At 60.9% G+C, this 57671-nt stretch carries 49 protein-coding genes, 2 tRNA genes, 2 pseudogenes and 1 riboswitch (2 of these 54 running past the window's edge); of the genes and pseudogenes, 21 read left to right on the forward strand and 32 right to left on the reverse strand.

Going from position 1 to position 57671, the window contains the following annotated elements; translation table 11 throughout:
• Positions 1-151 carry the 5' end (the start) of a lipoyl(octanoyl) transferase LipB gene (lipB, locus tag SM764_RS03450; protein WP_274829651.1) on the reverse strand. It extends 533 nt beyond the left edge of the window, so only the first 151 of its 684 coding nucleotides appear in the window; the start codon lies at positions 149-151; its stop codon lies beyond the left edge, outside the window.
• 133 nt (positions 152-284) lie between these two features.
• Here lipB and SM764_RS03455 point away from each other — a divergent pair, with 133 nt between their 5' ends.
• The 4 genes from SM764_RS03455 (at position 285) to SM764_RS03470 (ending at position 5160) form a co-directional block, all read left to right on the forward strand.
• Positions 285-1916, forward strand: a complete 1632-nt coding sequence (locus tag SM764_RS03455) for a peptidoglycan-binding domain-containing protein (protein WP_368947995.1) — start codon at positions 285-287, stop codon at positions 1914-1916.
• Positions 1917-2084: 168 nt separating this feature from the next.
• A tRNA-Leu gene (locus SM764_RS03460) sits at positions 2085-2171 on the forward strand.
• A gap of 298 nt (positions 2172-2469) precedes the next feature.
• Positions 2470-3447, forward strand: a complete 978-nt coding sequence (locus tag SM764_RS03465) for an ABC transporter substrate-binding protein (RefSeq protein WP_369001005.1) — start codon at positions 2470-2472, stop codon at positions 3445-3447.
• Positions 3448-3450: 3 nt separating this feature from the next.
• The gene (locus tag SM764_RS03470; RefSeq protein WP_369001006.1) at positions 3451-5160 is read left to right on the forward strand and encodes an ABC transporter permease; all 1710 of its coding nucleotides are present in this window, start codon (positions 3451-3453) and stop codon (positions 5158-5160) included.
• Between the two features lie 15 nt (positions 5161-5175).
• Here the strand turns inward: SM764_RS03470 and SM764_RS03475 are convergent, their stop codons facing one another.
• The 3 genes from SM764_RS03475 to SM764_RS03485 all read right to left on the reverse strand — a co-directional run bounded on the left by SM764_RS03475 (position 5176) and on the right by SM764_RS03485 (position 7570).
• A complete protein-coding gene (locus SM764_RS03475) occupies positions 5176-5694 on the reverse strand; it encodes an HD domain-containing protein (protein WP_368948003.1) in 519 nt (172 codons plus the stop codon).
• Positions 5681-6754: an ABC transporter ATP-binding protein gene (locus SM764_RS03480; protein ID WP_369001007.1), complete on the reverse strand. Its 1074-nt coding sequence runs from the start codon at positions 6752-6754 to the stop codon at positions 5681-5683. Before SM764_RS03480 ends, SM764_RS03475 begins: the two co-directional genes overlap by 14 nt.
• 105 nt (positions 6755-6859) lie before the next feature.
• A complete protein-coding gene (locus SM764_RS03485; RefSeq protein ID WP_369001008.1) occupies positions 6860-7570 on the reverse strand; it encodes a GntR family transcriptional regulator in 711 nt (236 codons plus the stop codon).
• Between the two features lie 237 nt (positions 7571-7807).
• Between SM764_RS03485 and SM764_RS03490 the strand changes: the two genes are divergently transcribed.
• The 5 genes from SM764_RS03490 (at position 7808) to SM764_RS03510 (ending at position 12516) form a co-directional block, all read left to right on the forward strand.
• Complete coding sequence (locus SM764_RS03490) at positions 7808-8791, forward strand: ABC transporter ATP-binding protein (RefSeq protein ID WP_369001009.1); 984 nt, start codon at positions 7808-7810, stop codon at positions 8789-8791.
• A gap of 57 nt (positions 8792-8848) precedes the next feature.
• The gene (locus SM764_RS03495; protein ID WP_274829808.1) at positions 8849-10114 is read left to right on the forward strand and encodes an ABC transporter substrate-binding protein; all 1266 of its coding nucleotides are present in this window, start codon (positions 8849-8851) and stop codon (positions 10112-10114) included.
• Between the two features lie 71 nt (positions 10115-10185).
• Positions 10186-11034, forward strand: a complete 849-nt coding sequence (locus SM764_RS03500; RefSeq protein ID WP_369001010.1) for an ABC transporter permease — start codon at positions 10186-10188, stop codon at positions 11032-11034.
• Positions 11035-11037: 3 nt separating this feature from the next.
• On the forward strand, positions 11038-11874 hold the full coding sequence (locus SM764_RS03505) for an ABC transporter permease (RefSeq protein WP_369001011.1): 837 nt from the start codon (positions 11038-11040) through the stop codon (positions 11872-11874).
• Positions 11875-11877: 3 nt separating this feature from the next.
• Positions 11878-12516: an aspartate/glutamate racemase family protein gene (locus SM764_RS03510; RefSeq protein ID WP_369001012.1), complete on the forward strand. Its 639-nt coding sequence runs from the start codon at positions 11878-11880 to the stop codon at positions 12514-12516.
• An 806-nt stretch (positions 12517-13322) separates the two neighbouring features.
• On the opposite strand, the gene SM764_RS03515 is transcribed toward SM764_RS03510, so the two are convergent.
• Both SM764_RS03515 and SM764_RS03520 read right to left on the reverse strand, forming a co-directional pair.
• A complete protein-coding gene (locus SM764_RS03515; protein ID WP_369001013.1) occupies positions 13323-16436 on the reverse strand; it encodes an efflux RND transporter permease subunit in 3114 nt (1037 codons plus the stop codon).
• Positions 16437-16448: 12 nt separating this feature from the next.
• Positions 16449-17597: an efflux RND transporter periplasmic adaptor subunit gene (locus SM764_RS03520; protein ID WP_369001014.1), complete on the reverse strand. Its 1149-nt coding sequence runs from the start codon at positions 17595-17597 to the stop codon at positions 16449-16451.
• Between the two features lie 1074 nt (positions 17598-18671).
• Here SM764_RS03520 and SM764_RS03525 point away from each other — a divergent pair.
• Genes SM764_RS03525 through SM764_RS03535 form a run of 3 tightly spaced genes read left to right on the forward strand, consistent with a single transcriptional unit; the run spans position 18672 to position 21981 of the window.
• Positions 18672-20018 (forward strand): efflux RND transporter periplasmic adaptor subunit, encoded by a 1347-nt coding sequence (locus SM764_RS03525; RefSeq protein ID WP_369001015.1) that lies wholly within the window; start codon positions 18672-18674, stop codon positions 20016-20018.
• Complete coding sequence (locus tag SM764_RS03530; protein ID WP_369001016.1) at positions 20015-20749, forward strand: ABC transporter ATP-binding protein; 735 nt, start codon at positions 20015-20017, stop codon at positions 20747-20749. Before SM764_RS03525 ends, SM764_RS03530 begins: the two co-directional genes overlap by 4 nt.
• Positions 20746-21981, forward strand: coding sequence for an ABC transporter permease (locus tag SM764_RS03535; RefSeq protein WP_065271175.1), 1236 nt, complete (start codon positions 20746-20748; stop codon positions 21979-21981). The genes SM764_RS03530 and SM764_RS03535 overlap by 4 nt, the downstream gene beginning before the upstream one ends.
• Before the next feature lie 123 nt (positions 21982-22104).
• On the opposite strand, the gene SM764_RS03540 is transcribed toward SM764_RS03535, so the two are convergent.
• From SM764_RS03540 to SM764_RS03550, 3 genes and pseudogenes are all read right to left on the reverse strand, one after another.
• On the reverse strand, positions 22105-22368 hold the full coding sequence (locus tag SM764_RS03540; protein ID WP_065271174.1) for a hypothetical protein: 264 nt from the start codon (positions 22366-22368) through the stop codon (positions 22105-22107).
• Between the two features lie 233 nt (positions 22369-22601).
• Complete coding sequence (locus SM764_RS03545; RefSeq protein ID WP_369001017.1) at positions 22602-23195, reverse strand: helix-turn-helix transcriptional regulator; 594 nt, start codon at positions 23193-23195, stop codon at positions 22602-22604.
• Positions 23196-23536: 341 nt separating this feature from the next.
• Positions 23537-23749, reverse strand: a pseudogene (locus SM764_RS03550) (transposase); the annotation flags it as partial.
• Between the two features lie 124 nt (positions 23750-23873).
• Here SM764_RS03550 and SM764_RS03555 point away from each other — a divergent pair.
• Positions 23874-24035, forward strand: a complete 162-nt coding sequence (locus tag SM764_RS03555) for a hypothetical protein (RefSeq protein ID WP_274837397.1) — start codon at positions 23874-23876, stop codon at positions 24033-24035.
• Between the two features lie 137 nt (positions 24036-24172).
• On the opposite strand, the gene SM764_RS03560 is transcribed toward SM764_RS03555, so the two are convergent.
• The 10 genes and pseudogenes from SM764_RS03560 to SM764_RS03605 form a co-directional block, all read right to left on the reverse strand.
• A complete protein-coding gene (locus SM764_RS03560; RefSeq protein ID WP_369001018.1) occupies positions 24173-25471 on the reverse strand; it encodes an O-antigen ligase family protein in 1299 nt (432 codons plus the stop codon).
• A 91-nt stretch (positions 25472-25562) separates the two neighbouring features.
• The gene (locus tag SM764_RS03565; protein ID WP_369001019.1) at positions 25563-27071 is read right to left on the reverse strand and encodes a GumC family protein; all 1509 of its coding nucleotides are present in this window, start codon (positions 27069-27071) and stop codon (positions 25563-25565) included.
• The gene (locus SM764_RS03570) at positions 27068-28336 is read right to left on the reverse strand and encodes a polysaccharide biosynthesis/export family protein (protein ID WP_369001020.1); all 1269 of its coding nucleotides are present in this window, start codon (positions 28334-28336) and stop codon (positions 27068-27070) included. The genes SM764_RS03565 and SM764_RS03570 overlap by 4 nt, the downstream gene beginning before the upstream one ends.
• Entirely contained in the window at positions 28336-29877 is a 1542-nt protein-coding gene (locus SM764_RS03575) for a nucleoside/nucleotide kinase family protein (protein WP_369001021.1), read from the reverse strand. Before SM764_RS03575 ends, SM764_RS03570 begins: the two co-directional genes overlap by 1 nt.
• Positions 29877-31394, reverse strand: coding sequence for a lipopolysaccharide biosynthesis protein (locus tag SM764_RS03580; protein WP_369001022.1), 1518 nt, complete (start codon positions 31392-31394; stop codon positions 29877-29879). Before SM764_RS03580 ends, SM764_RS03575 begins: the two co-directional genes overlap by 1 nt.
• A 90-nt stretch (positions 31395-31484) precedes the next feature.
• Positions 31485-33719 (reverse strand): DNRLRE domain-containing protein, encoded by a 2235-nt coding sequence (locus SM764_RS03585; protein WP_369001023.1) that lies wholly within the window; start codon positions 33717-33719, stop codon positions 31485-31487.
• 184 nt (positions 33720-33903) lie between these two features.
• Positions 33904-34725: an AAA family ATPase gene (locus SM764_RS03590; protein WP_369001024.1), complete on the reverse strand. Its 822-nt coding sequence runs from the start codon at positions 34723-34725 to the stop codon at positions 33904-33906.
• Positions 34722-35888, reverse strand: a complete 1167-nt coding sequence (locus SM764_RS03595) for a glycosyltransferase (protein ID WP_368948020.1) — start codon at positions 35886-35888, stop codon at positions 34722-34724. The genes SM764_RS03590 and SM764_RS03595 overlap by 4 nt, the downstream gene beginning before the upstream one ends.
• Positions 35889-35928: 40 nt before the next feature.
• On the reverse strand, positions 35929-36648 hold the full coding sequence (locus SM764_RS03600) for a sugar transferase (RefSeq protein WP_368948021.1): 720 nt from the start codon (positions 36646-36648) through the stop codon (positions 35929-35931).
• 550 nt (positions 36649-37198) lie between these two features.
• Positions 37199-37578: pseudogene (locus SM764_RS03605) on the reverse strand (transposase); the annotation flags it as partial.
• 599 nt (positions 37579-38177) lie between these two features.
• Here SM764_RS03605 and SM764_RS03610 point away from each other — a divergent pair.
• Positions 38178-39701: a fasciclin domain-containing protein gene (locus SM764_RS03610; protein WP_369001025.1), complete on the forward strand. Its 1524-nt coding sequence runs from the start codon at positions 38178-38180 to the stop codon at positions 39699-39701.
• A gap of 460 nt (positions 39702-40161) precedes the next feature.
• Here SM764_RS03610 and SM764_RS03615 read toward each other — a convergent pair.
• A tRNA-Leu gene (locus tag SM764_RS03615) sits at positions 40162-40247 on the reverse strand.
• A gap of 335 nt (positions 40248-40582) precedes the next feature.
• On the opposite strand from SM764_RS03615, the gene SM764_RS03620 reads away from it, so the two are divergent.
• From SM764_RS03620 to SM764_RS03645, 6 genes are all read left to right on the forward strand, one after another.
• Complete coding sequence (locus SM764_RS03620; RefSeq protein ID WP_065271161.1) at positions 40583-41353, forward strand: helix-turn-helix transcriptional regulator; 771 nt, start codon at positions 40583-40585, stop codon at positions 41351-41353.
• A gap of 118 nt (positions 41354-41471) precedes the next feature.
• Positions 41472-42533 carry an ABC transporter ATP-binding protein gene (locus SM764_RS03625; RefSeq protein WP_369001026.1) on the forward strand — a complete coding sequence of 354 codons (1062 nt, stop codon included), beginning with the start codon at positions 41472-41474 and terminating at the stop codon, positions 42531-42533.
• Between the two features lie 11 nt (positions 42534-42544).
• Entirely contained in the window at positions 42545-43486 is a 942-nt protein-coding gene (locus SM764_RS03630) for an ABC transporter permease (RefSeq protein WP_369001027.1), read from the forward strand.
• 22 nt (positions 43487-43508) lie between these two features.
• A complete protein-coding gene (locus SM764_RS03635) occupies positions 43509-44321 on the forward strand; it encodes an ABC transporter permease (RefSeq protein ID WP_369001140.1) in 813 nt (270 codons plus the stop codon).
• A 49-nt stretch (positions 44322-44370) separates the two neighbouring features.
• Complete coding sequence (locus tag SM764_RS03640) at positions 44371-45402, forward strand: extracellular solute-binding protein (protein WP_274829587.1); 1032 nt, start codon at positions 44371-44373, stop codon at positions 45400-45402.
• Positions 45403-45495: 93 nt separating this feature from the next.
• Positions 45496-46719 (forward strand): serine hydrolase domain-containing protein, encoded by a 1224-nt coding sequence (locus tag SM764_RS03645; RefSeq protein WP_369001028.1) that lies wholly within the window; start codon positions 45496-45498, stop codon positions 46717-46719.
• Positions 46720-46727: 8 nt separating this feature from the next.
• On the opposite strand, the gene cobF is transcribed toward SM764_RS03645, so the two are convergent.
• The 7 genes from cobF to cbiE all read right to left on the reverse strand — a co-directional run bounded on the left by cobF (position 46728) and on the right by cbiE (position 53007).
• Complete coding sequence (gene cobF / locus SM764_RS03650; RefSeq protein ID WP_369001029.1) at positions 46728-47489, reverse strand: precorrin-6A synthase (deacetylating); 762 nt, start codon at positions 47487-47489, stop codon at positions 46728-46730.
• A gap of 77 nt (positions 47490-47566) precedes the next feature.
• A complete protein-coding gene (locus SM764_RS03655) occupies positions 47567-48244 on the reverse strand; it encodes an energy-coupling factor ABC transporter permease (protein ID WP_065271157.1) in 678 nt (225 codons plus the stop codon).
• Positions 48245-48302: 58 nt separating this feature from the next.
• A riboswitch (cobalamin riboswitch) is annotated at positions 48303-48518 on the reverse strand.
• 69 nt (positions 48519-48587) lie between these two features.
• Positions 48588-49319 (reverse strand): uroporphyrinogen-III C-methyltransferase, encoded by a 732-nt coding sequence (gene cobA, locus SM764_RS03660; protein WP_369001030.1) that lies wholly within the window; start codon positions 49317-49319, stop codon positions 48588-48590.
• The gene (locus tag SM764_RS03665; protein WP_368999065.1) at positions 49316-50650 is read right to left on the reverse strand and encodes a cobyrinic acid a,c-diamide synthase CobB; all 1335 of its coding nucleotides are present in this window, start codon (positions 50648-50650) and stop codon (positions 49316-49318) included. The genes cobA and SM764_RS03665 overlap by 4 nt, the downstream gene beginning before the upstream one ends.
• On the reverse strand, positions 50643-51437 hold the full coding sequence (cobM, locus tag SM764_RS03670; RefSeq protein ID WP_369001031.1) for a precorrin-4 C(11)-methyltransferase: 795 nt from the start codon (positions 51435-51437) through the stop codon (positions 50643-50645). The genes SM764_RS03665 and cobM overlap by 8 nt, the downstream gene beginning before the upstream one ends.
• Positions 51434-51811: a cobalamin biosynthesis protein gene (locus SM764_RS03675; protein WP_274832780.1), complete on the reverse strand. Its 378-nt coding sequence runs from the start codon at positions 51809-51811 to the stop codon at positions 51434-51436. The genes cobM and SM764_RS03675 overlap by 4 nt, the downstream gene beginning before the upstream one ends.
• A complete protein-coding gene (gene cbiE, locus SM764_RS03680; RefSeq protein WP_369001032.1) occupies positions 51808-53007 on the reverse strand; it encodes a precorrin-6y C5,15-methyltransferase (decarboxylating) subunit CbiE in 1200 nt (399 codons plus the stop codon). The genes SM764_RS03675 and cbiE overlap by 4 nt, the downstream gene beginning before the upstream one ends.
• Here cbiE and SM764_RS03685 point away from each other — a divergent pair.
• Positions 53006-53767, forward strand: a complete 762-nt coding sequence (locus SM764_RS03685) for a cobalt-precorrin-6A reductase (protein WP_368948649.1) — start codon at positions 53006-53008, stop codon at positions 53765-53767. The genes cbiE and SM764_RS03685 overlap by 2 nt on opposite strands.
• On the opposite strand, the gene cobJ is transcribed toward SM764_RS03685, so the two are convergent.
• The 5 genes in view from cobJ to cobN are tightly spaced (at most 2 nt apart) and all read right to left on the reverse strand, a layout consistent with a single transcriptional unit that may run on beyond the window.
• Positions 53743-54507 carry a precorrin-3B C(17)-methyltransferase gene (gene cobJ, locus SM764_RS03690; RefSeq protein ID WP_369001033.1) on the reverse strand — a complete coding sequence of 255 codons (765 nt, stop codon included), beginning with the start codon at positions 54505-54507 and terminating at the stop codon, positions 53743-53745. The two genes, SM764_RS03685 and cobJ, sit on opposite strands and share 25 nt — an antisense overlap.
• Complete coding sequence (gene cobI / locus SM764_RS03695; RefSeq protein ID WP_368948647.1) at positions 54504-55220, reverse strand: precorrin-2 C(20)-methyltransferase; 717 nt, start codon at positions 55218-55220, stop codon at positions 54504-54506. Before cobI ends, cobJ begins: the two co-directional genes overlap by 4 nt.
• Before the next feature lie 2 nt (positions 55221-55222).
• Positions 55223-55852, reverse strand: a complete 630-nt coding sequence (locus tag SM764_RS03700; protein WP_368948646.1) for a precorrin-8X methylmutase — start codon at positions 55850-55852, stop codon at positions 55223-55225.
• Between the two features lies 1 nt (position 55853).
• Positions 55854-57014, reverse strand: a complete 1161-nt coding sequence (gene cobG / locus SM764_RS03705) for a precorrin-3B synthase (RefSeq protein WP_369001034.1) — start codon at positions 57012-57014, stop codon at positions 55854-55856.
• On the reverse strand, positions 57011-57671 hold the final stretch of the coding sequence (gene cobN / locus SM764_RS03710; RefSeq protein ID WP_369001035.1) for a cobaltochelatase subunit CobN. Its footprint extends 2585 nt past the window's final position; the window shows 661 of its 3246 coding nt (coding positions 2586-3246); the start codon falls outside the window, past its right edge — the gene reads right to left on this strand; its stop codon occupies positions 57011-57013. Before cobN ends, cobG begins: the two co-directional genes overlap by 4 nt.

Here is a 57671-nt window from a genome sequence, read left to right on the forward strand (position 1 = left end):
CCGAGGTTCCGGCGGTGTAAAGGGGCGGATGTTCAAGCAACCAGATGCATTCATCTGCCTCGCCTGCGGCGATGGCTGCGGCCCGCGCCTCCATGAAATCGGTCGCTTCCTGATAATCGACGGGGGTGTCGGATGTGATCCAGTCAACCATTGCAGGGCACCTCTGATGGAGTTTTAGGAAAATGGAAGTCCAATGCTGCAGGAAAAAATCTGCAGAAAATCAGCATTTTCAGGGTATCCTATTTGCAACGATTCTTTTTGTTGTTCAATAGAGGGCCTGTTTCATGTTCCGTACCCCGATCAAGACCGCGCTTGCGGCGACCCTGTTTCTATCTGCCCCTTCTGGCCCCGTTGCTGCTGATAATCTTGGGGCCGCTCTTCTGGGCGGCATTGTCGGCGGCGCCATCGTCAATGAGGTGAACCGCAACAAGAAACGCCGAACCGTCAGCCAAGGCTATTCGGCCACGCGGGCGCACAACCGTGAAACGCAGGCTTCCCTCAACTACTTCGGCTTCCCGGCGGGCACGCCGGATGGTGTCATGGGGCGTCGGTCCCGGACTGCGATCAGCCAGTATCAGGTGCATATGGGTTTTCCGGCAACCGGTCAGTTGACCGCCTATGAACGGGATTTTCTGGTCTCATCTTATAATCGTGCCCAGATCGGTGGTCCGCAGGTAATCAAGGCGATGCAAGGCCCCAACGGCGTGCGCGGCTTGCTGCACACCTGGCGGGATGAGGCCGCAGGCGTGCGCAGCGCCAGCACCGGCTATGCCGGACTGCCGATCGAGGTCAGCGATGCTGTCGACGAGATCGCCGCCTCTGCCGAACCGAGCGCCGAGCAGCTGTTGCAGCGCTCCGGGTTCATGCAGCTGGCGGACATCAACGGCGATGGCAAGAACGATTATCTGATCGACACCTCCGTTTCGGGCAGCTCTTTCTGGTGCGGCGCCTCGCATTGTTCGGTCATGGTCTTTGCCTCGACCCCGCAGGGGTACCAGCGCAACGATTTCATGGCGCGCGGTGTCACGACGGCGAGCTTCTCCTGCCATCAGGGCGTGTGCCGCATGAATGATACGATGCAGGCCTCGGGCCAGGGGGCAGGGCAGGCGGTACCCGCAGCCCCGGCGCCTGCAACACCTCCGGCTGCGTCGCAGCAGGGCGGCACGGTGATGGCATCGGTCGGCGGTCAGGCGCTCGGGGCGATCCCGACCTTCAACGCGCCTTCGCAGGCGGCACAGACGGCCTCTTTGGCCAGTCATTGCAGCAAGGTCAGCCTGCTGACCAATTCGAATGGCGGTTATATGACCGTGTCGACGATGACGGACCCTGACCTCGCGCTGGGAGAGCAGTTCTGCATCGCGCGCTCCTATGCGATGAATTCCGGCGAAGCCATCGTGGCGACCCTGACGAATGTGACCTCGGCGCAGGTGGACAGCCAATGTGATTCCTTTGCCCCGGCGATCCAGCCTTTCCTAGCGCGGTTGGACTCTGACAACAGTCAGGCCGTCATGGCAGATGTGCAAAAGTTCGTGCTGCAATCCAACATGTCGATTGATCAGCTGGCCAACACGGCGGCCGTCTGCATGTTCTCGGGCTATCGCCGAGACAAGCTGGATATCGCGATGGGATCGGCGCTGATCATGGTCGCCATCGGCAAACGCCCCTATGCCGAGCTGATCGGCCACCACATGTCGCAGGGGTTCGGTGCAGCCAAATCCGTTCCTGCGGCGCAGGATTGGTACGGCGTTGCTGTCACAGCCCTGGAAAATGGCGCCGAAGCGGTCTTCTCGCCCGGCCAGCCGGAGCGCGCTGGTCTGATCAAGGCGGCGGCTGCGCAACTCGGTGGTTCCGGCCAACTGCAACCCGTACCTGCCTCAGGCGCCGCGGCGGCCTTGCCGACATTCTCGAACAACTGATCTCCGATCCCACTGCGGAAGGGGCAGTCAACCGGGCGATTGCGTGCCAGTTGAAGTCTCGTTTCAGCGGTCACAAATTTTCGAAGAGGCAAGATGTCAATTTCGGTATTTTGCCTCTTCACATCACCAGGCGGCTCGTCTATACGCCCCTAACCAAGCCTAGGCAGTGCGGTCGTGGCGGAATTGGTAGACGCGCAGCGTTGAGGTCGCTGTTCCTTAACCGGAGTGGAAGTTCGAGTCTTCTCGACCGCACCAACTATCTTACCTGAGTTGATTGATCTGAGCGTTCCCATGTCGAGGAGCGTAATCGCAGCAGGTCGTTTCCTGCGTGCAAATCAACCAAGCGGGCTGTTCACCAAATGAGACGGGCGCGGGCGTTGGTTGGCATCTGTGCGCATGCATGGGGCTGGCAGCAATGCAGGCCATCTGATTGGCAGGGCCTTTGGGTTTGCGGAAATAAGCGCGCTGTCGGCTTTTCAGGCCTTCCGTCGGAATGTTGTTACACGGCACTGCTAGCCCGGTGAGCAATCGTAACCACTCTACGGAGACTCACATGCGTTTCGCTCTTTCCGCGCTTGCCGCCGCCTTGCTGTCCACGTCTGCGTTTGCCGCCGATGTGTCGGGCAAACTGGTGGTCTATACCTCACAGCCCAACGCCGATGCCCAGCAGACCGTCGATGCATTTCAGGCCAAATACCCCGACATCGAGGTCGAATGGATCCGCGACGGCACCACCAAGATTATGGCCAAGCTGCGGGCAGAGTTCGCAGCCGGTGCGCCTCAGCCCGATGTGCTGCTGATCGCAGATATGGTCACCATGGAGGGGCTGGAGGCCGAAGGGCGCCTGATGGCTTATCCCGAAGCGGACACATCCGCTTATGATCCGGCGTTGATGGATCCCGAGGGGCACTATTTCTCCACCAAGCTGATCACCACCGGGATCGTCTACAACACCGGTGCCGAGATGGTGCCGACGTCCTATGCCGACCTCCTGAAGCCCGAAGCCAAGGACAAGCTGGCGATGCCTTCGCCGCTGACCAGCGGCGCCGCGACCATTCACATGGCCGCGATCACCAGCAACCCCGATCTTGGCTGGGACTTTTACGAAGGCCTCGCGGCACAGGGTGCCAATCCCAAGGGCGGCAATGGCGGCACCTACAAGGCCATCGCAGGTGGTGAGAAGCTTTATGGCTTTGTTGTCGATTTCCTGCCGATCCGCAACAAGCTGGCCGGTGCCCCGGTCGAGTTCGTCTTCCCCGAGGAGGGCGTGTCGGCCGTGACCGAACCGGCCGCGATTCTGTCGACTGCCAAGAACCCCGACGCGGCCAAGGCCTTTGTCGACTTCCTGATCTCCGAGGAAGGCCAGCAGATGGCATCGGACATGGGGTATCTGCCCGCGCATCCAGGCATCACCCCGCCGGAAGGTTTCCCGGCGCTGCCCGATATCAAGCTGCTCGAATTTGATCCGGCCAAGGCGCTGGCTGAAGATACCGAGAGCAAGATGAAGTTCACCGAGATTTTCGGCGGCTAACCCTTGTCCCGATTGAATTATTTCCGCAGCGGAGAGGGGCTGGCCCTTGCCGCTGCGGTGCTTTTTGCCTTGTTGGTTCTGGTCTATCCCCTCAGCCTATTGGCGCGTGTCGGGATAACGCAGGACGGCATGCTCAGCCTTGCGCCGCTGCTGGAGGCCCTTGGGTCCCGCTCGGTCTTGCGCGCCTTCTTCCATTCTCTGGAAAGCGCCTTTTTGTCTTCTATCCTGTCATTGGTCGCTGGGACGGGGATCGCGCTGGTCATGGGGCTGACCGATATCCGCTGGAAGGGGGCGTTCACCTTCCTGCTGCTGATCCCGATGATGGTGCCGCCGCATGTGACCGCGATTGCCTGGATACAAGCGATGGGGCCGTCCTCGCCGATCCTGCGCAGTCTGGGCATGGCGCCCGAACTGGGGGCGACCCATCCGCTTTATTCCAAGGGGGGGCTCGTCTTCCTTTTGGGCGTGCAGCATACGCCACTGGTTTTTTTGGTGGTGCTGGCGGCCCTGCGCAGCCTGCCGCGGGAAATGAGCGACGCCGCACGGATCGCCGGGGCCCGCAGTATGGGGCTGTTGCGGCGGATCATTCTGCCTTTGCTGGCGCCGACGCTGATCGCAGCCTTTGCGCTGGCCTTTGTGTCGTCGCTGGGCAATTTCGGCATTCAGGCGCTGCTGGGCATTCCGGCCCGCTATATCACGTTGCCGGTGCTGATCTGGCAGAGGCTGGCCAGCTTCGGACCATCGGTTCTGACTGATGTTGCGGTGATCGCCTCCCTTCTGGCGGTGCTGGCGGTGACGGTCATTCTCGTTCAGACGCTCTTGCTGCGCCGTACCCGCAACACGCTGATCGGGCCGCCGCAACCGCCGCTGCAGATCCGATTGGGCCGGTTGCGGATCTGGGCCGAAGGCGCACTGGCGGGACTGGTCCTTGCCACGCTGGTGCTGCCGGTTTCGGCGCTGCTGGCGACCGCTCTGGTGCGCACCTACGGGCTGCCGCTGAATGCAGAGACCATCACGCTGGACAATTTCACCGAGGTTCTGTTCCGGCAGGCTGTCACGGCGCGGGCGTTTCTGAACTCCTCCCTCAGCGCAGGTGTCGCCGCCGTTGTGATTTCCGTGGGCTGCATTTTCGTGGCGCGGTTCATGGCTTCGCGCAGGGGCGCCACGCGGCGTACCGGGATGGGCATCGCTACCCTGGCCGAGATGACCTATGCCATTCCGGGGCTGGTGATCTCGATCGCCTTCATCCTCGCCTTCCTGAAGCCGCTGCCGGTTCTGAACATCGCGCTCTACAACACGCTCGGGATCATCTTTCTTGCGTATCTTTGCGCGTTCTTTTCCGTCGGGTTGAAGCCGGTCAGTGCCGCCTTTGTGCAGCTTGATCCGGCGCTGGAAGAGGCCGCCCGCATCGCTGGGGGCGGCTATATGTTCCGGATGCGCCGCATCTTTGTGCCGCTGATCGCACCGGCAGCGGCCTCCGGCGCGATCCTGGTGTTCCTGACGGCCTACAACGAAGTGACAGTCTCGGCTTTGCTGTGGTCCTCGGGCAATGAAACCATTGGCACCACGATCTACAATTACGAGGATGGCGGTTACACCACCCTGGCGGCGGCCATGGCAAGCGTCACGATTGTGGCGACGGTCGCGCTGATGGTGGCGCTGGACCGGCTCGGCAAGAACGCCCCGCGCGGCGTTGTGCCCTGGCGGATCTGACCGGCCCCCCCCGGATCAGTCCAGCAGCGGGGCGAATTCGGCGTCGATGGCTTCGAAAACCGGAAGGTAGGCTTCTGTAGTGTCCAGAATGGCCGCGTTGCCCGCGTGCCGGACCCGGATGTCGGCAATCCGCGCGGCAAGGCTGAGGCTTTCACCCCTGGGGCCGGAGCGGTTGTCGCAAAAGGTCAGCGCGCGGCTGAGCACGGTTTCAGTCATTCGGCAGTCCGGGCCGTACAAATGCATCAGATCGGGTCTGCTGCGGCTGGCCAGTCCGCGCGCGCCGGAATGATGCAGCACCGCGTCGACGATTTCGCCGTCAAACCCATCCTTGCGGGCAATCTCGGCGCCATCGACGGGGTGGAATCCGGTTGTGGCCAGAGAGCGTGCATAACCGATGTCGTGATAGGTGGCAGCGGCGATCAGGCGACCAGAGAAGGAGCGCCGCGCCTCAATCGCCTGGGCTGTCCTGATCACCTGCTGGATGTGGGCCAGCCGGTCATTGTCCGGCGTAAACCAGTCTTCAGGCCGTCTCATCCGGCTCTCCACGGGTTTGCATTTGCGGCAGCACCCAGGCTTGATCGACGGCGAGCGACAGGGGCTGGCCGATGTGCAGCGCCGTACCATGTGTCAGCGACAACAGCGCGCCCCCGGCGATTTCAACCTCTGCGTCCCATATGCCGCCGCGGTAAAGGATACTGCGGACCGCGCCGTGCAAGCCGTCCTTGCCTGCATCCGCCAGGATTCTGATCCCTTCGGGCCGCAACAAGGCCTGCGCCGGGCCATTCGGATGGCCGGGCAGGGCGGCGGCGGGGAAGCGATACCCGGCCAGTTCGGCGCTGCCATTCTGATAGGTGACGGGCACCACCGCGCCCTGACCGATGAAACGCGCCACCTCGGGGCAGGCCGGGCGGACGTATATCTCTTGCGGTGTGCCGATCTGGAGGAAGCGCCCGTCCTGCATCACCGCCATCCTGTCGGCCAGCGCCATGGCTTCGCGCTGATCATGGGTGATGTAGATGGTGGTGGCCCCCGAAGAGCGGTGGAACCGCAGCAGTTCCTTCTCCATAGTGCCGCGCAGGTGCGGGTCCAGATTGGCAAGCGGTTCGTCCATCAGAACGGTGTTGGCGCCTCCGGCAAGGCAGCGCGCCAGCGCCACCCGTTGCCGTTGACCGCCGGACAGGGCTTCGGGCTTGCGATCTGCCAGCGCTTGCATGGCCACTGTTTCCAGGTGTGGTTCGGCCAACCGGGCGGCTTGTTTGCGGGACATGCCTGCGGCTTCCAGCGGAAAGGCAACATTGCCCCGCACCGTCATATGCGGCCAGAGCGCGTAGGACTGAAACACGAAACCCGTGCCGCGCTGTTCCGGTGGCACCATGGTCCCGTCCCCGGCAACCAGATCCCCGTGCAGCCGGATTTCGCCCCGATCCGGGGTTTCCAGTCCGGCGATCAGCCGCAGAAGCGTGCTTTTACCGCAACCGGACTGTCCGACGATGACAAAGAACTCATGCTGGGCAATGTCGAAGGAAACGCCATCGACGGCAGGTTTGCCCGCGTAGGCCTTGCCAATCGAATTGACCTGTATTCCGCCTGCCATCCGTCGCCTTTCGGGAATCAAGAGTTCACCTGTCCGGGCTACATGGTCGGCTGGGGTAACCGTTTTATGACAGGGCGCGTTTCCATACCGGATGCGGGGTGGAGCTCAGCCCTTCAGGATCTCTTTCAGGCTTCCGGTCGGCTTGGGCGTCTCGCTGAGGTCGAGCCCCGAAACGATATCCAGCAGATGGCTTTTCATCAGCTCTTCGGCGTCCTGACCGTCCCCCCGCCGGAAGGCATCGACCAGCGCGTGATGCGCGTGCTTTTCACACAAGGCTCTTTGCCGTTTCCAGTAAAGCGCGATGATCAGCGAAGATCGGGCCACCAGCCGCTCGATGAAGCCCGCGATTGTGGATTGGTCGGCGATGCGCGAAATCTCGATATGGAAATGCCCCGACAGACGCAGGGCCTTGCCGACCTCGCCCTCGGCCAGGGCCTCGTGTTCGGCGGCGATATGCGCCTCCAGCCGGGCCACGGCTTCTGGCGTCATACGCTCTGCCGCCGAGTGGGCGGTGCGCGGTTCCAGCAGGGCGCGTGCCTCGAAGACTTCGCGCGCCTCGCGCACGGTCGGCTGCGAGACAAAGGCGCCGCGGTTGCGTTTCAATTCGACCAGTTCCACATGCGACAGCGCCTGAAGCGCGCTGCGCACCACGGTGCGCGAGACATTGTAGATCTCACTCAGCTCATCCTCGCCCAGTTTGGTGCCAGGCAGAAGGCGATGCTCATGGATCGCCTGGCTGAGAGAGGCCACGAGATGGGCCGAGGGGCCGTTCACAGCGGGTTGGATAAAATCGGGTTTGTCTACGAATCGCGTCATGGGGTGCTCCTGCCACAGACATGAGGGCTGGCGGATTCCATGACAAGACGAAGTCATATCGAATACGGCATATGAGAAGATTGTATACAATATTGTGCGCAATATTTGACCAAAGCCCGCACAACAGCGGTCAGATTGCAGGCAATTGCGAGAATCGGCCCTTTCCGTGACCGGTAGGCTTTGCGCAATGCGTCCGGCTTCGGCCTTTCTGACTGCAACTGAACGCTGGGGACGCAGATGACCGGACACGCTGATCTTGAACTTGTTGCGCTGACCAAACGCTACGGCGGAACCGTTGCGGTCGATGCCATCGCGCATCGTTTCAAGGCAGGGGTCTATGCCTGCCTTTTGGGGCCTTCGGGTTGTGGGAAATCCTCGACCCTGCGCATGATCGCGGGGCATGAAACGGTCAGCGATGGCTCGATTGTGCTTGCGGGACGGGATGTTTCGCATCTGCCTCCGGCGCGGCGGGGCACGGCGATGATGTTCCAGAACTACGCCTTGTTTCCCCATCTCAGCGTGCGCGACAACGTTTCCTTCAGCCTGCGCATGGCCGGAATCGAAAAGCCCACCCGGGACAAGCGCGCCGATGAAATGCTGGAGCTGGTCGAGATGACGGCGCTGGCAGACCGCAAGCCGGACCAGCTATCGGGCGGGCAACAGCAACGTGTCGCGCTGTCCCGTGCCCTGATCACCCGTCCACAGGTGTTGCTGCTGGATGAGCCGCTCTCGGCGCTGGATCCGTTCCTGCGCATCCGCATGCGGGCCGAGCTGAAACGGCTGCAGCGTGAGCTGGGCATCAGCTTCATCCATGTCACCCACGGTCAGGACGAGGCGCTGGCGCTAGCGGATGAGATCATCGTCATGAACGATGCCCGTATCGAACAGGCAGGCCCGGCGCGCGATGTCTTCAACCGCCCCAAGACCGCTTTCGTGGCGCGCTTCATGGGCGGGCACAACGTGTTGAACCTGCCGCAGGGCAATATTGCGCTGCGCACGGATGAAATGACGGTTACCGCCGCGCAGGCAGGGCGCATCGACGGGCGGGTCATCGGGATCGAATACCAGGGAACCCATGTCGCGCTGACGGCCGAGGTCGCGGGCGGTCAGGATGTCACGGCGCTGATGCCGGACACGGATTTCCTGCAAACCCCAAAGGATCTGGGAGAGGTCATCGGCCTCGACTGGGAGGACCGGGTCGCGCACCCGCTCTCCGCATGAACAACCCAACGCAAATAACGCAAAACGCATAACAGAGAGGGAACGACCATGACGACAATTTCGAAAATTCGCTATAGCCGCCGGGCATTGCTGAAGACGGGTGGCGCGGCGCTCGCGGCCTCTGCGCTTCCGGCGCCGATGGTCTGGGGGCAGGAGAGTAAGAACATCACCCTGCGCCAGTTCGGCACCGGCGTGTCCAACCTCAATGAAGTGGCGACCAAGGTCAAAGAAGACCTCGGTATCACGCTGGAAATGACCGCGCTGGACACCGACAGCGTCACCCAGCGCGCCGCCACCCAGCCGGACAGTTTTGATATTGCCGATATCGAGTATTTCGTCTGCAAGAAAGTTTGGCCGACCGGCAACCTTCAAGCCATGGACGCCTCCAAGATCACCAATTACGACAAGATCGTCGGCATCTTCCGCGACGGTAAACTGACACCCGACAGCGAGATTGCGCAAGGCACCGCGCCGCATACTGTCGGTTTCGTTGATGGTCCGGGCGGCACCGATTTCGTCGATAGCGAATCCGGCTGGATGACGCTGATCCCAACGATCTACAACGCCGACACGCTGGGCATTCGCCCTGACCTGATCGGCCGTCCGATCGAAAGCTGGTCCGAGCTGCTGAACCCCGAGTTCAAGGGCAAGGCCTCGATCCTCGATATCTCCTCGATCGGCATCATGGATATGGCCATGGTCTGCGAGGCGATGGGCGAAATCAGCTATGGCGACAAGGGCAATATGACCCGCGAAGAGATTGACAAGACCATCGCGATCTTCACCGAAGCAAAGAAGAACGGCCAGTTCCGCGCCTTCTGGAAAACTTTCGACGAAAGCGTCAACCTGATGGCCTCGGGTGAGGTAGTGATCCAGTCGATGTGGTCGCCGGCCATCACTGCGGTTCGTTCGCGCGGGATCGACTGCGTTTATCAGCCCCTCAAAGAAGGCTATCGCAGCTGGGGCGGTGGCATCGGCCTGTCGGCCTCCCTGTCCGGTATGGAGCTGGATGCAGCCTATGAATACATCAACTGGTATCTCAGCGGCTGGGTCGGCGGCTTCCTGATGCGTCAGGGCTATTATTCGGCGGTGCCGGAGACCTCCAAGAACTTCATGTCCGAAAACGAGTGGGGGTACTGGTTCGAAGGCAAGGAAAGCACCGACATCATCACCTCGCCCTTCGGAGACAAGCTGGCCGGAGCGGGCGAAGTGCGCGACGGCGGCTCCTTTTATGACCGCATGGGCGCAGTGGCCTGCTGGAACTCCGTCATGGAAGAAAACCAGTACATGGTCCGCAAGTGGAATGAATTCATCGCGGCCTGACGCAACACCTGCGGGGGCACCTCTGCCCCCGCAACCACTTCCTGCATTTCATCAAGGACCGGACCCCGGATATGAGCAGACAGATCATCGCATGGATCCAGGCCGCGCCGATGGCGTTGGTGCTGCTTGGTTTTCTGGTGGCGCCCATCATCATGATCGTGATCGTCAGCTTTTGGGGCGCGACGGAATATTCGATCTACCCGGCGTTCCAGTTCGACAATTACGAATTCCTGTTCGGATCGCCGGTCACCTACACGGTGTTTTTCAACACCTTCAAATATGCCATGCTGACCTGGGCGCTGACGCTGGTGATCGGCTTTACCGTTGCCTATTTCCTGGCCTTCGAGGTGCGCAGCCTGAAATGGCAGATCGGACTGTTCCTGCTCTGCACGATCCCGTTCTGGACCTCGAACATCATCCGGATGATCAGCTGGATTCCCTTCCTGGGCCGCAACGGGCTGGCCAATTCGGCGCTGATCAGCTGGGGCGTCATAGACGAGCCGTTGGAGTGGCTGCTGTTCAGTGATTTCAGCGTCGTTCTGGCCTTTGTGCACCTTTACACCCTGTTCATGGTGGTGCCGATCTTCAATTCGATGATGCGCATCGACCGCTCCCTGCTGGAGGCCGCACGCGATTGCGGTGCTAGCGGTCTGCAGACCCTGTGGACGGTGATCGTGCCGCTGTGCAAACCCGGGATCATGATCGGGACGATCTTTGTCTCAACCCTGGTGATGGGAGACTTCATCACCGTGCGGTTCATGTCCGGATCGCAACGCGCCAACGTCGGGCGGTTGATCTCGAATGACATCAGCCTGCTGCAATACCCCTCGGCCTCGGCGACGGCAGTGGTGCTGCTGTGCACCGTTCTGATCGTGATCGCGCTGCTCTTGCGGCTGGTCGATATTCGCAAGGAGCTTTGATCGATGGAAACGCGCAGCCGGTCCTTTTACATCCTCGCCGCCTTTTTCGGTCTCTTCGTGCTCTTCCTCTACGGGCCAATCCTGACCATTGGCATCCTCAGCTTTCAAGGGCCGCAAGGGGGGCTGACATTCCCGATGAACGGCGTGTCGCTGTATTGGTTCCGCGATCTGTTTCAGGAACAAGCCGTCGGCGATATCTGGGGGAGCTTCCGCCGCTCATTTGCGCTGGGGCTGATGGTCATGGTGACCACCGTTGTGGTCTCGGTTCTGGGCGGCCTTGCCTTTCGTAAGCGTTTTGCGGGCTCCGGGCTGCTGTTCTATCTCGCCGTCACTTCGCTGGTGATCCCGTCGATTCTGGTGTCCCTTGGGGTCGGGTTGATCTTCAACCAGCTGGGGCTGCCGGTGCATTGGGCGAGTTCTGGCTTTGGCAGCCAGCTGACCTGGACGCTGCCCTTTGGCCTGCTGATCATGTTCGCCATCTTCAACCGTTTCGACAAAAGCTATGAGGAAGCCGCCCGCGATCTCGGCGCCACCGCCTGGCAGACCTTTGCCCATGTCGTCCTGCCGATCATCGCGCCGTCCTTGCTGGGGGTGGCCCTGTTCGGCTTCACGCTCAGCTATGATGAATTCGCCCGCACCCTGATGACGGCGGGCAGCTACAACACCCTGCCGCTGGAAATCTTTGGCATGACCACCAATGTGACCACGCCCGTGATTTTTGCTCTTGGCACGCTGACCACGGGGTTTTCGCTGGTGGTGATCGGGGTTTTCTTCCTGACCGTCTGGCTGATGGCGCGCAAGAAGGATCGCGGATCCGATGCGGGCAAGGGGATGGTCTGAACAATGCCGGTCATCGTGATCAATCCCAACAGCACCGAAGCCATGACCGCCAGCATCCTGGCCGCCGCCCGCCATACCGCGCCGGATATCCGGTTCGAAGGATGGACCTCGGTCGAGGGCCCGCCCGCCATCGAAGGCCCGGAGGATGGCGCGCGGGCAGTGCCGCCGCTGCTGGAGTTGGTCCGCAAGGCCTCGGATGCGGGCGCGCGGGCCATCGTGATCGCCTGTTTCGATGATACCGGACTGGACGAAGCCCGGCAGCTTGCCACCTGTCCGGTGCTTGGGATCGGGCAGGCCAGCTATGTCATGGCCGAGCTGATCGGCGGGCCGACAGCGGTGATCACCACGGTGCAGGCTGCCGTGCCGGTGATCGAGGCTAATATCGACGCGCAGGGGCATGCCTCGCATATCGACACGATCCGAGCCGCGAATGTTCCGGTGCTGCTGCTAGAAGATAGCCCCGCTGAAGCCGCAGCAGCTTTCACCGCTGCCGCCCATCAGCTTCCGCCCGACACCGTAAATGTAATCATCGGATGCGCCGGCGCGGTGTCGGTTACCGGCCATCTGGGCGATCTCCCGGGACTGACCGTTATTGACGGCGTGACTGCGGCAGCGAAGCTCAGCCGCGCGTTGGTCGGTTGAGCTGTGCGGTGCGGGCGGCTAGCCTTGAAAATCTATATAGCTTTCGCAGATGAGTTCAGCCGGTACATGGTTTACCGCCTTTCTCTCTAAGCTCTGTAGTCTGTCATCTGACCTGGGCCCCCAAGTTCCTCCACCTCAAGGAAAGCCCTTGGGGTCGGTTTGATGGCTTTATGCGGCCAGTGTATCCATCGTTCTTTTCTCAGAAAACTCACACGGGGCGTACTGGACGCAATACTGACGGTAACCTATGAGCGCCAATATGTTCCATCATGTGGTGGGGGAATGGAAGGAAAAGTATTGAAAAACGGGAGCTTAGGTTAGCTTCGAGTGACGATTGATGCTATGCTGCGGCTATCTGCATTGGCAGGGCTGTGTTCGTTTCTGTTAATAGCTGGCGTGGTTGCCAAACTGAGATCTTGGCGTGTGTGGGGCGCCCTAGCGCTCGGCATTATCGTGTGGGTTTCAGTTGCTTCGGTTCCTGTTTCAACATCCCTCGAGAAATTGCGATCTGAATTTCTCGAAAAGGTAAGCAAGTCAGGAAAGATTCTGTCGCATAAAATTCCTCGGTACGCCGGGGGCTGGTGAACGGTTGACGCTCTCGCCTGGGCTGGAATTCACCGAAGTTGGCGGAGTTGATGCCTCGACTTCTCAAGATCGGAAAGCTGCGGAAGATTTAGCACGGAGGTTTCATGTTCCGAACGGCTTTGTTGTTGGCATCACAGAAGGAGGGAGCATCCACCCCATCAGCAAAATCCAGCGTCACTCTCAATCAGCTCGGACCATCGCTGGCTCCACAGCCCTTGATTTCAATTGGCATTCGCTTCGCGCAGTTCGCGATGCAACCGTGCCTCCTCCTCGGCCTTGGGGGTCGAGAACCGTGCCAGCAGCAAATAGGCCGCCGGGGTCAGAAAAAGCGTCGACAGGGTTGCGAGCCCCAAACCACCGACGATCACCCACCCCAAGGCTTCGCGCGCTTCGGCGCCCGCCCCGGTTGAGAAAATCAGCGGTATCCCCCCGAGAACCGTTGACGTCATGGTCATCATGACGGGACGCAGGCGTATGGTCGAGGCATCATAGATTGCTTGATGTACATCCGCACCGCGATCCCGCAACTGGTTCGCGAACTCGACGATCAGGATGCCGTTCTTGGCCATAATCCCGACCAACATGACAAGGCCGATCTGACTGTAAACGTTGAGGCTGAGCCCGGTCAGGGCAAGGGCAAAAGCAGCACAAGCCAGACCGAAGGGCACGGTCGACATGACGACGATGGCGGAAATGAAGCTTTCGAATTGCGCAGCAAGGACCAAAAGAACGACGATGATCGCAAAGCCGAAAATAATGCCAATCCCCGAGTTCGTCTGATCCAGCGTCGCGGCCTCGGCCAGCGGAACGACCCTGTTGTTCTCGGTGATCAGATCCGCCGCCAGATCCTGCACCTGGACAAAGGCATCGCCCAGCGCAAGCTCCGGCGTCAGGCTGGCCGCGATCTCGACCGAGCGGTTCTTTCCTTCGCGGCTGAGTTCCGGAGCAACGGCGCGTTCCTCAAGCCGGACAAAGGACGACAGGGGAACCATCTGGCCATCGGACGCACGTACAAAGATGCTTTCCAGATCACCAGGATCATCAACCGGCATCGAGGTCGAGAGCATCTGGATATCATAGCTGGTGTCATCGATGAAAACCGACCCCACGCTTCGCCCGTCCAGAACGGCCCGCAAGGCATCCCCCAACCCGGAGATTTCGACGCCAAGGTCCGATGCCCGTGCGCGGTCGATTTCGATAAAGAGCTGTGGCTGCGTCGTTTCATACTCAAGCCGAACCCTGCCAAAGTAGGGGTTTTGCTGCATCCGCTCGACCAGTTGCTCGGCCACGCCCGCCAGCTGGTCGTAGTTGTCGCCCGTGATCGCAAACGTCAAGCCGCGTCCGGCGCCGCGAATTCCCAAGGAATTGCGCTGGATTACGAAGACCCGAACTCCGATGATCGAAGACAGCCCCCGGTTAATATCGTTGACGATGTCCTGTTGACTGCGGCTGCGCGCCTCCCATGGTGCAAGCGTGGCAACCATGAACCCCCTATTGTCGGCGCTATAGCCCGTAATCGAGAAGACATTGCGCAGCTCGCCGGTTTCGCGAAGGGGAGACAGCGAGCGCTCGATCTCGTTCATTTTTGCCATGGTATAATCGAGCGACACCCCCTGAGGTGCCGTGATGGACATCAGCACAAGCGATCTGTCTTCAGGCGGGGTCAGCTCCTGTTTGATACCAGAGCCAACCATAAGCGCAGTTGCCGCGAACAGCAGCGACGCCAGAACCACAATGGCCGGAGCGCCCAAGGCCATCCGCAATGTGGCTCCGTAAAGCGCTGCAAGCCGATTGCCCAGCCAGGTGATCGGTCCGCGCCCGCTGTTATTCAGCTGCACGCCATCCAGGAGGCGGCTGGCCATCACCGGGCACAGTGTCAGCGCCACAACCGATGACAGCGTCACGGACATCGCCAGTGTAAAGCCGAACTCGCGGAAAAGCCCCCCGGCCTGTCCGGGCAGGAACGACAGGGGCACGAAAACAGCCGCGAGGGTGGCCGTCGTGGTGATTACGGCAAAGAACACCTCCTGAACCCCCAGAACGGCAGCCGCGCGGGCGCCCATCCCCTCGGCGCGCCGCCGCACGATGTTTTCCAGAACCACGATGGCATCATCCACCACCATGCCCGTTGCCAGAACAAGCGCCAGAAGCGTCAGGATGTTGACTGAGAACCCCACCAAATAGATCCCGGCCAGCGTTCCGACCAATGCGACGGGAAGTGTCAGTGCAGGAATGAGGGTGGCACGGAAGCTGCGCAGGAAGAGAAAGATCACGGCAACAACAATTGCGATAGCCAGGCCCAGCGTCTTGAGTACCTCCTCGATCGAGCCATTGATGAACACCGCATCATCAGAGGTGATGAATATATCCACGCCTATCGGCAGGGTTTCATTCAACTCTGCAACCACCTGATGCACGGCTGCCGAGATTTCCAGCGTATTGCTGGTTGCCTGACGGATCACCCCGATGCCTAGCCCTGTCTGGCCATTGGCGCGCAGGATGGTTTCATTCGGCGCGGGGCCAAGGGTAACGCGTGCCACATCCCCCAGTTTGACATTGTCGCGGATCTCCAAGGCTTCAAAGGCGTCAGGTGTCGAAACAGAAGCCGTTGTGCGGACATTGATCGACTGGCGCGTACCGCTCAGATCGCCCGCCGGAGCATCATAGGCCACATCCGCTAGCGCACGGCGCAAATCCGCAAGGCTGAGCCCCCGGCTGGCAAGCTCCCATTGGTCGATATCAACCCGGAATATCGGGTCACGATCCCCATAGATCTGCAAGTCGGCAACGCCCGGTATCGAAATCAACCGGTCTTCCACCCGGTCATGCACGATTTGTGTCAGTTCCTGCGGCGAGCGGCTGTCCGAGGTCACCGCCACCCGGACCACAGGCTGCGCATTGGCGTCGGCCTTTACGATGCCGGGGGTCTCGGCATCCTCTGGCAGGGTATTTGCGATCCGGCTGACCGCATCACGGGCATCCGTCGCGGCAACATCCAGATCTACACTATCCTCAAATTCCAGCGTGACCCGGCTGCGGCCATAGCGAGATTGCGACGAGATCGTCCTGATCCCCGAAACCCGCCCAACCGCGCCTTCAATCCGGCTTGTGACCTCCTGATCAACGGTTTCCGATGACGCGCCCGGGAAATAGGTCGTCACCGTCACCACGGGGCGGTCCACATCCGGCAATTCGCGGATCTCGACCCCGAACAAGCCAGCCACTCCGGCAATCACGATCAGCGCGTTGAGCACAAAGGCCAGTACCGGCCGTTTGACGAACAAGACGGTGCCCGTGCCATGCTGCCCATGCAGAGTCTCGCCAAGTATACTCACGACGATACTCCCTTAACCGTTGGTCTCAGATGGTTCTGTGCCCTCGACAGCTTCAACCTCAGCCCCTGGCCGGATATTCTGAACGCCTTCGACGATGATGGCATCCCCGGCATTCAGCGGGCCTTCGACCAGGACAGAGCCACTGTTGCGCTGCAATATCTTCACAGCGACCCGTTGTGCCTTGCTGTCTTCGATCTTCCACAGGAAAGGCCCGTCCGAAGACCATTGCACCGATAGCGGATCCACTGCCAAGGCCATTTCGCCGGGAAACGAAAGCGCGACCGAGAATGCCATCCCAGCCCTGAGCGTATCGCCCTCGTTTTCAAGCTGCCCCTGAACCCGCAAGGTGCGGCTGTGCCGGTCGACGATATTGTCGATCGCGTTGATCTTCCCGACAAGCTGCTGATCTGGGTTCGCCAGGGGTACGACCTGCATCGGCATGCCAAGCGACAATTGGCTGATCGCCCGTTCAGGCACCCGGAAATCGATCAGGATATGCGAGCGGTCCGTGATCACCGTCAGGACATCCTGCACGGAAATGCGGTCGCCAACCTCGATCTCCGACAGACCAGCCCATCCCGAGATCGGCGCGACGATGGTTCGCTGTGCAAGGTCAAACCGGGCCTGCTCCAACGCCAGTTCCGCCGAGCGCAGTTCCAGTTCAGCCTCGCGGAAACGCACAGCTGTTACCGCGCCGGTTTTCTGCAACTGCTTGAGCCGGTCGACATCCTCCTTTGCAGCCTCCACCTGCAATCGCGCCCGTTCGACTGCGATCTTTTCGGCTGCGTCTTCAAGGTGGTAAAGCTCATCCCCCTTGCTCACATAACCGCCGGCCACAAACCCCGTCGACACGATGCGCCCCGTCGCTTCGGCGCGCACTGTAACGGATCGAATGGCCCGCCCGTCCCCGATCGCGCGCACCTGGTCATTCATCGGTTGTTGCGCAACCTCTCCCGCAACCACGCGAACCGGCCCGCGCGGACCACGTTTCGCAGCCGGTTCTGACGCTTCGTCCGAGGGAAGGGGCGCAACCTGTTCAATGATATCCAGCACGCCCCAGCGTTCGAGCAAGGGGCGCGACGCAGGCACATAGGCAGCCCAAAGATACAGAGCCCCGCACACAAGGAGCGCTCCCGCAAAAAGTTGCTTGATGAGCTTCATGGAGTTTCCTGCACTGAGTGAACTGGGGCGGTTGTCGCCACAAATTGCGTTGTGTGTATCATCGTAAAAACTGCCTACAAAAAACATGCAACTGCAAGCAAATTCTAGCCGTCCCGAAGCCTGCCGGTGTCGAGATGTCGCTTGTTTTTGCACAACAAAATACACACCACAGTATCATACTGAAAATGCGCAAACTATGCAGCTCATCAGGCTGAGTTCGTCAGCTCTGCTTCGAACAGACTTAGCGTGGAGAATTACTTTTCAAGAGCGAACACGGATAGCGATCAAACACCGGGCCAGGGCGCGCTGAGCGGTTCGCCAGATCGGGCTCGAAGCGGCTATTTTCCACGATCGACGTCAACGTCGGCTGTGCACGCTCATACCTCCCTGTGTGCCCTGCAGGTCAAACTTTTTAAAGACGGTTTTTGCGCCCAACAAACCCGGGCTCAGTGAACACTTCCTTGAGTTGTGCCGTACCCATTCCGTCACACTTTGCGCTTAAGGGTAATAGCTTTGCTCAGTCACACCGATCTCTCTGACCGCATCGATGCGTGGTATTCCTTGCCGAAACTTCACAAAAAATTCGTCAGGTTTCGGTTTCTTCGCACGTCTTGCTGTTGTTGGGCGATGGACTTGAGGGGGTGATCCAATGCATTTTAAATTGGAAAACGGTGCCTTTCTCATTGCCACCTTCCTGTAACTGCCGTTTACTCCGATGGGCCAGAGCGAAGGATGAGGCCGTTACGTGAACGCCTTCCAAATTGAAGGAACCCCGGCCGGACATCGTGACTTTTTATGGGGTCTAGGCCGTGTTTATCCAGACGAGGAGGGACTGGAGATCGCCGAGCGCAGATATCGGACTTTGCCACGTCGGTCCTGCAGAGAGTTAGGGCAGGAATGGCCGAACCAAACCGGCCATTTAGTTTCTCGCCTAATACTGCGTTGCAGCCCATCGGAGCTGCCATTCGTGCATCGTGCAGTATTTTCGTGGAGCGGGTGACGGTCGCGTGGTGTGTTTGCTGCGCGCCTTAGCCCAGTCCGCGCTCCAATAAAAATTGAAATTTCTGCGAAAAAATGGCACCATCAGCCATCATGCTCAGGTTCCTTACCGTTTTGCTGGTGGCAGGAGCAACATTCGCGTACCTCGCATCGGATCTCAGCGCTCCTTCTGCAAAGCCCACATATGTGACCGCCCCTGTGGAATTTGGACGGCTGGAGGAAACTGTGTCTTCAACCGGTACTGTGGATGCCCTTTTTACGGTGGATATCAGTTCTCAGGTGTCCGGGCGGATTACCAAAGTCACTGCAGATTTTAATGACAGCGTAGAGAGCGGCCAGCCGCTGGCGCAGATTGACCGTCAGGGATTTGAAGCGCGGGTCGCCGAGGCTGAAGCTGCTGTCAGCATTGCCTTGTCCGCAGTTGAGGTTCGCAAGGCGGCGTTGACGCGGTCGAAAGTTGAAATCGACGCGATTGGATTGGAGCGGAGTGTTCATCAGGCTCGGGTGGATAAGGCCAAGGCAGAGTGGCTCTTGGCACAGTCCAATCTTGATCGAAAAGAAGGGTTGCACCGTTCTGGGACCGTTTCAGAGGCGGACATCGACAATGAACGCACATCAGTGCTGACTGCATCCGCAGCCCTGCGGGAGGCCGAAGCCCTGATGGCCGTCAACGAGCAGAGGATTGAGACCGCGCGCGCTGATTTTGCGAGAAACCAAGCCGAACTTGCGGGTGCGCGTGCAAATGTTCCACAGCGGCAGGCCGCGTTAAAGCTGGCTGAGGTTGAACTGGAGCGCACCACCATACGCGCGCCGATAGATGGGGTGATCATAAACCGCAGCATCGAGGAAGGGCAGACCGTTGCGGCGGCTCTGGAGGCGCCGACCCTGTTTACGATCGCCAAGGCTCTCCGGAATATGGTGGTCTATGTCAGCGTGGATGAAACCGATATTGGCCGTATCCGCATCGGACAGGCGGCTGGGTTCACTGTCGATGCTTTCCCGGATCGGATGTTTTCAGGTGTTGTGACCGAAATCAGAAAATCCGCCAAGGTGATCCAGAACATTGTGACCTATACCGTGGTCCTTGAGACTGAAAACCCCGAAGAATTGCTTCTTCCTGGGATGACAGCATTTGTCAAAATAACGATCAAAAGGTCTGAACCTGGGCTCAAAGTTCCGACCAACGCACTGAGTTACACCCCAAGCACCTATTCGGGAACACCTGAAACGACTGCGGTGATCTGGCGATTGGATGAACTCGGCAAGCCTGAGCCGATGGCGGTCGTGCCGTTGGACAGCGATGCAAGCCATACGCTTATCGCTTCGGAGGAGATCGAAGAAGGCGATCTTGTCATCGGTGCCGAAATTGAACAGCCGCATGAACGGTCGCTGTTTGGGAATTGGATCGGAGCAAGGCTGTGACCACGCTGATCAAAGCAGCGCATCTTGGGCGGAGCTATAGCAGCGGCGGAACATCTATCGATGCTTTGAAGAACTGTTCCATTTCGGTCACCGCGGGGGAATTCGTGGCCATCATGGGGCCGTCGGGATCCGGGAAAACCACCTTGATGAATCTGCTCGGTCTGCTTGACCGGCAAGACGCCGGGACGCTCGACATTCTGGGCCGCCGGGCCAGCGGTCTGACGGACGCACGCAGGGCTGAAATCAGGAACAGGATCTTTGGGTTTGTGTTTCAGTCGTACAACCTGCTGCCGCGTCATTCTGCGGTCGAGAATGTCGAACTGCCGATGATCTACGCCAGTATCCGGGCCGGGGAACGCCGAAGGCGGGCAGTGAAGGCGCTGGAGGATGTGGGGTTGGCCAAACGGCAGGGCCATTATCCGCACCAGCTTTCTGGCGGAGAGCAGCAGCGCGTTGCCATTGCGCGGGCCCTGGTGAACCAACCGCGCCTGATCTTGGCTGATGAGCCAACGGGGGCCTTGGACAGTCAAAAGGGCCGACAGATCCTCGCCCTGTTTCAGACAATCAACCGTGCAGGTCACGCTGTTGTGGTTGTGACGCATGACGAACGGGTTGCCCGGCATGCGCAACGCATCCTGCGGATGGCAGATGGTGAGATCATCTCGGATGAAACCGTGCCAAACCGTCTTTGGGCTGCGGATGCTGCATCAGAGGTTCTGGTGCTGAGATGATCGTGCTGGAAAGTTTCAAAGTGGCTCTGCGGGCGCTTCAGGCGAACCTGCTTCGCAGTTTCCTGACCATGCTTGGCGTCATTGTCGGTGTGGCTTCGGTTGTCTCTATGGTCGCATTTGCAGCCGGGGCGCAGCGACAGATTTCGGAGCAGATCAAAACGCTGGGCGCGAATGTTCTGATGATCGAACCGCCCAGAAACAGCCGTGGAGCGGGGCAGGCCGGCCGCGGTGCGGTCTCGCGGCTGACAGAGGAGGACGCGGAGGCCATTGCGGCCAATATTGCTCAGATCGCTTTGACCGCTCCTGCGCTTCGCGGCAACGTGCTTGCGGTTCATAAAAACCGGAACACTTGGACAACGGTGAACGGCACCACCTCCAGCTATTTCGCAATTCGTGAATGGCCCTTGAAACAGGGGCGCTATTTTTCCCAGCAAGAACAATCCGGAGCGGGAAAAGTTGCGGTGCTGGGGCAATTGACGGCCGAGCAGCTTTTTGGCGACACGGACCCGATAGGGCAGGTCATTCGCGTACTGTCGGTTCCCTTTGAAGTGATTGGTGTGCTGTCAGAAAAGGGCACCTCGGGTTGGGGGCGAGCGCAGGATCAGGTTGTTTTTGTACCTATCCGCACAGCAAAGCAAAGGCTGATCGGCAGCTCCAACGCGGTTCACCGGAATTCAGTTGAGTACATTCTCGCAAAAGCGGTCTCTTCCTCTGCGGTCCCGGTGGCAGAAAAGAGAATGACGGCTCTCCTGCGGCAAAGGCACAGGATTGGTTCGGGGGCGGCCAACGACTTTCTGGTTTCGGACCCGGCCTCAATGATGGCGGCTGAAAATGCCGTAAAGAGAGCGTTAGGCTGGCTGTTGTCGGGCATTGCATCGGTATCGCTGATCGTGGGGGGGATCGGCATCATGAATATCATGCTGGTGTCTGTGACGGAGCGCACACGTGAAATCGGCTTGAGGATCGCAATTGGTGCCAGCCCAGGGCATGTGCAGCTGCAATTTCTGATGGAGGCTGTCTTGCTCTGTGTCTTCGGTGGGGCGATTGGATTGGCGATCGGTGCATCTGCTGCAGTATTGGTGGGGCAATTGGCTGGCTGGCCGGTCTTTTTGAGCCCTCTATCCGTCATTGGCGGGGTGGCGGTTTCAGCAGTGGTCGGTTTGATATTTGGTTATTTTCCGGCGCGCAAAGCATCCAAAATGGATCCGGTCGCAGCCTTGAAATTTGAGTAGGCACCAAACTACGCAGGGTGGGCGCGCTGCATGGAGCAACGGGAGCGACCGAAGGCAACCCAGCCGCCGGATACAGCAAGAGCCCCCAAAGGGGCTCTTGTTCAAAAGGCTCAAACGTAAATGTCAGCTGGGTTGGCCCACATTGCACTGATCACCGACTTCGGTGCCTGGAGTTTTGCCGTTGCCAAACGGATCGTTGTTGGGACCCGGGTCTTTGGCTGTGGTCCGGAAAACGGATCCTGGCGGAACGCACAAAGCTTTACGGCCGTTGGTTTTGGTTCCGTCAGGATAGGCGTTTGCATTGGGTTGGCCGCCGGTATCTGCAAATGCCATGCTTGAGGTGCCAAGTGCCAGTGCCCCGGCCGCAATAAGTGTGACAAGTTTCATGATAACCTCCCAGTTTTGTGAATACAGGCCGCAAGATTTGCATAATTCCGGGAGTCCAACATCGCTCACCCGAGTGAGTATCCGCGGCATTTTTCTAACTCGAATGGGGTATGCGTTCTCGTCAGACGCAGGCCGCGGTAGCCGCCGCAGTATCTGACTGGCAGGCACGTCTGGGTTTCAAGGCTAGAGGTTACTGCTCTGCTCGGCCAAATTACTCCCGCGATCCGAACGCGTTAGTAATCGGCATGGGCTAACAATGCCACCAGTTCTGCCTGTCGGTGGGTGTTGGTTTTCTGGAAGATAGAGCGCAGATGGCTGCGTGCAGTCCAAATCGATATATTCAGCTGTTTGGACGCTGCTCTCAGGCTTGCACCCGCTGCAAGCCGGATTGTGACCGAGGCTTCGGCAGGCGTCAGGTGATACTCCTGCTGCAGGAACTCTTTGAAATAGTCAGAGGCGTGTGCGACTTCCCGGATATAGAGCAACGCATGCGCCCCATTTAGCTGTTCGCGCAACTGAATGGGCACCGGCACAGCATCAATGTACAGGACGCGGCCCGTCTCAGTTTCCAGCTTGACCGGGGGCGGCAAAGGGGTACTCCCCTGCTCACCGAAATCCAGGGAGGCTTGAACAAGCTGCGAGAGTTTTGCTTTCTGGTGTGGGTCACAGAGATGGATATTCCGCCAATTCAGCATCACTTGCCACAGCGGCTCTTCGGCGCAAGCCTCATCAAATGACACCGCGTCACCATTTTCATTCAGAAAAATGATACAGTGGCTTTTGTCACCCAAAAGCGTAATCCACTGGGATAACGAAATAAAACTCATGTCGCATGTCCCAAGCCTGGAGTGTTTCATCCAGCTCGACCCAGCCTCATCTCGAGCGTGCAATCTGGTTTTTACCCACTGCTCACAGTGTGATTGCATCAGGCCAGCCAGTATCCGCTACCGCCTGCGATTGGAGGCGGACGAGAAACGAGGGGGCCGAGATGTATTGTGATATCTTAACGATAAATCAAGCCGCGATTCGTGTAAACTGACCCAGCCTTCTGCCAAGTTTCCCTATGGCGGCGCGAGTGGCGGACCCAAGGGGACCGGGCAGCAGGGGCAGGGCCGGAGCCGCCAGAGACATGTCGGCTGCGACCTTTGCTACTCGACGAGCTACCCATACGCTTTTTCAGAAGACGCAGCTCCGGTGCCTGCTCGGCAACGACCTCTTCCAGATCACCCGCCTCCCTTCGCAGATCCGTGGTCTCACTCTACATCGCCGCCCGCGCCGCGTCGCCCGCCAGGCGTTTCTTCCCAGCCTCGAGGAATTCATTGCACCAACTGTAGTAGAGGCTCAGAGCAATGCCCTCCGGGCAGCACATTTCAGCAATGCTGCGTGTAGACTTGTCGCGTTTCTGCGCCGCCCCAAGTGCTCGTTTTCCTCTCTGGACCTGTCGCGGACTGTGCCACTCCTTTGGGTGTCGGAACGTGGGGAGAATTCTACAATCGGATAGGCTGATGCCCGGCATCTTCCGCCGCGCGCGGAAGATTGATGAAACCGAGACACGTGCGAAGATTGTTGACCGAATGATGGAACAGGGCCGGAAGCTGTTCAGTCGTTCCGATTTGCCCCAGAAGGTCGAACAGGAGGAGCTCGATATTGAGAGAGCGCGGGAATGATAGAAAACTGCCGTTCCCCACAGGCCTGGATTTTACGCCCCCGAAACCTCGTGACCTGCTCCCGGTACAGGGACAACTGTAGGAAAGTTCAAGCTGACCGGCACGCCAGGCTGATCAGGCGAAGAATCCGGCGGTGCTCAGTCGTTTTCGAAGAGCTTCTGAAGCGTAGGCTCGGTACTCGACCCGCTTTCAGGGAACCTGCCAAAATCATCTTGCGACGATGAGCCTGTAAGTCGGCGTGCAGCGAAAGCGAGGTAGGTGAAGAGCCAGAAATAGGGGCTTGTCGAGGGGCCGAATGAATCGCTCGACATGTTCGCCGCGATATAGACCAGGGTGCTGAGCGACAGTCCGATGCAGATCATCCGGGCCGATGTCGTGCCCCGTGTCGCGCGTAGCATTCCGAGGATTGACCACAGGCAGAGGGTCACCACCGCGCCGATCATGATCGCGACGCTCAGCAAGCCCGGCGCGCCAAGGGTGCGCATGTAGTCCAGAAACAGGTTGTGACTGTGGGAAACGTCGGCTTGACGGTAAAAAATATCGATGCGCTGGCTCGCTCCCTGGCCGAGGAACGGATCGGCGAGAAACTGGTCGATACTGTAGCGCCACAGGAACCCCCGGGTCATCAGGGATTCCAGCTCTTCCTGACTGTAGAGGAACTGGGACAGAAGCCCCAATGCGCGCGGGTTGAGAACGTTGAGCGCGAGAATGCCAAGCCCCGTCATCACAAGGGTGACGACAAGGTATAGAGCCATCATGCCGATCCGTCTGACACCGGAATATGCAACGATGGCATAGGCCAAGAGCATCGTCAGGATCGACGCCCAGGCCAGCATCAGATTGGTCTTGGAGCCCGACGCCAACAACCCAAGCAAAATCAGGAACAGGCAGAGTATCCGGAACGGGCGCCGCCGCCGCACGGACATAAGCAGCGCCATGAGGGCCGGGATCGTGGTGGAGATCGCCATGCCGAACTGATTTGGGTTCTTGAACATCCCTGCGGCGCGGTCGGTTCCCTTGAAAACCATCTGGTGCAGCGGTGCGATGTCATAAGCGATCAGGCTCAACAGCGCGGTCGCCGCCAGCGCAGCTGCAATGATGTCAATGTAACGCAGGATTTGCTGCCGTGTGACCGTGCTACGGACAAGGAGATAGATTGCGAAACCGGAAACGAGGGTGGACAGATAACGGCTCGCCCGTAAGGGTTGGGCGGCCCCGAAGGTCGACAGCAGCGACCAGACGATGAGAAACCCGGCACAGGCAAGAACAATCGCGATGGTGCGCGTGGCCGCGACATCGAACGGCGTGCGCCGGGCCCGGGCGGCCTCGAACCAGACCGGTAGCCCGACCAGCATCACCCCAAGGGCCAGCGGCGCCCCGGCGGGAAGGCTGACAAGCGCCGGGGCGGCAAGCAGCGCGACATAAAGATACGCCACATAGGCAGGGAGAGGGGCTGCGCTCGATCGGCGCGCCAGCGTGAGGGGCCGCCCTGCCGGAAAGGGCCCTGCGCCGCTGCCTGACGGCCAATCAGACCCGCGCACGTTCATTGCGCTTCCATTCGGAAATCCCCGCGAGACCCACTCCCACGAAGATACTCAGGGTGAGAGAGATCGCCAGCACCACCATCTTGTTCGGCGAACTGGGCAGGGTTGGAGCCACGGCATCGGCGACGATGCGCAGGTCGGAATGGCTCTGCGGGGCGTAGCGGGTGGTCTCAAGCTGGCTCAGGTATTCCTGATAGGCGCCGTCATAAAATATTTTGTCACGCCGCGCCGCCTGAAGCGCGGACCAGGTCTCGCTTGCGACATAGGCGTTCAGCTGACTGATCTGGTCGCGGACGCTTTCCTGTTCGGCGACCGTGGTTTCAAGCTCCACTTCGATTGCACTGGCGGCGAGGCGAACTTCTTGCCTGAGACTGGCTTCGAGTGTCTTGATGCTGTCGGTGATGGCAGACACGGATTGCGGCTGGGAGCCGGGCTGCTGCTGAATCCCGGCAAGCCGGTCCCGGGCTTGCGCGAGCTCGGTAAGCAGCTGTCGGCTGGCCGGGCTGTCAAGGGTGATGACCGATGTATCGCCCGTGCGTTCATAGGCTGCGATCAGCGACAGCTTGGTCTTCAGCGCTGCCGCCTTGGCCTCGAGCATCGAGAGTTGCTGGCGCAGGGCGAAGGTTTGCTGTTCGATCTGCTGTGGGTCGGCGGCCACCCTGCCGGTTCCGCGCAGGAGAGACCGGACATTGCTGTCGGCCTCGGCCGCCTTCTGCCGCGCGCGTGCCGCAAGGGTTTCCAGCTGGGCGATCCGTTGCATCTTTGCCTCTTCGTCGCGGGCCAGTGCCCCGGCCAGGTGGGCGCGCGCAAACGCATTGGCGATATCCGCCGAAAGCGCCGACGACACCGAGCTGTAACGCAGTTCGATGAGCCGCGTATTCCCCTTGCGAGAGACACTCAGACCCTTCCTGACCTTGCCGATTACCATCGGCATCGGATCAGCGGGTTCGTCAGGACTGGCGCGTCCGGCCCATTGCCTCAGCGTGTCGACCAGCGCCGCAAGGGTGCTGGCCTGAGGTGCGAATTCCGGCAGAGTAGCAAGATCGAGTTCGCGGATCACGGCAGCGGTGGTTTCGTCTGAGCGGATCAGTTCGGCGTTGGTGTCGAGGTCGATCGCCGTTCCCAATTCGGAGCGCAGATCGCCCCCGGTGACGGACCCGAGATAGAGCGAAACACGCGCTGCATACATCGGCGTGGAGAAGACGATAATCGCCAGCGCCAGAAAAATACCGGCAGCGAGGCAGATCAACAGTGTCTTCGCTTGCCGTCGAACCGCCGCCAGAAAGGATGCGATGGTCGGCGGAGTTGCCTGCCATTCGAATTCGAGAGGATCGTCTGGTAAGTCGGAGCCATCCATTGCTTCCCTGCCTTCAGTTTCTTGTTCTCCGTCCCCGCGCACCCTTCGCACCAGCCTGATGAAAGATTCGGCGGTGGGCGCCTCGTAGAGCCAGTAGTTGTCGAGCGGATCTTCGGTTTGTTGTGACCCTTTCATTGCGTTTCTATCCCCTGCTTTCCGGGCTCCACGGCCATGCCGGGGGGCAGGACGTGAAGTTCGACGATATCCCCTGGCATCAGGGCCATCGCAGGCTTGGTCTGAGCCCGGGCGAGCGTCACGCCGTTTCGGGTCACCGTGGCCGTTGGTTTGATCCCGTAAAGCTGCCGCAGCGGGTCTCCGGCACTTGCCGTCAGGGTCGCCAGGTTGGCCTGCCGCTGTTGGGCGCTGGCCACGGCTTCGCCTAGGTCCTTCCAGGCGGTGATGCGCGCATCGCTGTCGATGGCGCTGATTTCAGCTGAGAGCTTCGCCGCCTCGGCGCGGGCTTCTTCCAGGGTGACGTCGATCTGCAACGCCCGGCTCGCCGTGACCAGAGCGGCGCGGCGCACCTCGGAAACGCGCGACATCGGCGCCAGTCCCTTTTCCTGCAGCGCGCGGATGTCTTCGAGATCCTTCTCGTCCATCGCCGCGCCGTTGTCCTCGTTCTGCTTTTGCTCACTCAGGACGCCGATGCGCTTGCGAACCCTTTCGATTTCGTCCTGCAAGTGTTGTTTCTGCGTCTCGATGGCCACGCGGGTTTCTTCGAGGATAGACCGCTCGACGCTGACGATGCTGTTGATCGCGGGGATATGGGCCACAAAGATGCGTTGGTAATCCTGAGGCGTGTCGGTCCCGAGGAAGGTTTTCAGGCGCCATATCCGGGCGTATTCATTGGCCAGCGCGGTCACGGCGGCCGCAATTTCGTCGCTGGAGGCCAGTCGCTGGGTATCGCGTGGCGGTCCGCTGCTTGCCAGCGTCATCACGTGGTGCAGGGTCATGCCGCCGCGGAACGGGATTTCATGCGCGCCACCGGCATCTCCCGAGACATAGATCGGCCGGTAAGAAGCCACAGTAACAAGAACCTGATTGGTTTCGATGATCTGGGGCAACCCGCCACCAGGAGCGACTCGTCGGGTCAGGCTCATCTCGGCATAGGCATCGGCGGTCTTACGGCGGACGTCGTCAAGCGTTCCCCCGCCTACAGCGATCGGTCCCACCAGCGGGAACCAGGCCGCGCCACTCATTTCGATCGGCACGTCGACATTCAGTTCCGGCGCTCCCACGACAAGCAGGCGCAGCACGTCACCCGGGGCCAGCCGATAGTCATCGGCCGCGATCGGGAGTGCCGTCAGCAACAGCGCCATGAGGGAGAGGACAGCTGCAAGCCATGTTCGGGTCTGGGGCTGCGACCGTGTTTCGGCAGGGCGGTTTGGTGCGGTATTCATCACAGGACCTTCCAGATCACGCGGCGGACGGATCGAACAACTTCGTCAAGAGGCTGGTCGGCGTCGATTTCCGCCACCAGCGTTTCGTCGGGAAAACGAAGGGCGCGGACCACGTCGATCCGGCTTTCGATTTCCTCAGCGCTCATCTCAGGGCGACGGGACAATGCCACCTCGGGTGAGGCGATGAGCTTGATCACGACGTCAGGTGGGTAAAGCCGGGCGTCAGCATAGGCGCGGGCTTCCCACCGTGCCAGCGCCTGGGCGAGGCGGGAAGACGAGCTTGCAACGCGGCCAAGCAGGCAGCCATCGTTGAAGCCTTGGAACTGGTCTTGCGGGTAGCGATCGCAGATGACCACCAGGCCACGGTTCCGGGCGCGGATCATCCGCCGCAGCTTCGCGCGTTTCTCAAGGCTGAGGCTGAGCGCCCAGGGGATCAGCGCGACGGCCCTGAGACGCCCACGCAAACCGCTGCGGCGCTGGCTTGGCGTGCCGCTCACGGCGCGTCGGTCGACAAGGCGCCGGGCGATCTGCAGTGGCAGTCGCAGCAGCGAACCGGGACCGTCGCCGCTTCCGAAATAGATCGGAACCACGTCGAGTTTCTGTCCAAGCCAGGACATCGTGTCGGCGCGCATCGTCGACTTGCCCGCTCCGTCGGAGCCGAGAAAGGCGACAACGATACCGCCCCGTGGCGATGTGCGGCGCAGCGGGATCGCCCAGTGAAACCGCCTGCGGCTTAATCCGCCGAGAATCCAGAAGATCTCCCGCACCTTCATGAACAGCGCTGCCGAGATGGCGCCGTAGGTCCGATGCGGGCGCAGTGCGGCGCGCACCACCGTGGCAAAGGCCGCACGGTCGGAATGTCGGGCCCCGTCTGCAAGGATACGGCGCAGTGGCGCTTCGGTCTTCGGTCCTATCAGCCTGGCAGCGAGCGAGACAACCGCATCAGCTTCAGCGCGCTCGACCAGCCAGGCGAACTCGCGTTCGAAATCATCGTTCCCGCCTTTGACACGGAGCCATGCGGCAACGGTTGTTCTGATCCGGCGCTTGAGGGCGTCGCGGACGAGAAGCAGCAAAAGCTCCATTTCGGGGGCGGTGACATAGGCGCCGTGAGTGGGGTCAAACCTGCGCGTCGCGAGGGCCTGCGCTTCCCAAGGCAAGCGGTAGCCTTTGAGGTGCTTCTGACCAAGCGTGAGGCGGTGATGCAGGTGAAGGTGAACCAGCGTTCCGGTCTCGTCGTCAACGGCGAGATAATCCTCGACCGCCGGATAGGCGGTAAGCGCGGTCGCCTGGAACCGGCGGAAACCGCTTTCGGCCAGGATGCGCTGCAAATCGTCGCCGCGCCACGGTTCCACCAGAACGTCCAGATCCGTGAGGCCCCGCATCCCGGCACCGAGGTGTTCATTGCTTTTCCAGTGGCAGTACTGCAGGTCGGCAGCATGCAGGCGTTCAAGAAGATGCTGCACTACCGCGAGGCCGATTTCGGGTACCGGCGCGCCGTCCCAGGTCGCGCTTTGCAGCAGATTTTCACGATCATCCTTCATCACGATACCCGCCTTTGAAGCAGTGCGATGCCGCGCCGCATGCGCATGGGGCCGACATTGGCGAGGGCGAGCAGCAGGCGCTCTCGATCCGGCCCGAGAAAGAGCTGCGGGCGCATCCAGATCAGAAGCGGCACCAGCAGCGCGGCAACCAAGATAGTGCCCCCGACAACCGGAACCGATCCCGCGCCGGTCCCCCGCAGGCCGGTTGCGATGGTGAAGCTGCTCCCGCCGAGGATCAACGCGAGAAGCGCGCCAGGCAGATGCGCCTGGCCGAAGGTTCGCCAGTTCATGGCGGACAGGCGCAGGCTAAGCTGCGCCATCATCAGGAAATTGAGGGCGAGGGCGCATAGGACACCGATCGCTACGCCGATCAGCCCCCACTGCTGCCCGGACAGCGCACCGACAAAGACCGCCATGGCGAACACACCCTGGCGCCAGGCCCGGGCATATACGGCGCCGGTGGCGCGCACGATGGAGTCGCTGATCTTGGAACTGGTGCGGAACAGCATCCCGAGGGCAAGGAAGCGCAGCGGCACCGCCGCGCTCGCCCAGTTCGGCCCCAGCAGGATGTGCACGATTTCGGGGGCGAGGATGGCAATGACGACACCCGCAGGCAGCATCACCGTCGCACAGGCGAAAATACCGCCACGATAGGCTCGGGCCAGACGTTCGGGCTGGCTCTGGACGCTGGCCATGGTCGGGAACAGCACCCGGTCGAGAGCCTGCCCCACCAAGATCGCGGGCGCGGCCATAAGTTGATAGGCATGACCGTAGAGCCCAAGAGCCACCGGTCCAAGCCAGCGCCCGACGACCATGTTGTCGGCCTGGGACGCGAAGTAGTTGCAAAACTTGGCGATGGTGAAGCCCGTGCCGAAATAGAGAAGCTCACCGACGGCACGCGCTTCCAGCATGAGCCGGTTTTCATGCGGTTGGCCGAAAAGCAGTATCAGTGTCCGGGCGATATTCTGCGTCAGGTAGGCGCCGACCAGCGCATAGACACCGAAGTCCATCAGCGTGAGTACCGGTGCCACCACGATGAAGCCGAGCCCGAAAGCCCCCGCCTCGACCAGTGCGAGCCAGCGAAAGCGGAAGGTGCGAAGGGCTAGCGCCTCAGCCACCGTCGCGAGGCCGCGTAGTGGGAAACCGAGTGCCATGATCCGCACCACTCCCGCCAGTTCGGGCATCTGGAAGAAACTGGCGATCGCATCCGCCAGGAGATAGGCGACCAGCCCCACGACCAGCCCCATCGCTACCGACAGCGTGAACCCTGTGCGGATATGCCGGGGCTCAAGCGCGGGGCGCTGAACGATGGCTGGGCTGACCCCGAGTTCGGAAATGATCGCGCAGAAGCCGCCGACGACCATCGCCGCCGCGAAGAGGCCGAACTGTTCCGGCGCCAGCAGCCGCGCCAGGAAAATGATCGCGATCACCTGCAACAGAGCCCGCGCGCCGACCGCCAGCGAGGTCCAGCCAAAGCCGGAAATCGTCGTTTCGGTGAGTTTTCGCCCGCCCGTCATCGCGTCACGCTCCGAAAACACGGGGGATATTGGCTTTGGTGCCAGTTACCCGCTGGCCAGTCACCGGTTTCTCCGTCACCCGCTGGCCTGTCATGCAATGGCCCAATCGCTGTGCAGGTTGATTTCAAACAGGCGCCCGTCCGGTTCCTGGTCGTAGCCGTAATCGACGGCATAAAGCGACATCTTGTCCCCGTCATTCGGGTCGCTGCTCGGCGCGAGTTCGAGCCCCTTCAGCTTTGGCTTGCCGCCAGTGATCGGGCTTCTGTAATCATTCAGCAGGTCGGTCGAGGCGAGAATGTTGCACTCGCGATCAACTTCAAAGATGGTGCCGCGCGTGCTGCCGCTTGAGATATAAAAGACATCCTGCGCGGCATCGTAGGCCAGCCCCTCGGTATCTTCGATTTCGCTGGGCAGAACGGTCCGTTCGATCAAGTCGCCGGTTGCGGACAGTTCGACAAGTTCCCGGTTCGCCCCGTTGAGCAAAAAGATATGGCCCGTCGCAGGATCGATCACCGGATCTTCGGCGTCTTGGATGTCGAGCGCGCCCACGTCGATTTGACCGAGCAGGACCGTCGGGTCGTTTGGATCGGTGATAAAGATTTTGTTGGCGTCGTCGTCGGTGATGTAAAGAAGGCTGTTGAACGGATTATAGGCCACTCCCGTCGGCTCATCGGTGTAGCTGATCAGGGAGAAGGCATCGACATATGTCCCGTCCAGCCGCGTCGCGAATAGGTTCACGGAGCTGAAATACGGGCTTTCGTTATGCTCGGAATCCACGATGAACAGCAGGTCGAGCTCGGGCACATAGGCAATGCCGGAAGGATCACCTGATCCATAGCCCGAGGGGTCGCCTGGGAAATAGTCGGTCGTGTTATGGATTGCGACGACGGCGGGGGAAAGGGGCTGCACCACAGCGTCGTTGTCGATCACAGCAACCGAAACGCTGGACGTCCTGCCATCATAGGCAGTGTCGGGGCTTGAGGTAGTCAGGATCAGGGTGAAATTCTCTGTCCCTTCGGTAATCGTGTCGTCCATCGCGCTGAGCATGATCGTTTGCGGTGTCTGCCAGTTTTCGGAGGTGAAGGTCAGGGTTTGGGGCGTGAACCCGATATCGTCGGGACCCGAGGTCGAGACTGTGATCGTCACGTCCGCAGTTGGCGCAGTTTCCAGCGAAACCGACAGGCTGTCTCCTTCTCCGTCCTCGGTGACGATCGTCGATCCGTCGCTTTCGGTGACCGTGATGCCCGGCACCGGATCGGTCGGGATAGAGTAGGTCACCGACAGGATCGGGGCGGTGCCGCTCTCGGATGATCCGAAGCGCAAACCGTTGTCGCCGCCGACAGTCATCAGCCAGCCATTGTTGGCCAACCCATCAGACCACGCTTGCAGACTCTGCGTCACATCAATCAGCTCAGTCCCCTTATTGAGACGGCTGAGCACAACATCGGGGGAGGAAAATGCCTCCACGTCATCCGTCTGAATGCCGTTGCCGAAACCGTTCCAGGTTATGTCCGCCTGGCTGGTCCAATCCCCCGCCATGAGGTGGAACGCCACCGAATCCCTGGTGCCGTTGGACAGCACAAGCGTCAGGGTCGCCGAGGTGATCGTCGCGCCAAGTGGAATCTGCCCCGGCCCGTTTCCGAAGATCTCCGAGAACCGGATGAGCCCCTGCATCTCGCCGCCTGCCTTGTCGGCGCCATCGACATAGACAACGGGCTTGGTGTCATAGCTTCTGTCCGCGCGGCTTTCCCGGATGTAGGTGTCGATCGTCCCCAGATATCCCCCGACATTCTGCTGGAAGCTGGTTGTGACCTCTGCGGCATTCTCAGCCGCAGGAACATAAGCCGCGGCGGCTTGCTCGATCATCGTATAGGTTGGGGCAACGTCATCCTCATGCAATTGGACGCTCCGGTCGGTGCTGCCATTGCTGCCGAACAGCCAGCCGAAACTCTCAATGCCATAAGACCAGCTTTGCAGGCTCCGCATCACCTCAATGACACCGGTGCCGGAGAAAAGACCGCCGGAGGAGCGGTGCGCGCTGCTGTTATCCGTCAGACTGCAAACGCCGGTGGTGTCCCAGTTCCAGTTTGCCAGGCCGGTCCAAATAGAGGAAATTATCGGTCCGAACGGGATTTGGTCTTCACCGTCCCCGAATGCATTCGAGAAGTTGACGAAGCCCAGTGTTTCGCCCGGAGAATTGTGGAAACCGTCGACGTAGACATCGGGGGTGGAATCATAACGGTCATCCGACGCATTTTTCCAAATAAAGGCGTCTATCGGGTCATCAAAGTCATATAGATATTTCTGATTTGCAGTTGTCGACATTTTTTCACCTATTTAACAAGCAACATTTTCCCGAACCCAAAGGCAAAAGTAAAAGGCTATACAATTGCCATGTTTCCGAGAATCTGAGAAGGATTTTGCATCAGGGCGCTTTTCGAGAACCCGATGACTGGTTTTTTTTGGGTCAAAGGATGAGGAATTGTGCGTCGTGTTGCGCCGATTATTGTTATGCATGCAGCCCCCTTTCTTTCATGCGCCGACGTGGCACCCGTCGGGTCCCGTCTGCCAGGAGCTGCGTCACGATCTGGTGCGCTGTCTCGTCTGGCCTTGCGGTGCCGTCGACGGTGATGATCCGGGGCGCGATGCCGCGCGCGTGGCCGACTGCCGTTAGGGTGTTGAGAAGAGACCGGCGCAGGAATTCCGCTTTCTCCCACGTGCGTTCGGCGTCGGTGGCGTCTCGGACTTGCAGCCGCGAATGCTTGGAGTGCCGGGCCGCAAGGCGGTCGGCGCAAATCGTTGCTGGGGTTGCGACCGATACGTAGATGCGGCTGTCGGTGACCGCACTAGATAACCCGTCACCCATCAGCGCCTGGGTGTCGCCATTCAGGGCGCGCAGCTGGACCGACCAGAGCGCTTGCAGCAACCCCTGATCAAGGACGGCGCTGGTGCCGTGGCGGTCGAGGCGGGCATAGAACGCCATGATCGTGGCAACGGTGGAGACGGCGCGGAGCTTGTCTCGCAAATGCGGCTGCTGGATCGCCAGAGTTTGTCTTACTGCGTTGCGGCTGCCGCCGTCATGGCCAAGGTTGGATAGGATTAAACGCAGCTTCGCGGCCGCACGGGTTGTTTTGGCTGCTTCGTCCCTGAAAAAATCGGGGGCGAAGATCAGGTCAGGGTGTCTGCGTGCCAGTGCCGCGTGAACTTCGCGCGCAACAGTCGTCTTTCCCGACCCGGGCAGGCCGAAAAACTCGATCTTCAGCCCACGCATCAGCCCGTGTCCCGGCGCGGTGGCAATCCTTGATCGCTGCGAGTGAGGCAACTGGTTCATGCCGGGGCCTCCCTGAGCAGGCTGCGCGGCAGCAGCTCTTCGTAAATTTCAAGCGTCCGCCTCGCCATGAAATCGGCATCCCAACGGTCCAGCGGCGTGGCGCGGGCTTCGGCAGCCATCGCCGCCCGCCGCTCGGGAGACGAGACAAGCTGTCCGAGCCTTTCACGGAAACCATCCCAGTCTTCCTGGGGGACAATGAAACCGTTCACGCCATGGGAAATGATCTCTTCGATGCCGGGCAGATCGAACAGGACAACCGGCCGCCCCACTGTCAGGGTTTGCAGCACCGTTCGCGGCAATCCTTCGCGCTCGGCGGTGTGGATGCAGATATCGGCCATGGCGATGATCCGTTCGGGATCGGTGCGGTATCCAAGCAGCGTGACCTGGTTTTCAAGGTCGAGTTCCCTGATCGTGTCCTCAATCGCTGACCGAAGATGCCCATCCCCTGCAAAGACGAGGTGCAGCTCCGGTAACTGTTTGAGAAAAATTGCGATTTCCCGCAGGAGTTCGAGGTGCCGTTTGCGCGGTTCAAGCACGGCAAGCATGGCGATGACGACCGGGCGAGGGGCGTCTGAGCCGAGCCCGAGAAGATCGCGCCAGCCCTCTGGTGGCACGGCTTGCCGAAACCGCGACAGCTCGAATCCAGAGGGGACGACAAAGTGCTGTCGGCTTGCGCCGACTTTGTGGTCTTGGCAGGCGCGCCGCATCCCCTCGCTGACATGGATGAAGCCATCGGTCATCCGCGCCGTGGCCCGTTCGAGCCCGAGATAGACGGCCTTTTGGGCTGGTCCGACGCCGAGAAATGGCAGGATATGGACGCCATGCACGACAAGCGGAACACGGGCCGATGCTGCGGCGAACCGACCGATGATGCCGGCCTTGGACTGATGCGTATGCACCACGTCGGGCTGGATCTCCCTCAGCAGACGACGGATTTCGAGGAAAGCAGCCGGGTCCTGAACCGGGCTGAGGTTTCGTACCAGGTTGGGTACCGCTACAAGCTCTGCTCCCGGGGCAAGCGCCCGTGCGAATTCGGGCAGGACGTCACGGCCATGGATAAGGATCACCTCATGCCCGGCCGCGACATGGCGGGCGGCTGTCAGCAGCGTGTTCTCCTCGGATCCGGCGCGAAGAAGGCGGGTAAGGATATGGACGATCTTCATTCCACCGCCCCGCTCTTGTGTGTCTCAAGCGTTTTCAAGGTCAGGCCCCCGTCATCCGGAGAGCCGCCGGCAAGGTCATGAACAGGATCCTGAGATCCTCAAGAAGCGACAGGTTATTAGAATAGAGATGGTCGAGTTCGACCCGTTCTTCGTAGCTGATATCGTTCCGACCCGAAATCTGCCACAAGCCAGTCATGCCGGGACGTACGCTCATGTAGCTGTCGATGACATGCCGGTAGAGCGGCAGTTCATCCTTGGTCACCGGGCGTGGCCCGACGAGGCTCATATCCCCGCGAATGACGTTCCAGATCTGCGGCAGCTCGTCGAGGCTCGTCTTCCGCAATATCCGGCCCAGGCGCGTGATCCGCGGGTCTTTGCGCAGTTTGAAATCCCTGTTCCATTCGGCTGCTGCTGCCGGATCTTCGCGCAAAAGCTTCTTAAGGCGGGCCTCCGAGTCAGCGACCATTGTGCGAATTTTGAAGCATGGGAAGGCGCGGCCATTCTTGCCGACGCGGCGGTGTGAGTAGATCGGCTTGCTTCCATCGATGGCGACGAAGGCCGCCAGAATCAGGATGAGGGGCAGAGCTAGTGGCAGGAGCAGGAAAGCGCCGACGATGTCGAAGCACCTTTTGCCCCACAGCGCATAGAGATGGGTCGGCGTCGTTCGACCGAGTTTTCCGATAGGATTGGTGCCTACGGCGGGGGCATAACTCGTATTCGAATAGCTGAAATAGTTCTTGTCTTTGGGTACGCGAAACATAATACATCTCCCCTTGGCGAGGAATTGTACTTCCAACGCCAACTAAAAGCGTTCAACGCCAAATAAAGGCGTTCCCGCGATACGCGAAGTGTCGCATGCATTTTAGATTTGGAGTGATTGCAGTCGGATCCGAAGATTGATCCGTAATCTCTTATTGTACTTTTTAATTCACCGTAAACGCTCGGCAAAAGAAGGGCCGAGATAGTTTCTTCGATTTACGGGATTGCGCCTGTATTATTATTATACGGAAAGGCTCAAGCAAATTAGTGAGCCCCGCAATCCTCCGTAGAATTAGTCACAGTTTCTAAACGGTGACAGACTTCCCAGAATGAGTCAATCATTTAGTCATAAATTTGACACATATCTGACATATTCCTGTCGCAATCTATTTGAGTGGGATGTCCGGGTAAGGATATGTGGGTGCAAACCGAAGCATAGACGTGCGCAAGGAGTGTCAAGGGGGAGACATCGTGATCGATGCGTGTCGAGCGTCCCGCTGACAGCCACTGATTGAGCCGATTGGACGGGGTTCAGGATGCATTGAGTTGCAGAAGTATGTGACGGTTGCGGCCAGGGCGATTGGCGAGAAAAAGACATTCGGGCAACGGTCATAGTTATTTGTGACGCGCCGCCAGTCCTTCAGCCTTCCGAACATGATCTCTATGTGGTTGCGCTGTTTGTCGCGGTGCTTTTCGTATCTTGCTGTAGTCTGTTGTTGCTTCCTGCCTGGGGGGCAGGTGCGGATCCCGTTATCTTGCAACGCTTCTCTGAATCAATCGGCGTTGTGCCCGCGATCACCAAGACGCCAATCCAAATTTGATGAGCCCGGCACGCTGTCACGAACAGGTTCAGTGGGCGTCCTTTGCTGCCGCAAACTGCGTGCAGTTTCGTGTTCGTGTCGCCCTTGGTGCGTCTGATCAGGCGGCCACGCCTCTTGTTGTTTCGACGCCTAGATATCCGCTTTGAACCCATCTGAGGCTTATCCATGACATTGATCCAGAGGAACAGCCATATAGGCGACAATTTAGTCTGGCCGTGTGTGAGCGGCGGCAAGGAGCGGAAAGCGGTCAGTGCTCAGATGGGCAGGAAACGCATGGCGCCTTGTTTGCAGAAATTCCGTAAGGCGCAATGCCAATAGGATGATTCTCAGATCGAAGCTTCGACGTGCTGCCAGATCGTCGGCTACGTTTGATGATCACGTTTTGTTGATCGAATTGATCCGCTCACCGAGAGTGGCCGTAACCAAGGGTGCATAACCAAAGCGGACACGTTTTGCCGAAACTGCTTATCTCGTGGCACTATCACCGCAATGGCTACCGCCTCGACCCACGACGTATCCGAATAATGCTCGGAACCGGGGGAGGCGCGGCATTGCAGACTACGACTGTCACCAGCGCCGAGACCAAGACTTCAAAGGCGTCACAAGCGAGATCGAAGAGGTGCTCCCGCCGAAGTTAGCGATAACGAGTTCAAGGGCAGATAGGTGGCATGATGGCCTTCTGTCCGTCTGAGCAAACGGGAGAGAGACCATGACCACCATTGCAGGAATCGCATCAAGCGATACGAACTTCAGCATTCTTGTCTCAGTGATCGAGTTCATTGATGCTGAGAAAGGGACTGCCTATATCGACACCCTCAACAACGCGGCTGCAGACCTCACCGTGTTTGCGCCGACGAATGCGGCCTTTGGTCAACTGGCCACCGATCTTGGCTTCGCAGGGGATACGACCGACGCCGTCGCGGTGACTGAATTCCTTAGCACGCTGGGTGCGGACACGCTCGAAGCTGTGGTGACCTACCATGTTTCGGTTGGGGCACTGTCCTCCGGCGATATTGCTGCGGCCGGATCCGTGACGACGTTGCAGGGCGGCATTATCGATGCCTCTGAATTGCCGACGCTGGGCGACAACGAACCGGACCTGATTGATCCCTCGCTGATTGCGACGGACATCATGGCGGACAATGGCGTGGTGCATGTGATCGACAGGGTACTCTTGCCTATTGATTTGCCCGACAATGATGCCCCGACCGTTACCGGTCTCGTGCTCGAAACGAGTGGTGCGGAGGACTTTGACGGCAACGGTGCAGACTTCGACATCCTGCGCGATTCCGTGATTGCCGCCGATCTCGAAGGGGTTCTGGACGACGACACACAGGATTTCACAGTGTTCGCGCCGACTGACTCCGCGTTTGTCGGTCTGTCCCAGACTCTTGGGTATGAGGGAAGTGACGAAGCAGGCGCTTTTGGTTACTTGGTCGATGCCCTGCGCCTGCTGAACGAAGGCAATGACCCCATCGAGATGTTGTCCACCGTTCTGACCTACCACGTAGCGGGCCAGAGCCTGCAAGCCAGCCAGGTGATTGCCACTGGAGAGGTGGAGACGCTGCAAGGCGGGACACTTACGCTCGATGGCCTCAGTCTTGTCGATGCCGATCCGGACCTTTCGAACCCCAACCTGATCGCGACCGATCTTCAGGCTTCTAACGGTGTCGTTCACGTCCTGGACGGCGTTCTTCTGCCTGTCGACCTGTTGCCAACTGATGGGGCGAACGACGTTGACTTCGTGATTGCTGATGATGGACGCGATTTTTTGCGCACGGGGCGGGACAATGACCTGATCGATGCGAAGGGCGGCAAGGACGTCGTTTTTGCCGGGGCGGGTGACGATCTAGTGTTGGCGGGTGCGCAGCGCGATAAGGTTTTCGGTGGCAGAGGCAACGATACGTTGAAGGGCGAAGCTGGCAGCGACTTCATCAGGGGCGGCCGGGGGAATGACCTTATCGACGGAGGAAAGGGCAATGATTATCTCTTTGGCGGCAGGGGAGCGGACACCTTCGTCTTCGCAGAGAACGGCGGTCACGACCTGATTGTTGGTTTCCGCTCAGGCAAGGACAAGATCGACCTCAGCGCGTATGGCTTCGAAAGCTTCGATGAAATCGAAGGGGCCATCAGCGAGCGGGGTTTCCGTACCGAGATTGACCTCGATGACACGGAGATTACGCTCCTCGGCCTTCGCGGGCATTCGCTGGACGAAGGCGATTTTATACTCTGACAGGGCAAGACACCCATGGTCCCCGGCCGGATGCCTATCCGGGCGGGGGATGTAGCGGTTCTGGATGTCCGGGCTGTTCAGCGGCTTTGTTGATGGCATGGATGCCGCCTCACGGCGGCATCACAATGTGCCAAGGTGATATTGGCGAAAGACATCGCGGAAGGAGAGACCTTCCTGGGCCATGGTACAGAACAGCGCGACCGGTGCTGTCTGAAACCGCCACCTTGGAAGAGAAGCTTGCCCATCAAGCTGCTCCAGAGGTGGAATTCGACGAAATGTTCAAACCTTCCATGGATTTATTGGCAAGCCTTTGGAAAAAGGTTTTTGCGAACTCAAGAGAATGGCATTGCGAATGGCCTTTACAGACCCCATCAGTGTATCACGCGAAATCGGACTTCGAACTGCATAACCACCATGCCGTTCAAGAAGTTACGTTTTCTGTCTACCTCCGAAAGTCAAATGGTGCGGGCGGTGGGACTCGAACCCACACGGGCATACGCCCTTCAGATTTTAAGTCTGATATGTCTACCATTCCATCACGCCCGCATCCGGCGCCGAGTGTGAAGCGGGCTTTGGGGCCTGAACAGAGCGACCCCCAGACCAACCTCAAACAGCGCGTTTCAACACCATGTTTCGTATGCAGATTTTCACGCATGTACAAGCGTTTTTGGGACCGCATTGCGCACGGAAGTGCGCCGGAACGCGGCATCGATCTGTTTTTATGCGCGCATTCCCGGCACCGCACTGGCTGCGCCCGGTGCAGTGGCCGAAGGTCTCATCGTCAGTGTGGACGGGGCGCCCTATAACAGGGCAGACTACGCTGGGAGTGGCTGTAAAACGCTGCCCGGATAAACCTGCCACAAAGAGCCAGATCGGTTGAGATGACCCAATCCGCAGCCACGTCCGATGAACTTGCCAGCGCGATCCGGTCCATCGGAACGCCGGATTTCCTGCCCGCGTTGTTGGATTTCATGCGCACAGCAACGCCGTTTCGCGGGGCCTTTGTCAGTCGGCTCAGCCCCAGCAGGCTGCCCGAGCATATTTATGACAATGTGCGGCAGGAGCGGCGCTCGATCGTGGTGGACCGCTGGCTGGACCGGGCCTGGCTGCTGGATCCCTTTGTGGTGAGTTATATCAGCGGCAAGTTTGATCCGGTCATGGTGCTGGATCAGGTGGCGCCGGATCGGTTTTCCCAGACCGATTATTTCAGCATCTATTACCGGTCCGTGCGGCTGAAGGACGAGATGGCGGTGTTTGTCACCCTGCCGGAGAGCACCCTGTTCCTCTCCCTCGGGCGGCTGACGGGGGAGATGCGGTTTTCCAAGCGGGATCTGGCACGGCTGCGCAATATACATCCGGTGATCTCCGCCTTGTGCGAGCAGCATTTTCACCGGCGTCCGCAGAGCAGCGGCGAGGCGGCGGGCGGCAGCGTCAGCCTTGAGAGCATGATCGAGCAGGTCTGCGAAGGATTGACCTGCCGCGAAATTGAGATCGTACAGCATCTGCTGCGCGGGCATTCCAGCCAGTCGATTGCGTTGCTGCTGGATCTGTCACCCGCAACGGTGAAGGTGCACCGCAAGAACATCTACCGAAAATTGGGGATTTCCTCGCAATCGGCGTTGTTTTCGATCTTTCTGCAATCGGTGACCTGATGTGTTCCTACCCCTTTGGGGGTAGGGCCGACACCCCCTCCTAGAGGTATTTCCCCATTGCATTTGGGGCTTTAGTCTGACCGGACAGACTGCCAACAGGAACGTGCCGGAACAGATTATGATCAACGTGAGAGAAGTGACGAAACGGTTCGGCATCGGCGCCTCTGCTGTAACGGCGCTTGAAACCGTGTCGCTGGATGTGCCGGAGGGCAGCTTTTTCACCCTGCTGGGGCCATCGGGCTGCGGCAAGACCACGCTGCTGCGGCTGATTGCCGGGTTTGAACTGCCCAGCGAAGGCGCGATTGCACTGGATGGGCAGGAGATCGGCCATCTGCCGCCGCACAAGCGTCCGGTGAACACCGTGTTCCAGAATTACGCCTTGTTTCCGCATATGACCGTGGCTCGCAATATCGGGTTCGGGTTGGAAATGCTGAACCGCCCGAAGGCGGAAATCGCTGCCACCATCGATGACATGCTGAATCTGGTGCAAATGGATGAATTCGCCGCGCGCCGGGTGGACCAGCTGTCTGGCGGGCAGCAGCAGCGGGTGGCGCTGGCGCGCGCGCTCGCGCCGCGTCCCAAGGTGCTGTTGCTGGATGAACCGCTGTCGGCGCTGGATCTGAAACTGCGCAAGGGCATGCAAAGCGAGCTGAAACGCCTGCAAAGCGAAACCGGCATCACCTTTGTCTTTGTCACCCATGATCAGGGCGAAGCGCTGGCGATGTCCGATCAGATCGCGGTCATGTCCGCAGGACGCGTGCAGCAGGTGGGCACCCCACAGCAGATCTACACCGCGCCGCAAAGCCGGTTCGTGGCGGATTTCATTGGGGATACCAATATCGTGGCGGCGAACCTCCTTGGTTATGACGGTGCGCAGGCGCGGATCAGTTTTTTCGGCGGGGAGCCTGTGCTTGCCAATGCGGCCAGCGACGGCTTGCCTCCTGGGGTAGTGTATGTGGCGCTGCGCCCCGAAACCCTTACCGTTTGCGCGGCGTCCGATGCGGCGGCTGTGCTGCGTGGAACCGTGCTCAACAGCAGTTATTTCGGAGCCGGTTCGCAAATGCTGGTGCGGCTGCAGAACGGCACCGAGATTCAGGTGCAGGTGGCAGAGCCCAGCCCGGCGGGCAGCGAGATCGGGCTGATCCCGGAAACCTCCATGCTGCATGTGCTGGCAGACTGATGGGGCAGGGGATGCAACAAACTTCGCCCACGGCGCAGAATTTGCAGCAGGCCGTTGCGGCTCGTAGCCGGACAGTCCGGCGGGTCCGGTGGTTCCTGCTCTTGCCGACGCTCGTGATCATCGGTGTGTTTGGTCTGGCGCCCCTGTCGATCGCGCTGGTCTATTCCTTGCTGGAGCCGGGAACCTATGGCGGCGTCGAATGGGTGTTCTCGACCGATGCCTATGCGCAGTTCCTGTTCGAGCGGGACATTTTTGATGACACGCTGAGTTTCAACAGCGCCTATTTGCAGATCTTTGGCCGCTCTTTCGGGCTGGCGCTATGCGCGATGATCGGCACTTTGATCCTCGGCTTTCCGGTGGCCTATTTCATCGCCGCACGCCCACCTGAACAGCGCAATCTCTGGCTTTTTGCCATTACCCTGCCGTTCTGGACCAACCTGCTGATCCGCACCTATTCCATGCTGCTGATCGTACGCGACGAAGGGTTCTTGAACCTTGCACTGATGCAACTGGGGCTGATCAGCGCGCCCATCGAGATGCTTTATACCGATGGGGCGGTCTTGGCTGGGCTGGTCTATAGCTATCTGCCATTCATGATCCTGCCGATCTATGCCTCGCTGGAAAAGTTCGACTTTTCCCTGCTGGAGGCGGGGCACGATCTTTATGCCTCTCGTGTTCAGGTGTTCCGCCATATCGTCATTCCGATCAGCCGCCCGGGCATCGTGGCCGGATGCGCGCTGGTGCTGATCCCCGCGCTGGGTGCCTATATCACGCCCGAGCTGTTGGGCGGTGGTAAGAAGCTGATGATCGGCAACCTGATTGCCATGCAGTTCGGATCCGGGCGCAACTGGCCCTTCGGCTCGGCGGCGGCGCTGATCCTGATGTCGGTAGTGCTGATCGCGCTTCTGGTATCGCTCCGGGCAGGCGCCGATAAGGAGAAGGCCCATGGATGATCTGCCCCGCAAGAGGCTTGGCATGCTGTGGCGCAACAGCGAGACGCGTGAGTTGCGGCGTCAGCCCCTGTTCACGGCGCTTTCATGGCTGGTTCTACTGCTGCTTTATGCGCCGATCACCGTGCTGATCCTGTTCTCTTTCAACGACAACCGCTCGGTCGTCGTCTGGACCGAGGCGAGCCTCAAGTGGTACGCCAAGGCGTTGGAGAATGACGACATCCGCAACGCGGCCTGGATTTCGATCCGGGTAGCTCTGACTGCCACAGTCATCTCTACCGGCATCGCGACAATGGCGGCGTTGGCGACAACGCGGGGCGGGAATTATCGCGGGCGCGCGGCAGCGATTGCCCTGATCAATCAGCCGCTGATGATCCCGGAAATCGTCACCGCCATTGCCACCCTGTCGTTCTTTTCGATCCTGCGACAGTTGACAGGGATCACCGGGCTGGGCTGGCTCATCCTGGCGCATACGGTGTTCTGTATTCCCTTTGCCTTTATCCCGGTGCGCGCTCGCCTTGCCGATATGTCGGAAACGTTCGAGACCGCCGCCGCCGATCTTTATGCAACGCCCTGGCAGACCTTCCGCCATGTCACCCTGCCGCTGCTGATGCCGGGCATTCTGGCGGGCGCAATGCTGGCCTTCGTGGTCTCGCTGGATGACGTGATCATTACCCTGCTGATCGCCGGTCCCGGGGAAACCACCCTGCCGATCTACATCCTGGGCCAGATCCGGCGCGGCGTGACGCCCGAAGTCAATGCGGTCTCCACCATTCTGATCCTGCTGACCGTGGCCATGGTCGCGCTGACCTTCGCCCTGCAACGCAAACGAAAATAACCAGAAGCCCGCACCAGACGGGACCCACCAACCAACAAGAGGAAGATCCATGAAACTGACGATCCTTAAGGCGGGGCTCACCTCCGTCATCGCCCTCAGTGCGGCTGCAGCTAACGCCGAAGGCACGCTGAACATCTACAACTGGGGCAATTACACCAACCCCGAGATGATCGAGAAATTCGAAAAGCAGTATGACATTGAGGTCACGCTGGATGGCTATGACAGTAATGAGACCATGCTGGCCAAGGTCAAGGAAGGCGGCAGCGGGTACGACATCGTGGTCCCGGGCGACTATATGGTCGCCATCATGGTGGGCGAGGGGCTGCTGGCCGAAATCAACGCGTCCGAGATGGAGAACTTCAAGAACCTCGATCCCAACTGGGTCGATGTCTACTGGGATCCGGGCCGCAAATACTCGGTGCCCTATCAGTGGGGCACAACCAGCTTTACCGTCGACAGCGCGGTTTACGGCGGCGACATCGACACGCTTGAGATCGTGTTCAACCCGCCCGAAGAGCTGAAGGGCCGCATCAACATGCTCAATGACATGAACGATGTGATCAATGCCGGGCTGCGCTATCTCGATTATCCGCGATGCAACTCCGACCCCGCCCAGATGAAAGAGCTGCTGGCACTGCTGCTCAAGGCCAAGGAAGACTGGCGCACCATGGATTACGCGGTGATCGAGAAGCTGACCTCGAAGGATGTCGACCTGTCGCAAAGCTGGAATGGCGCCGCGATGCGCGCCCGCGCTGACCGCCCGACGCTGAAATACGCCTATCCTAAGGAAGGCTTCACCGGCTGGATGGATAACGTCGCGGTGCTGGCGGATGCCCCCAACATGGAGAACGCCAAGCTGTTCGTGAATTTCATGATGGAGCCTGAAAACGCGGCGATGACCTCCAACTTTGCCCGCTATGCCAACGGCGTCATCGGGTCCGAAGAGTTCATGGACGCCGAAATGCTGGAGGCGCCCGAGATCGTGATGCCTGAGGGCGCCCCGGTGCCGGACTTCGTCAAACCCTGCGATCAGGATGTTGTGGCGATGTACAACAAGGTCTGGACCCGCCTGAAGCAGTAACTCAGCCAAACAGAAGGGTGGTGGCCCATGGGGCCATCACCGGAATTTTTGACCGCAGTCCAGGCGCTGGGCTGCCATGCGGGAGCGTGCCCAATGCACCGGACAGCAGACAGTCTGAAGCCGAAAACGGCGCGGGAAATCGGCATCATGCAGGGATTTCCGCCGCCGCCGGAAAAACGGCCGACGCTGGACAACTGGGATCTGGCCCCCTTCAATCGCTGGTCCTTCCAGAACATGCGGCGCCTGTTTCCCACGGCGGATGTGCGCAGCGGTCCCGCTGCGGCTGCGCCGCTGCCAGTTGCGCTGCAGGATATGTCAGAGGTCTGTTTTGCCACCGGCGCAGGCACCCGCCAGTCGGTCGGCGATTGGCTGTGGCAAAGCTACACCGACGGGTTTTTGGTGCTGCACGGTGGCGCCATCGTCACCGAGTTCTACGCCAATGATTTTCACGCCGAGGCCGCGCATCTGGGGCAGTCGGTCTCCAAATCCGTGATCGGCATCCTCGCCGGGATTTTACACGGCGAGGGGCTGCTGGATCTGGCTGCCCCGCTGGAGGAGATCGTGCCGGAACTGGCGGGCACCGGCTATGCGGGTTGCACGGTGGATCAAGCGCTGGACATGCTGTCCGGTGCGCGGTTCTCTGAGGATTATGGGCTGCCGGGCAGCGACATGACCCGGGTCGATATCGCCTCGGGTTGGCGCCCGGTGCGGGACGGGGAGATCAAGCCGACCATACGCGACGTGATCCTCTCCCTACCGCAGGAGCGGGCGCATGGGCTCGGCTTCTCCTATCGGTCGATTGAAACCGATGTCATTGCCTGGGCGCTGGAGCGGGTAAGCGGTACGGATCTGTCTGCACTGCTGTCCGACCGGATCTGGCGTAGGCTTGGCTGTGAACAGGATGGGTTCTTTACCGTCGATGATGCGGGCACGGCGCTGGCCGATGGGGGGTTCAATGCGAGTCTGCGGGACTATGCCCGGTTCGGACATATGGTGCTGAATGGCGGCCGGGTTGGCGATGACCAGATCGTGCCCGAGGCCTGGATCGATGGTATCTGCACCGGCGCGGATCCATCGAAATTCGGCGCGCCCTATGACGTGCTGTCACCGCAAGGCGCCTATCGGCGGTTCTGGTGGGTGCACGATCCCCGGCGCGGCGTGTTCATGGCCCGGGGTGTGTTCGGTCAGCTGATCTTTATCGATCGCAGCGCCGATGTTGTGATCGTAAAGCTGTCGAGCTGGCCCGACTATCTGATCCCGGCCTTTGGTCTGGATGCCGTGCAGGCCTGCGAGGCCCTCGTCAGCGCGCTGGACTAGGGCGGGGGTTACCTTCGCGCGGGGCGGCGCAGGATGTAGATATCCATGATCCAGCCATGCTCCGCGCGCGCCTTCGCACGGACCTTGATGATCTCATCTGCGGCTTCGCGCAGCGCGCCGGATAGGGAGATTTCATTCTCCATCCCGGCATAAGCCGCCCACCAGATCTGAACACCTTCGGGGTCGATGGACTGAAAACTGCAGTCGCCGTCCAGCATGATGACCAGCGTGTCGGCACTCTCCGGCCAGCCCGCCTCGCGCAGTTGGCGGCCGGTGGTGATGGTGACGGGATCACCGATTTCGTTGAGGGGGATGGCATGGCTCGCCGTCAGCGCCTGGATTGAGGTGATGCCGGGAATGACGTGCAGGGAAACCTCGGTCCGGGCCTGAAGCCGCGCGGCGATGCGCATGGTGCTGTCGTAAAGGGATGGATCGCCCCAGACCAGAAAGCCGACCTTGCCGCCCCGGGGCAGGTGCTGATCGATGGTCTCTTGCCAGATCTCGGCAATGGCATCGTGCCAGTCGTCCACTCGCTGTCGGTAGCTTGGTGTCGCGGGATCGCGCTGCGGCAGGTCGAAATCGACGATCGCAGGCCCTGGCGATTTGATCACCCGTTTGCAGATGTCCCGGCGCAGACCGGCCAGATCGTCCTTACCGGCACCCTTGTTGGGGATGAGGATTAGATCCAGCCCGTTCAGGGCTTCGACCGCCTGCAGGGTCAGATGCTGGGGATTGCCGGTGCCAATGCCAACAAGGGTGAGATCAATCATGTCTGGCGCCTTTGGAAAAGAAACACGGCCCCGAAACGGGACCGCGCTATGTGACACTTCAGATGTCAGCGAAAGGCTTACGCAGCCGCATAAAGGCGGGGCGTGACCAGACCGCTGCGCTCAAGTCCGCGCAGGCTTTTGGCGGCGGCCAGAACGGCCAGATCGGCCAGCGGTTCGATCAGGATGACGGTCATGTAAGCTGCACCAAAGGTAAAGACCGAGGCCATGGTTTCGGCGCCGATGCCCTGACCGTAGAAGGCCCAGAAAGCGACCCAGCCGACAACGCCTGCCTGATAGGCGGTCGACAGCGCCAGCGCCTGAGAATACTTCAGATCAACATAGGCAGTGTTCGGAGCGATGATCCGCTTGGCCAGTTCCTTCATCGCGAACAGCGGGACCAGCAGCGTGGTCAGGTTGATGAAATACTGCGGCAGATCGATCGGGGCAAAGAACACGCCCTGGATCAGAAGTCCCATCGCCAGACCGAAGGCAGCAGGTGCAGCGCCCAGCAGCAGGAACAGGGTCGAGCCGAGGATGAAGTGAACCTCGGAAACGCCCACAGGGAAATGCGGCAGCACTTCGAAGAAGGTGAAGACGCCGACAGTCGCAATGGCCGAACGCGCCGCAAAGGATGCGATGCCGGAGGCGGCCAGATCTTCCATCGTCTTTTTCGCAGCAAAGCCCATGGCGCCAGCGGCGGTGGCATAGGACAGGGCGATTTTGACGCCGTTTACGATTCCGGGTTCGATATGCATGTTCTGTCTCCTTGCCGCCTCACCCGGCGGCATTACATAGGTTATGGTTGGGCCATCCTGGCCACGTCTTCCAACGGCAGGTCTCCTGACTCGCGGGTCGATGCCGGTCCGGGGCCTTCCCAGTCCTGATAGGGACCAGTGGCTATGCCCGGTGGCTCTCCGCTCACAGTTGCGGGGGCAGTCACGGATTTGGCGCCTGATGGCTACACCTCACCGTGTTCCCTTTTCATCCTTGGGTCTTGGACCCGTCGGAACCTTTGGTCTTTCAGAGATGACACAGCGCTCACAAAGCTGTCAACGTGTCTGGCGCGTCATCCGTGTTTCAATTGCGGCATATGGGCGATCAGCGGGGAAGGTCCTCATCGGCCAGGGGACCATAGAGGATCAGCACCGGTGCCTTGGTCTCCATCGCGCGCAGGACCTCGGGGAGTTCCCCCACCGTGTGGCAGGACAGCGACTGATCCGGGGTCGAAACACCCAGCGCGATCAGCGCGTGCGTCTCGGGCGGCAGCCCGGCCACCAGCAACCGTTCGGCGAGCGCTGCAAAGGTGCGTTTCCCCATGTAGACAACGGTCGTGGCTTCGGGATCGGCGAGGGCGGTCATATTCAGCCCTTCGGGCAGGCCGCCGGTCACGTCATGGCCGGTGATGAATTGCAGTCGCCGTGCGGTCAGCCGCCGGGTCAGCGGGATATTGGCGGCCGCCGCAGCTGCCGAGGCCGCGGTGACGCCGGGCACGATCTCGAACCCTATGCCTGCCTGCCGCAGCGCGGTGATTTCTTCTTCCAGACGGCCAAAGACGCCGGAATCGCCGGATTTCAGCCGTACCACATGCGCCCCGGTTGCTGCGTATTCGACCAAGAGTTGGCTGACGTGGTCCTGCCGGGGGGAGGGGCGGCCTGCGCGTTTGCCCACCCCGACCAGATCGGCGTCCGTGCGGGCATGGGTCAGGATCGGCCCCGAGGACAGATCGTCGAACAGCACCGCATCCGCCGCCTCCAGCCGTTTCACCGCCTTGACGGTCAACAGCTCAGGGTCACCGGGGCCGGAGGAGACGAAACTGACAAAACCGCTCATGATTGCTCTCCGGTAATCAGGTGGAAGAAGGTGCCGGTCACATGCCCCCGCACCGATCCGGTTTCCGGCACCGGGTTGCCATCCGCGTCCATCACCCGGGCCAGTGGGGCATCGGGCTCGTCCAGTATGGTCGAATAGTGGAACTCATGCCCGCGCAAGGCACCGCCTGCGGCAAAGCCCGGCATCGGCGCCTCCAGAACGGCGCGGCGGTAGCCAAGGTGGATTTTTCGCTTTTCATAAGAGGTGACGAGCCCCAGCAGCCCGGCCATGCGGTGACGGTTGCCGTCCTTGTCGATCAGAGCCTCGCCCAGTGCCATGTAGCCGCCGCATTCGCCATGGACCGGCCGGGTTTCGGCGTGTTTGCGCAGGGCGGCGCGGAAGGTCCCGGCAGCGGCCAGCCTGCCGCCGTGCAGCTCGGGGTAGCCCCCCGGCAGCCAGACCAGATCGGCATCCGGGTCCGGGGTCTCATCCGCCAGCGGAGAGAAGGGAACGATCTCGGCCCCTGCTGCCCGCCAGCCTTCCAGAAGATGCGGGTAGGTGAAGGAAAACGCCGCATCCCGCGCCAGTGCGATGCGCTGCGCAGGCGGTTTCGGCAGGGGGGCTGAGGCGGGCGCAGCTCCGGCACGGGCGGCGGATTTGATCGCCTCCAGATCCACGTTCTCGCGCAGGAAGGCGGCATAGCCCGCGATCGCGGCTTCCAGATCCGGGTGTTCGACCGCCTGAATGAGGCCAAGGTGGCGTTCGGGCAGGGTCAGGTCGCCACGACGGGGCAGGGAGCCAAGCACGGGAATGCCTGCGTGCTCCATTCCCAGACGGGTCAGCCTTTCGTGGCGCGGGCTGGCAACACGGTTCAGGATCACACCGGCAAAGGGCAGGTCAGGATCATAGGCGCGAAACCCCAGCGCGGTGGCTGCTGCCGATTGCGCCTGACCGCCTACATCCACGACCAGAATGACAGGCCAGCCCATGCGTTTTGCGGTTTCCGCCGAAGAGCCAAAGCCGCTTTGGCCGCGCGTGGCAACGCCATCATAAAGCCCCATGGAGCCTTCCCCGATGCAGATCTGCGCGCCGTTTGCCTGCCCCGCAACGGCATCCAGAAGGCCGCCATCCATCGCCCAGGTGTCTAGGTTAAAAGAGGCCTGCCCCGCAGCGGCCAGATGAAAGGCCGGATCGATATAATCCGGTCCGCTTTTGAAGGGCTGCACGGCAAGACCATCCTCGGCCAGTGCGCGCAACAGGCCCAGCATCACAGTGGTCTTGCCCGTGCCCGAGGCGGGCGCCGAAATCATCAGACCCGGCGGATAGGATCCGGTCTTGCCCGTTTCAGTCATCGCCTTCGCTCCAATCCGCCCATTGGCTGTCGGCGCTTTGCGGGCGGTAACGCCGGTCATAGTCCTGCGCGTAAAGGCAGCTTTCGTCGAAGTGCTCGGCGCCAAGTGCACGGCCCACGAGGATTAGCGCGGTGCGCCCGCGCGCGCCTTCGGTGGCCTCGATCAATGTGCCTAGGGTGGCCTTGATGATCTTCTGATCCGGCCATGTCGCCCGCCAAACCACTGCGACCGGGCAGTCGTCGCCATAGGCCGGAGAGAGCCGCGCCACCACATCGTCCAGCACATGCACCGAGAGGTGAATGGCCAGCGTCGCGCCGGTGCGGGCGAAATTCTCTAGCGTTTCGCCTTCGGGCATGGAGGAGGCCCGCCCCGAGGTGCGCGTCAGCACCAGCGATTGCGCAACGCCCGGCAGGGTCAGCTCGGCGCCCAGCGCAGCGGCGCCTGCGGCAAAGGCGGGCACGCCGGGGGTTACGTCATAGGGAATACCCAGATCGCGCAGACGGCGCAGTTGCTCACCCATGGCTGACCAGACCGACAGATCGCCGGAGTGCAGCCGCGCCACGTCCTGTCCGTCTTTATGCGCAGCCTCGATTTCGGCCACGATCTCATCCAGCGACAGGGAAGCCGTGTTGATGATCTTGGCGCCCTCCGGGCAGTGCTGCAGCAGCGCCTCGGGCACCAGTGATCCGGCATAAAGGCAAACGGGGCAGGCTGCGATCAGGTCGCGGCCACGCAGGGTGATCAGGTCGGCGGCGCCGGGGCCGGCGCCAATGAAGTGAACGGTCATGAGGTCAGTCTTTCTGCAATGGCCGCAGTGGCAAGGCCATCTGCGGTGACAACGCGGGGAACGAGAAGGCGGGCGGTTGCTGTGGTGCGGCCGTGGCATGCGCCGCAGAGTGCAGCAGCTTCGGCTAGCGATCCGGTTGCGAACCGGGTTTTGATACGGGGCGACATGGTCGGCGTTTCAAGGCCAGCAATCGCCTCTTCCGAAAGGGCGATCATCGGCAGGTTCAACTCGGCGGCAAGGGCTTGAAAGGCGGGGCTTTCCACCTTTGCTGCGAGTGAGGCGAGCGCATCGGGCTGATGCCCGGTCAGCGCCAGGGCGGCGCGCAGGTCGGCAACGGTCGCCGCTTTGCGAAATCCCAGACCCGCGACCTTCATCGCGTGACGCTCCACTGGATGACAGGACGCGCGCGGTCCCAGCCGCGCTTGGAGCCAAGCGGCCCGGCTTCGGCCAGTTCCACCTTCATCAGATACCCGCCGCGTATGGCATGGGCCTGCATTAGCAGGGTCTCGGTTTCTAGCGTCACGCCATTGGCGACGATCCGTGTGCTCTCGGGCAGCACTTGCCACAGATGATCCAGCAACGCCTGTGAGCCACCGCCGCCGATGAAAACGCAATCGGGTATTTTCTGTCCATCCAGCACATCCGGCGCGCGGCCCAGAACCGGTTTCATGCGGTGTTCAATCCCGAACCGTTCGGCATTGGCTCGGATATTGATGAGGCGGTCTTCCCGCGGCTCAAACGTGATCGCCCGGTTGCATGGCGCGGCAAGGCACCATTCCACCGAGACAGATCCGGAGCCGCCACCGATGTCCCAGAGCAGCTCTCCGGCTCGCGGTGCGAGTGCCGAAAGGGTCATGGCGCGGATCGGGCGTTTGGTGATCTGCCCGTCGCTCTGGAACACATCGTCGGGCAAGCCGCTGGCGCGGGGCAGGCCCGTGCTGCCCGCCACCTGAAGCGCGGCCACCACGGGGGCGGCGATGCCGGTCAGGTCAAAGGTCTCTGCGCGACTGCTGTGCACTTGGGCGCGGGGCCCGCCCAGCGCCTCCATCACCTTCAGCGTTGTTGCGCCGAATCCCTGCGTGGTAAGCCAATCGGCCAGCGCGGCGGGGCTGTCGCCATCCCGCAGGGTGCAAATGATCCGGGCTCCGGCTGCCAGCACTGGGGTCAGCCGAGCGAAGGGGGCAGCATGAAGGCCAAGGCAAAGTGTCTCCTCCAGTTTCCAACCCAAGGTATTTGCCGCCAGAGCAAAGCAGGAGGGGGCGGGGTGCGATACCCATTCATCCGGGCTGAGATGCGCCACCAGCGATCCACCCGCGCCGTGCCAGAAGGGATCGCCCGAGGCCAGCACCACGGCGCGTTGACCGCGCGCCGCAAGCACCGGATCGATGGAAAACGGAAGCGGCCAGGGCTGGCCGCGATTACCTGCCTGCACCAGATCCAGATGGCGGGGGCCGCCAAAAATCACCTCGGCCTCGTCCAGCGCCTTCCGGCTTGCATTCGCCAGCCCAGCCGGTCCATCGTCGCCGAGGCCGACAATGGTCAGCCATTGTTTTACAAGAGGATCAGACATGACGCGCATCCTGCTTCTGGGAGGCACCACCGAAGCCTCGCGCCTTGCCGAGGCACTGGCCGAGGCCGGGATGGATGCGGTGTTCTCCTATGCGGGCCGCACGGCGCGTCCCGTCACCCAGCCGCTGCCACTGCGCGTCGGGGGCTTTGGCGGGGGCGAGGGCTTGGCGGCTTTCCTTCAGGCCGAAGGGATCACCCATGTGATCGATGCAACGCACCCCTTTGCCGCGCAAATGAGTGCCAATGCGGTCTATGCCTGTGAACGGGCGAATGTGGCGCTTTGTGCATTGGAGCGCCCCGCATGGCAGGCGCAGTTGAGCGACGACTGGCGCCATGTGGAGAACTTGGCCGAGGCGGTTGAGGCGTTGCCGGAAGTGGGGGCGCGAGTCTTCCTGGCGATCGGCAAACAGAACCTCGCTGCCTTTGCTGACAAACCCGGAAACCACTATCTGTTGCGGCTGGTGGACCCGCCCGAAGGCCAGATTCCCCTGCCGGACAAGACCGTTGAAATCGCGCGTGGCCCGTTTGATGTGGCGGGGGATCGGGCACTGATGCAGGCCCATGGTATTACCCATATTGTTTCCAAGAACGCCGGTGGTTCCGGTGCCGAAGCCAAGCTGCAGGCAGCGCGCGATTTGGGGCTGCCGGTGATCATGATCGCCCGCCCGAAGGTGCCGCAGCGCCTGACCTTTGGAACCGTGCCTGCGGTCATGGCGTGGTTGTCTGGCCGCCCGGATCACGGGGCCGAACCTTCTGCGTAGCGGGGCGTGTAGACGTGTCGCCCGATGGCCCGCGTGTCGCGGTTGCCAACGATCACCATGGTGCGCATGTCCGCCATTTCCGGCCTTGCGTCTTTCAGCGCGACGGTGGTGATCTCCTGCGTCGGCTTGGTGACGTCCCGGGCAAAGCTGATCAGCGTGTCTTTTCCGCAGGCCGCGCGCAGGATCTCAAGCGCGTGGGCGAACTGGTGAGGGCGGGACTGGGAGCGTGGATTGTAAAAGGCCATGGCAAAGCCCGCTTCACCCGCCGCGCGCAGGCGGGATTCGATCAGCGACCAGGGTTTCAGATTGTCGGAAAGGTTGATCGCCGCGAAATCGTGCCCGAGCGGCGCACCGATCTGGGCGGCGGCAGCTAGCATGGCGGTAATGCCGGGCAAGACACGGATATCAAGCTCCAGCCAGTCATTCGGCCCAGCCTCAAGCGCCTCGAACACGGCGGAGGCCATGGCAAAGACACCGGGATCGCCAGAGGACACAACGACAACGCGGCGTCCCGCAGCGGCCATCTCAAGCGCATGGGTGGCGCGGTCGACCTCGACCCGGTTATCCGAAGCATGAAGCACCAGCCCGTCGCGCGGCGCGATGCGTTTCACGTAAGGGATATAGCCGACGATATCTGTTGCAGCGTCGATGGCATCGCGCACCTCTTGGGTCACCAGCGCCTCTTCGCCGGGACCTAGGCCCGCGACGACCAGCCATCCGCTTTCTGTCACTTGCGTCATGGCCGACGTCCCTGTCCATGCACCAGCACGATCGAGAAATAAGGCACCTCGCCAACTACTTCGGTCAGCTTTTGCACGCTCTGTGTCGGCATGGTGCCGCGTTCCACCAGCCAAGCATCGTCGAGCTTGCCCGCCGCCTGCAGCGCGCGGCGCAGTTTGGGCAGGTTGCGGCCGATCTTCATCACCACCAGCGCGTCGGTTCCGCGTGCGCGCTCGGTCAGCTCATCCTCGCTGAGCGTGGCCATGGCGACGGTCAGCACATCGTCGCCCCAGGTGATCGGCTGATCGGTGGCAGTCCAGCAGCCGGACATGCCGGTGATGCCGGGAATGATGTCCACGTCGGCGCGGGCCTGAAGGCGGCTGTGCAGATGCATGAAAGAGCCGTAAAGGAAGGGATCGCCTTCGCAGAGGACAACGACGTCGTCGGTCCGGGCGATCTCTTCCAGACGGTTGGCCCATTGATCGTAGAAGTCCGACAGCAGGCGATTGTATTCGGGATCGGAGAAATGGATCTCCGTTGTTACCGGATATTCCATCGCATGTTCCTGCACCGTGTCTGGCAGCAGATGTTCGACAATGGTGCGGGCCTGACCCCTGCGGCCTGCTTTGCGGAAATAGGCAATGTGGCGCGCGCCGGTGATGGCGCGGTGCGACTTAACACTCATCAGGTCCGGATCGCCGGGGCCGAGGCCTGCACAGATAACTTTGCCCATGGTTATTCTTTCCAGCTGGCCAGCGCGTTGACGGCTGCTACGGTGATGGCCGATCCGCCAAGGCGGCCCTTCACGATCATCGACGGCACGGGAAGGTCCTGCATCAGCGCCTCCTTGGATTCCATCGCGCCGACAAAGCCGACTGGGCAGCCGATGATGGCCGCGGGGCGCGGGCAGGCGGGATCTTTCAGCATGTTCAAAAGGTGAAAGAGCGCGGTCGGGGCATTGCCGATTGCGACCACGGCACCGTCGAGTTTCGGGCGCCACAACTCCAGCGCGGCAGCAGAGCGGGTGTTGCCCATCTGCTTGGCCATATCGGGTACCTTGGAGTCGCGCAGCGTGCAGATCACCTCGTTTCCCGCAGGCAGGCGCGGACGGGTGATGCCCTCGCTGACCATATAGGCATCACAAAGGATCGGCGCACCTGCCGTCAGCGCGGCGCGGGCGGTTTCGGCCATGCCGGGGGAAAAGCGGATATGCTCTTCAAGGCCTACCATTCCGGCAGCATGGATCATGCGTACGGCGACGCTTTCCTCATCGCGGCTGAAACGGTCGAGATCGGCCTCGGCGCGGATGGTGGCAAAGCTTTCGGCGTAGATCTTGGCGCCGTCGGTTTCATAGGTGTGGAGCATGTCAGCTGCCCTCTGTCAGACGTTCGGGAGCGGTGCGCAGGGTGCGGGCGCTCAGGCGGTGTTTAATGGGGTGATCGGCGGCAGAACCGTTGCGGATCAGGGTGAAGGTGTCGTTGGCAGTGGCGGTCAGGGTCAGCGGCGCAGGGCCGGGATGGGCGCAGCCCTTGGCGCAGCCGGAGACATGCAGATGGGCGTCTTCCGGCACATGCGGCGCCAGATCGCGGGCCAGATCGCGGGTCGCTGAAAGCGCCTGCAGGCAGCCGGGGGCCCCGGTGCAGGCGTTCACCCGCAGGCGCGGATCCGCTGCGTCCAGGATCAGGCCGGGCAAGGGAGCGATATTGCTGGCACCTTCGATCAACAGCATCCGCCAGGGCGTGAGGCGCAGGGCGCCGTGATCGGCAAGTGATGTGAGCGTGCCCGCTAACATCTGGCCAAATTCCAGCGCAACCAACTGGCCTGCGCCCGTTTGGCCCGGCCTGGCAGCCGTAGCAGCCACGGTGGCGACCAAGCTATAGCCTGATGGAAGTGGTGTGCCTTTGGCTAGGTGCTGCCTCATCCGCCCGCGCCCATCGGGTGCACCACCAGTGTCGAGGAACCATCGGGCGAGGTTCAGTGCCTCGGGGACGGCGGTTTCCCGTGTCGCGGACAGGCCAAGCTCGGCGCCATCGGGGCGCAGGATCAGGCCCGATGCATCGCGCTCGATACGGATGTCAGCAGCAGCGTCCCGCAGAACGGGCGCTGTGCCACAGTCCACGGCAAATCCGAATTTCCCCGGCAATGTCAGATCCGTGGCCGCCGTCAGGGCGGAGGCCAAACGCCGTGCAATCACCGCGTTGTCGTCGCCTTCTGTCCAGAAGGGTGTCAGCATCACATTGCGCCGTGCTTCGGCAGCCTCATCTGTATCGAGAAGCCCAAGATCCCGTAGGCCAGAGAGCAGCGCAGTGTGGCTGTCGTCCTTGATGCCGCGCATCTGCAGGTTGGCCCGGGCTGACAGGTCAAGAAGGCCATTGCCATGTCGCCGGGACAGTTCAGCGACGCCGCGGGTCTGATCGGGGGTGAGTCGCCCCATGGGCGCGCGCAGACGCACCACCAGCCCGTCGCCCGACATCATTGGGCGCAGGGCGCCGGGGCACCAACCGTAGACTTTTGGGGCTGCGCTCATGGTGCGCCCTCCAGTCCAGCGATGATCGAATTGCGCCGGGTGACCCAGAGGTCGGCCTCAGCCAAGGCGCGAAAGCGGTCGCGCAGGGCGGCCAGCGCGTCGGGGTTCTCCCGCTCCAGGAACTCCACCAGATCGTCTCGGCCAAGGGTGGCTTCGAAATAGAGGTCAAACAGGTGTGGCGGCACTGCCTGCGCCAGATGGGCGAAGGCCGCCATGTGATCGAGCGTTGCAGCAATCTCGGCGCCGCCGCGAAATCCATGGCGCATCATCGAGGTTGCCCAATCGGGGTTGGCGGCGCGGGCGCGGGTGACGCGGGCGATTTCCTCGCCCAGGGAACGGGCCTGCGGTGAATCGGGGCGGGTCGCGTCCATGTGATAAAGCGCAGGCGTCTTTTGGCCGATACGGGCCATGGCGGCGGCAAAGCCTGCCTCATGCGCAGCGTAGTCCGAGGCCACGAGGAGGTCCGTTTCCGGCAGGTCCTGAAGGTGTACGAAACTGTCGGCGCCTTTCAGGCGATCCTCCAGTGCTACGCGCGCCTCGGCGATCTCCCCCTTGGCGTCGATGGCATGGGAGGAGGCGCTGAGCCAGGCTTCCCCTGCGGCGGCGCGGGCTTCGTCCGAGTAATCATCCAGATGTGCGCCCATGGAGAGACCGTAT

It is taken from the genome of Pseudophaeobacter sp. 1A16562, from assembly GCF_041008785.1.
Lineage (GTDB): Bacteria > Pseudomonadota > Alphaproteobacteria > Rhodobacterales > Rhodobacteraceae > Phycobacter > Phycobacter gallaeciensis_A.

Excerpts from the sequence above, each read along its gene's own strand:
- SM764_RS03455 (WP_368947995.1), top strand. The coding sequence starts at position 285 with ATGTTCCGTACCCCGATCAAGACCGCGCTTGCGGCGACCCTGTTTCTA.
- SM764_RS03465 (WP_369001005.1), top strand. The coding sequence starts at position 2,470 with ATGCGTTTCGCTCTTTCCGCGCTTGCCGCCGCCTTGCTGTCCACGTCT.
- SM764_RS03475 (WP_368948003.1), bottom strand. The coding sequence starts at position 5,694 with ATGAGACGGCCTGAAGACTGGTTTACGCCGGACAATGACCGGCTGGCC.
- SM764_RS03480 (WP_369001007.1), bottom strand. The coding sequence starts at position 6,754 with ATGGCAGGCGGAATACAGGTCAATTCGATTGGCAAGGCCTACGCGGGC.
- SM764_RS03485 (WP_369001008.1), bottom strand. The coding sequence starts at position 7,570 with ATGACGCGATTCGTAGACAAACCCGATTTTATCCAACCCGCTGTGAAC.
- SM764_RS03490 (WP_369001009.1), top strand. The coding sequence starts at position 7,808 with ATGACCGGACACGCTGATCTTGAACTTGTTGCGCTGACCAAACGCTAC.
- SM764_RS03500 (WP_369001010.1), top strand. The coding sequence starts at position 10,186 with ATGAGCAGACAGATCATCGCATGGATCCAGGCCGCGCCGATGGCGTTG.
- SM764_RS03505 (WP_369001011.1), top strand. The coding sequence starts at position 11,038 with ATGGAAACGCGCAGCCGGTCCTTTTACATCCTCGCCGCCTTTTTCGGT.
- SM764_RS03510 (WP_369001012.1), top strand. The coding sequence starts at position 11,878 with ATGCCGGTCATCGTGATCAATCCCAACAGCACCGAAGCCATGACCGCC.
- SM764_RS03520 (WP_369001014.1), bottom strand. The coding sequence starts at position 17,597 with ATGAAGCTCATCAAGCAACTTTTTGCGGGAGCGCTCCTTGTGTGCGGG.
- SM764_RS03525 (WP_369001015.1), top strand. The coding sequence starts at position 18,672 with ATGGCACCATCAGCCATCATGCTCAGGTTCCTTACCGTTTTGCTGGTG.
- SM764_RS03535 (WP_065271175.1), top strand. The coding sequence starts at position 20,746 with ATGATCGTGCTGGAAAGTTTCAAAGTGGCTCTGCGGGCGCTTCAGGCG.
- SM764_RS03540 (WP_065271174.1), bottom strand. The coding sequence starts at position 22,368 with ATGAAACTTGTCACACTTATTGCGGCCGGGGCACTGGCACTTGGCACC.
- SM764_RS03545 (WP_369001017.1), bottom strand. The coding sequence starts at position 23,195 with ATGAGTTTTATTTCGTTATCCCAGTGGATTACGCTTTTGGGTGACAAA.
- SM764_RS03555 (WP_274837397.1), top strand. The coding sequence starts at position 23,874 with ATGCCCGGCATCTTCCGCCGCGCGCGGAAGATTGATGAAACCGAGACA.
- SM764_RS03565 (WP_369001019.1), bottom strand. The coding sequence starts at position 27,071 with ATGAAAGGGTCACAACAAACCGAAGATCCGCTCGACAACTACTGGCTC.
- SM764_RS03570 (WP_369001020.1), bottom strand. The coding sequence starts at position 28,336 with ATGAATACCGCACCAAACCGCCCTGCCGAAACACGGTCGCAGCCCCAG.
- SM764_RS03575 (WP_369001021.1), bottom strand. The coding sequence starts at position 29,877 with ATGAAGGATGATCGTGAAAATCTGCTGCAAAGCGCGACCTGGGACGGC.
- SM764_RS03580 (WP_369001022.1), bottom strand. The coding sequence starts at position 31,394 with ATGACGGGCGGGCGAAAACTCACCGAAACGACGATTTCCGGCTTTGGC.
- SM764_RS03585 (WP_369001023.1), bottom strand. The coding sequence starts at position 33,719 with ATGTCGACAACTGCAAATCAGAAATATCTATATGACTTTGATGACCCG.
- SM764_RS03590 (WP_369001024.1), bottom strand. The coding sequence starts at position 34,725 with ATGAACCAGTTGCCTCACTCGCAGCGATCAAGGATTGCCACCGCGCCG.
- SM764_RS03595 (WP_368948020.1), bottom strand. The coding sequence starts at position 35,888 with ATGAAGATCGTCCATATCCTTACCCGCCTTCTTCGCGCCGGATCCGAG.
- SM764_RS03600 (WP_368948021.1), bottom strand. The coding sequence starts at position 36,648 with ATGTTTCGCGTACCCAAAGACAAGAACTATTTCAGCTATTCGAATACG.
- SM764_RS03610 (WP_369001025.1), top strand. The coding sequence starts at position 38,178 with ATGACCACCATTGCAGGAATCGCATCAAGCGATACGAACTTCAGCATT.
- SM764_RS03620 (WP_065271161.1), top strand. The coding sequence starts at position 40,583 with ATGACCCAATCCGCAGCCACGTCCGATGAACTTGCCAGCGCGATCCGG.
- SM764_RS03625 (WP_369001026.1), top strand. The coding sequence starts at position 41,472 with ATGATCAACGTGAGAGAAGTGACGAAACGGTTCGGCATCGGCGCCTCT.
- SM764_RS03630 (WP_369001027.1), top strand. The coding sequence starts at position 42,545 with ATGCAACAAACTTCGCCCACGGCGCAGAATTTGCAGCAGGCCGTTGCG.
- SM764_RS03635 (WP_369001140.1), top strand. The coding sequence starts at position 43,509 with ATGCTGTGGCGCAACAGCGAGACGCGTGAGTTGCGGCGTCAGCCCCTG.
- SM764_RS03640 (WP_274829587.1), top strand. The coding sequence starts at position 44,371 with ATGAAACTGACGATCCTTAAGGCGGGGCTCACCTCCGTCATCGCCCTC.
- SM764_RS03645 (WP_369001028.1), top strand. The coding sequence starts at position 45,496 with ATGCACCGGACAGCAGACAGTCTGAAGCCGAAAACGGCGCGGGAAATC.
- cobF (WP_369001029.1), bottom strand. The coding sequence starts at position 47,489 with ATGATTGATCTCACCCTTGTTGGCATTGGCACCGGCAATCCCCAGCAT.
- SM764_RS03655 (WP_065271157.1), bottom strand. The coding sequence starts at position 48,244 with ATGCATATCGAACCCGGAATCGTAAACGGCGTCAAAATCGCCCTGTCC.
- cobA (WP_369001030.1), bottom strand. The coding sequence starts at position 49,319 with ATGAGCGGTTTTGTCAGTTTCGTCTCCTCCGGCCCCGGTGACCCTGAG.
- SM764_RS03665 (WP_368999065.1), bottom strand. The coding sequence starts at position 50,650 with ATGACTGAAACGGGCAAGACCGGATCCTATCCGCCGGGTCTGATGATT.
- cobM (WP_369001031.1), bottom strand. The coding sequence starts at position 51,437 with ATGACCGTTCACTTCATTGGCGCCGGCCCCGGCGCCGCCGACCTGATC.
- SM764_RS03675 (WP_274832780.1), bottom strand. The coding sequence starts at position 51,811 with ATGAAGGTCGCGGGTCTGGGATTTCGCAAAGCGGCGACCGTTGCCGAC.
- SM764_RS03685 (WP_368948649.1), top strand. The coding sequence starts at position 53,006 with ATGACGCGCATCCTGCTTCTGGGAGGCACCACCGAAGCCTCGCGCCTT.
- cbiE (WP_369001032.1), bottom strand. The coding sequence starts at position 53,007 with ATGTCTGATCCTCTTGTAAAACAATGGCTGACCATTGTCGGCCTCGGC.
- cobJ (WP_369001033.1), bottom strand. The coding sequence starts at position 54,507 with ATGACGCAAGTGACAGAAAGCGGATGGCTGGTCGTCGCGGGCCTAGGT.
- cobI (WP_368948647.1), bottom strand. The coding sequence starts at position 55,220 with ATGGGCAAAGTTATCTGTGCAGGCCTCGGCCCCGGCGATCCGGACCTG.
- SM764_RS03700 (WP_368948646.1), bottom strand. The coding sequence starts at position 55,852 with ATGCTCCACACCTATGAAACCGACGGCGCCAAGATCTACGCCGAAAGC.
- cobG (WP_369001034.1), bottom strand. The coding sequence starts at position 57,014 with ATGAGCGCAGCCCCAAAAGTCTACGGTTGGTGCCCCGGCGCCCTGCGC.